Genomic DNA, 54,255 nt, shown 5'->3' with positions numbered 1-54,255 from the left:
AGGTTGACGACGTTAAGCTTCAGCTTGGCCGCCAGCTCGCCGCGATAGGCGAGCGTTTCGGGGAAATGCTTGCCGGTATCGAGGAACAGGACGGGCATGTCGGGCGCCACGCGGCTGACGAGATGCAGCAGCACCGCGCTTTCGGCGCCGAAGCTCGACACGATCGCGGTTTCGCCGAGCAAGCCCGCGCCGATCACGCTCGCAACGACCTCGGCGGCGTCCTGGCCGCGGAAGAGGTTGTTTAGGCGGATGACGTCGGCTTGCGTGAAGCGTGGCGCGACGTCGATGCGATCGCGGGTGCGGTCTTCGCCGGCCTTGGGGAGAGAGTGTTTCACGTCAGCCATGCCTTAATTTCCATATCGGCACCGCGCCGTCGGCAGCGGTCTGATAATGTTCGGGCCAGCGCGTCAGCGCCGCCTCGACATCAGCGGGATCGAGCGGTTTTTCGGGCGCGAAGCTGTCGAAGCCGCAGCGCTTCATATAGGCGATCTGGTCGACGAGGACGTCGCCCTGCGCGCGCAGTTCGCCAGCATAGCCCGCCTCGCGCAGGATGCGCGCCGACGAATAACCGCGCCCGTCGCGAAACTTGGGAAAGGCAACCTCGATCAGCTTCAATCGGTCGAGGTAAGGGATCAGCGCGCGTGCATCCTCGTCGCTTTCGAGGCGCACCGCGGTTGCGTTCGACTGGTTGAGGAAGGCGTCGAGGGTGACGCAGGGCTCCTCGCCGTCCGAATGGAGATGCTCAACCATAGATCGCCTCCTTGAACGGGGCCATGCCGACGCGGCGATAGGTGTCGACGAAGCGTTCGCCCTCGGCGCGTTCGGCGAGATATTTGTCGGTGACGCGTTCGATCGCATCGACGATGCCGTCCTCGTCGAAGCCGGGGCCGGTGATCGTGCCGAGCGACACATCCTCCGCGCCCGATCCGCCGAGGAGGAGCTGGTAGTTTTCGGTGCCCTTGCGGTCGACGCCGAGGATGCCGATGTGGCCCGCATGGTGATGCCCGCAGGCATTGATGCAGCCCGAAATCTTGAGTTTGAGTTCGCCGAGTTCCTTCTGGCGGCCGAGATCCGAAAAGCGCGCCGCGATCTTCTGTGCGACCGGGATCGAGCGCGCGTTGGCGAGGCTGCAATAGTCGAGGCCCGGGCAGGCGATGATGTCGCTGATCAGGTCGAGGTTCGGTGTCGCGAGCCCGGCCGCGTCGAGCGCTTGCCAGATCGCGTAGAGATCGGCCTTGCGGACATGCGGGAGCACGATGTTCTGCGCGTGGGTGACGCGGAGCTCGTCATGGCTGTATTTTTCGGCGAGGTCGGCCATCAGGTCGATCTGCGCTGACGACGCATCACCGGGGATGCCGCCGACGGGCTTCAGGCTGATGTTGACGATCGCATGGCCCGGCATCTTGTGTTTCGCGACATTCTGGTCGACCCACACTGCGAAGTCGGGATCGCTGCGGTCGATTTCATCCGGAGCTGAGGCATCGAGTGCGGGCGGCGCGAATTGCGCGGCGATGCGGTCGAACTCGGCCTTGGGCGGATCGATGCCGAGCGACTTCACATGCGCCCATTCTTCCTCGACCTGCCGGCGATATTCGTCGGCGCCGAGCTCGTGGATCAGGATCTTGATCCGGGCCTTGTAGATATTGTCGCGGCGCCCGTAGCGATTGTAGACGCGCAGGCACGCTTCGGCATAGCTCAGCATATCCTCGAGCGGCACGAAATCCTTGATCAGCGGCGCGATCATCGGGGTGCGGCCCATGCCGCCGCCGACATAGAAAGCGGCGCCGTGCTGCCCGTCCTTCTCGACAATCTGGATGCCGATGTCGTGGAGGCGCATCGCGGCGCGGTCCTCGTCGGCGGCGATGACGGCGATCTTGAACTTGCGCGGCAGATAGCTGAATTCGGGGTGAAAGCTCGACCATTGGCGCAGCAACTCCGCCCACGGGCGCGGATCGGTGATCTCGTCGGCGGCGGCGCCCGCCCATTGGTCGGAGCTGATGTTGCGGATGCAATTGCCGCTCGTCTGGATCGCGTGCATCTCGACCGAAGCGAGATCCTCGAGGATCGCGGGCGCATCCTCCAGCTTGATCCAGTTATACTGGATGTTCTGGCGCGTGGTGAAATGGCCGTAGTCGCGGTCATATTTGCGCGCGATATGTGCCAGCATCCGCATCTGGCGGCTGTCGAGCGTCCCGTAAGGCACAGCGACGCGCAGCATATAGGCGTGCAGCTGAAGATAGAGGCCGTTCATCAGCCGCAGCGGCTTGAACTGGTCCTCGGTGATTTCGCCCGCAAGGCGGCGGCGCACCTGATCCGAAAATTCGGCGACGCGGGCGGCGACCATCGCATGGTCATATTCGTCATATTTATACATGTCAGATCACCCAGTCGCCGGCGTTGGGGTCGGCGGGTTTCAGAGTCAGGTCGGGGCGCACGGTCGGGCCGAGCGCGCGGATGCGGTCCTTGATATGCGCGGGGCGCGGACCGTCGGGAGTCATTTCGCCCGCGATAATATAGGGGGCGTTGACGCGGCGCGCGCCTTCCTCGGCGGCGAGGATCGCCTCGCCCTGTTCGCCGACGTCGGCGGCGTCTTCGATATGCAGCGACCAGTCGGCGCCGGTCCACCAGGTGACAAATCCTGTTTTCAGGTCGTTGCCGGTGAGCAGTTTCATGCAAAATTCCCCAGTTTTTCGGCGACGCCAGGGGCGCCGAGGCAATCGAGTGCATCGGCGCGCGCCGCGACCTTGCCAACGATAATCAGCGCCGGGCTTTTCACCGCTTCGCGCGAAACAAGATCGCCAAGGTCGGTGAGCAGGGTGCGCAGCACGCGCGCATCGGCGGTGGTGCCGCGCTCGATCACCGCGACGGGCAGGCCGGGCGACACGCCGTCGGCGATCAGCTTGTCGGCGATCGCGGTTGCGGTGGCGATGCCCATATAGATGACGAGGGTGCGACCATGGCCCGCGAGGCCCGACCAGTCCTGGTCGGAGAGATCCTTGCACTGTCCCGCGACAAAGCTGACCGCACTCGCGTCCTCGCGGTGGGTGAGGGGAAGGCCCGCCTGCGCGGCGCAGCCCGCGGCGGCAGTGATGCCGGGGACGACTTCGCAGGCGATGCCCGCTTCGCGCGCGGCATCGAGTTCCTCGCCGCCACGACCGAAAATGAACGGATCGCCGCCCTTGAGCCGCACGACCTGCTTGCCCGCGAGCGTCTCGCGGACGAGCAGCTCGTTGATCAGTTCTTGCTTCATCGTATGGCGGCTGCGCTGCTTGGCGACGCCGATGCGTTCGACATGCGGCGGGATCAGCGCCAGCACGCCTTCGCCGACGAGGCCGTCATGGACGACAATGTCGGCGCTGCCGAGCAGGCGCGCAGCGCGTAACGTCAGCAGATCTGGGTCACCCGGACCGGCGCCGACGAGCCACAGTTTGCCAGCAGAGGGGAAAGTCTTTTCCATGCTGGAGAAGATGGTTCACGTACCCGGAAAGCGCAAAGCAGGCTTTGTTGACGCGGGTGTAGGTAAAATTGCCCCTCCATCATCGTCACCCCGGACTAGATCCGGGGTCTATGATCCCGCTGCTGGAATGGACCCCCGATCAAGTCTGGGGTGACGAGGGTCATTCAGAGATACTTCTTCGTCACCAGCTGCGATCCTTCGGGATCGCGCAGCCCCACGCCGATCGACGCGCGCATCGCGTCGCTTTCGCTGCTGGCAACCGGATAGGCGCAGTAATCGGCAGCGTAAAAGGCGCTCGGCCGGTGGTTGCCCGACAGGCCGATTCCGCCGAACGGCGCGGCGGACGAGGCGCCGTTGGTCGGGCGGTTCCAGTTGATCACCCCGGCGCGGGCGTTGGCCCAGAACTGGTCGTAAAGCTGCGGCGTCCCGCCGATCAGTGATGCGGAAAGGCCGAAGGCGGTGTTGTTCGCTTCGGCGATCGCCGCCTCGAAACTGCCGACACGGATCACTTGGAGCAGCGGGCCGAACAGTTCGATATCGGGCCGCTCGGGCATTTCGGTGACATCGATGATCCCGGGCGTCAGAAAGGGGCGCCCGGCGATCGGGCGCGTCATGTGGCGGATCACCTTGCCACCGTTCGACATCAGGACCAGAAAGCTTTCGGTCAGGCCGTCAGCGGCCTCATTGTCGATCACCGGCCCCATATAGGGGGCCGGATCGGCGTGCGGATGATCGACGATCAGCCGGTTCGCAAGGTCGCGGACCTCGTCGATCAGCCGGTCGGCAAGACTGTCCCTGACGATCAGTCGCCGCGCGTTGCTGCATCGTTGCCCGGCGCTGAGAAACGCCGACTGGACGACGAGGATCGCCGCGGTGCGAATGTCGGCGGTGTCCCACACGATGATCGGATTGTTGCCGCCCATTTCGAGCGCGAGCATCTTGCCCGGCTGACCGGCGAACTGGCGGTTGAGTGCGAGCCCGGTGCGCGCCGAGCCAGTGAACAGCAGCCCGTCGATGCCTTCGTGCCCCGCGAGTGCCTTGCCCGTGTCGGGGCCACCCACGACGAGGCGTAGCACCTCTTGCGGCACGCCTGCGCTATGGAAGAGTTCGACGAGCTTCGCGCCGACCGCCGGGGTCTTTTCCGACGGCTTGAAGATCACCGAATTGCCCGCGATCAAAGCCGGCACAATGTGCCCGTTGGGAAGATGCGCCGGAAAATTATAGGGGCCGAGGACGGCAAGCGTGCCGTGCGGCTTGTGGCGCACCGCGTTGCGCAGCCCCATCGCGCCTTCGATGCGGCGGTTGGGCGTGCGCTCGGCATAGGCGGTGACCGAGATATTGACCTTGTTGCAGACCGATTCGACCTCGGTGCGCGCTTCCCAAAGCGGCTTTCCCGTTTCGCGCGCGATCAGGTCGGCGAAGGCTTCGGCTTCGGCTTTTACCCGATCGACGAAACGCCGCAGCGTTTCCGTACGGAAAGCGACGGGCTTCGACGCCCATTCGGGCCATGCGCGGCGAGCGATCTCGACCTCCGCATCGACGTCGCTGACCGGACCGCGCCACAGCTCTTCGCCGGTCGCGGGTTCGAAGGAAATCAAGGACTCGCTCATGGTCGCCCGCGTCTTATCGGTGAAAACGGGCAGGGGCAACCTGCGCCGCGAACATGCGACGGATCGCTTGCACCATGCCTCATGGTTCGCGATAGAATGGGGAACGAGCCCGGCGCGCCGGGACGGGACAGGCCTTGACGCAAGGGGACGTGCCATATTGGCGAAACAGGAAAGCCGCCGCGATTGGTCGGACCATTATTGGTGGTCGCCCGACGGCGTCCGGCTGCATGCGCGCGTCTATGCGGGCCCCGAAGCGGCCGCGCAGGCGCCGCCGATCCTGTGCATGCCCGGCCTTGCGCGCAACGCCCGCGATTTCGAGCTGTTGGCCCCGCACCTTGCGCAATATCGCAAGACGATTGTGGTCGAGTTTCGCGGTCGCGGCGAGAGCGCTTTTGCCAAGGATCCGATGACATATGTGCCGCTGACATATGTGCAGGATGTCGTGGCGCTGCTCGACGAATTGGGCATCGAACGTTTCGCCACGATTGGGACGTCTCTCGGCGGGCTGGTTTCGATGCTGATGGCGGCGACATTGCCGGGGCGGCTAACCGGTGCGGTGCTGAACGATGTCGGGCCCGAATTGGAGACTGCGGGGCTGGAGCGGATCCGCGACTATATCGGCGCGGGGGGCAGCCAGCCGACATGGATGCACGCCGCGCGGGCCTTCTCCGAACTCAACGCAGCCATTTATCCGGGCTATGGAATCCACGACTGGCTGCGGCTTACCAAGCGGACGCACCGGCTGACCGCCGAGGGGCGGATCGTCACCGACTATGACAAGCAGATCGCGGCGCCACTGCGCGTGCCGAACGGCGGCGATGCGGGAGTCGACCTGTGGCCGGCCTATCGCGCGCTGGGCGACGTTCCGTTGCTGATCCTGCGCGGCGCGCTGTCCGACATTCTCGCGCGTGCAGCGGGCGAGAAAATGGTCGCTGAACTGACGCACGCGCGGCTCGTCGAAGTGCCGGGGGTCGGCCATGCGCCGACGATGGACGAGCCCGAAGCGCGCGCGGCCATCGATGCGTGGGTCGCCAGCCTGCCATCTGCATGACCGGATACGGCGACATGGTGGTACGCGAGCATCCGGTTCGTATCCTTCATTTGCACTCGAGCTTTTCGCTGGGTGGGAAGGAAGCACGCGCGGTGCGGCTGATGAACCTGATGCAGGATCGCGCGCAGCACACGATCCTGTCGGCGGTCCCCGATGCGTTCGGCGCCCGCGACGCGATCGATCCCGGAATCGACGTGCGCTTTCCGGTCGACGCCCCGCCGCTCGCCGGTCGGCCATCGCCGCGCCGGTACGAGGCGCTTGCGCGTTACATGCTCAATTTCGACCTGGTGCTGAGCTATAATTGGGGCGCGATGGACGGGGCGATGGCGCACCGCATCTATTGGCGCCGCTGGTCGCATTTTCTGCCGCCCAATCTGGTCCATCACGAGGATGGGTTCAACGAAGATGAAAGCGTCAAGCGTAACTGGAAGCGTAATCTGTTTCGGCGTTGTGCGCTGGCGTCTGCTGGCGCGGTGGTCGTCCCGTCGGCCTTGCTCGCGCGCATCGCCACCGACGAATGGAAGCTTGGCGCGCGCGTCGAACTGATCCGGAACGGGATCGACGTCGCCGCTTATGCGAGGTCGCCTGCCGTCGCGATTCCCGGTTTCGAGCGGCGGCCGGGCGAAGTGGTCATCGGGACAGTGGCGGGGCTGCGACGCGTGAAGGATTTGCCGCGGCTGGTGCGTGCGGTGGCGTCGGTGCCGGACCCTGTGCGACTGGTTATCGTCGGCGAAGGGCCCGAACGCGGCGCAATCGAGGCGGAGGCGGCGCGATGCGGGATCGCGGATCGCGTCGTTCTGGCCGGGTTCATGCCCGAACCGGCGCGCTGGATCGGGCATTTCGACCTGCTCGCGCTGTCGTCGCTCAGCGAACAGGCGCCGATCGCGGTGATCGAGGCGATGGCGGCGGGTCTGCCCGTGGTCAGCCCGGCAGTCGGTGATGTGGCTGCGATGGTCTCCGACGCGAACCGGACCTTCATTGCCGATGACGAGGCGGGGTTTCGCGCCGCGCTCGCGCGCATGGCAGCCGATGGCGCGCTGCGCACGGCCGTCGGCGAGGAAAATCGGCGGATCGCCGCCGAACACTTCGACGAATCTGGGATGGTCGCGGCCTACCAAAAGCTCTATGCTCGCGCGATGGAAGGTTATGACGTTTTCACAGGGACGCTCACTCGGCTTTGATTGACAAGTCGGGCCGATTTCCGCTTACGCAAACGCAAACGGGGGCCGGTTCGCAAGCGCGGATCGGCGGAGAGAGAGAAGGTTTAGAGTGTTCAAAGGTTTGAAGCCCATCCTTTATGGCGGGCGTGAGGTCTGGCCGCTGGTCGAAGGCGGCAAGGGCGTGTCGGCGACCAACCATATGTCGAGCGGCGCTTGGGCCGCGGCAGGCGGCATCGGCACCGTGTCGGCGGTCAACGCCGACAGCTACGACGCCGAAGGCAAGATGATCCCGCAAATCTATCGTGCGCTGACACGCCGGGAGCGGCACGAGGAATTGATTCAGTACGGGATCGAGGGCGCGGTCGCGCAAGTTAAGCGCGCCTATGACGTGTCGGGCGGCAAGGGCGCGATCAACATCAACGTGCTGTGGGAAATGGGCGGCGCGCAGCAGATCCTCGAAGGCGTACTCGAGCGGACCAAGGGCTTGGTTGCGGGCGTCACCTGCGGAGCGGGCATGCCGTATAAGTTGAGCGAAATCGCCGCGCGGCATAATGTCCTCTACCTGCCCATCATCAGTTCGGCGCGCGCTTTTCGCGCATTGTGGAAGCGGGCTTACAGCAAGGTTCCACACCTGCTCGGCGCGGTGGTGTATGAAGATCCCTGGCTCGCCGGCGGGCACAACGGCCTGTCCAATGCCGAAGATCCGCTGGTGCCGCAGGATCCCTATCCGCGCGTCGCAGCGGTGCGCGAAACGATGCGCGCGGAGGGAATCGCCGACGACGTGCCGATCGTGATGGCCGGCGGCGTCTGGTATTTGCGCGATTGGGAAAACTGGATCGACAATGCCGAACTCGGCCAGATTGCGTTTCAGTACGGCACGCGACCTCTGCTCACTGAGGAAAGCCCGATCCCGCAGCAGTGGAAGGACCGCCTCCGCACGCTCGACGACGGCGACGTGCTGCTCCACCGCTTTTCGCCGACCGGATTCTATTCCAGCGCGGTGCGCAATCCGTTCCTGCGCGATCTCGAGGCGCGTTCGGAACGCCAGATCCCCTATTCGAAGCAGGAAGCGGGCGATCATATCGTCCAGCTCGACGTCGGGGTGAAGGGCAAGAATTTCTGGGTCACCCCGCACGACCGCGCGCGCGCGCGCGACTGGTTCGCCGAAGGCTATACCGAGGCGCTCAAGACCCCCGACAATACGGTGGTGTTCGTGACCGAGGCCGACAAGGCGATGATCCGCAAGGACCAGACCGATTGCATGGGCTGTCTGTCGCATTGCGGTTTTTCATCGTGGAAGGACCATGACGATTACACCACCGGCTATCTCGCCGATCCGCGCAGCTTCTGCATCCAGAAAACGCTGCAGGACATCGCGCACGGCGGCGACGTCGAACAGAATCTGATGTTCGCGGGCCACGCTGCGTTCAATTTCAAGACCGATCCCTTTTATTCCAATAATTTCACGCCGACGGTGAAGCAGCTGGTCGACCGAATCCTGACGGGGGATTGAACGACGCTTCGTCCTTGCGAGCGCAGCGAAGCAATCCAGAGCGGCTTGTCACGCTCTGGATTGCTTCGCTGCGCTCGCAATGACGGAGTTTTATTGAGCTTGTCATTGCGAGGAGCGCAGCGACGAAGCAATCTAGAGTTGTAATAAACCGACCTTAGCGGCAGGCCTTACGCCCACCCTTCCAGCACCTGATCGGGCGGCCTGTGCCCGTCGCACCAGGCGCGGATATTGGCGATGACCTTTTCGCCCGAGGCTTCGCGGCCTTCGATCGTCGCCGAACCGAGGTGCGGGAGCAGCACCACATTCTGGAGCGCGAGCAGCGCCGGATCGACCGCGGGCTCGTGCGTATAGACGTCGAGCCCGGCGCCCGCGATGCGGCCGGTCTGGAGCGCCGCGATCATCGCCTTTTCATCGACGATCTCGCCGCGCGCGGTGTTGATGAGATAGGCGGTCGGCTTCATCGCGCCGATGCGCGCGGCGTTGACCATTTCGTGCGTTTCGCTGGTGTGCGGGCAATGGATTGTCACGACGTCGCTGATGCGGAGCAGCGTGTCGACGCTGGCATGATAGCTCGCGCCCAGCTCTTCCTCGATGGTTTCGGGCAGGCGCCGGCGGTTGTGGTAATGGATCGACAGGCCGAACGCGCGCGCGCGCCGCGCGACCGCCAGGCCGATGCGCCCCATGCCGATGATGCCCAGCAATTTTCCGCCGACGCGGTGGCCCAGCATCGCGCTGGGTGCCCAGCCGGCCCATTGGCCCGACCGCATCAGCTTCTCGCCCTCGGCCAGCCGGCGCGGCACGCTGAGGATCAGCGCCATCGTCATGTCGGCGGTATCTTCGGTAAAGACCCCCGGCGTGTTCGACACCATGATGCCCTTGGCGCGCGCGGCGGCGAGGTCAATATGGTCGACGCCCGCCCCGAAATTGGCGATCAGCTTCAGCCGGTCGCCCGCTGCGGCGATGACCTCGGCGTCAATCTCGTCGGTCACCGTCGGCACGAATACGTCGCAATCGGCAACCGCTGCCTTTAATTCGTCGCGCGTAAAGGCGTGATCGTGCGCGGACAGCGCAACATCGAAAAGCTCGGCCATGCGTGCTTCGACGTGCGGCATCAACTGCCTGGAGACAATGACGCGCGGGCGTTTCGGGCGGTTGGAATCGGGCATGGCGGTCGATAGAGCGCGGCGCGGGGCGGCGGTCAAGAGCGGGGGCAATGAAAAGGCTGGGGATGAACGCAGCCTTTTGCGCGGTGAGCGGTTGAAATGCGGATATGAGTTTGACAAGGCAAAGCGATGACCAGCCGCCATATATTCGCCGCCGCCGTGCTGATGGCCAGTGTGGGACCGGCCGCCGCGCAATCCCAACCCGACGTCGAAGTGCCTTATTGGGCGTCGATCAGCGTCGATAAGGCTCGGATGCGCAAGGGGCCGTCGCCCGACGTGCCGGTAATGTGGGAGTATCGGCGAAAGGATTTGCCCGTAAAGGTGATCGCGCGCCACGAAAACTGGCGCAAGGTCGAAGATCCCGACGGGGCGCAGGGTTGGATGGCCGCGCGCCTCTTGAGCCGGACCCGCACCGCGATCGTCACCGGGGAAATCCGTCCGATGCGTGAGGATGCGAGCGTCTCTGCGGCAATCGCTTATCGCGCCGAACCCGGCGTCGTCGGACGGATCAGCGATTGTAGGAACGGCTGGTGCCTGTTCGACGTCAAGGGCCGCAAGGGCTGGATCCAGACCGACCATATCTGGGGCGATTGACGGCCCACGATCGGCGGCGGGAAACGACCGATTGCGGACACCAAAAGATTTCGGCATGGTCTGAGAAATGAACCCCGCCCCGACCAAATCCGAACGCATGGAGTTGCGCAAGGCGATCGGCAATAGGGTCATCACCGGTCCTCAAGTTCCGCCTTATCACCGTGGACCGGAATTGCTCGTAGCTCACGCTTGCTTTGATTGTCGAAAATCATGGAAGCTGTCCGAGGAAAGCTCTGCAATTTGTCCACAATGCGGGAAGCCAGTCAACTGGATGGGCCGAGCATTCAAAGCCCCAAAGAAGACAGACGGCGAGCAGTGGAAAAAGGTTGAGACACTGTGGCGGGCGGGGTTTCGATTTTTCCCTAACACTGGCTGGCGTAAGGCTGAACCATACCCCGAGCGGTTGCGCGACGTGGCAAAGTTCGTTGCTGACAATCCGAAGCATCCGTTTCGAGTTGAGAGCTGACGTCTGCTAAACACCCAGAGCTGTCATCCAGCGCCCCAATAAAAGGGCCGGACGATCGCTCGTCCGGCCCCTTCTGTCGCTAGCGGTTAGCGCCACCGGAAATGGTTGCGGTAAACCCGCACGACCTTGCCGCTGCGCATATTGACGAGCAAAAGGTCGTTATAGTGCCGGACATAGGTCAGGTTGCGACCCGCCCGCGGCACGCCCCAGCGGCTGTCCCAGGCCGGACGATAGGCCGGGGCATAATAGTTCGAACGGAGCGTCGCGCCGACGCGGAACTGCTGGTAGCGGAAGGGAGCGCGATAATTCTGGTAGCGCGTGTCGCGGCGCCAGTCGCGCTTGCTGTCGCGCAGGTCGCGCTTGGCGTCGCGATACTCGCGGCGTTCCTCGCGGACGTCGCCGCGGTCTCCATAGCGCACTGCGTCGCGATATTCGCGGCGTTCCTCGCGAACGTCGCGGCGGTCTTCGCGGATATCGCGGGTCTGGGCCTGCGCGACGGCCGGAACCATCATCGCGGCGATCAGGCCGGCGGCGAGAAATTTGGTCTTCTTCATCTTGCCATTCCTTTCAATCCGTCAGGGGGAGGGGGATCTGCCCGATGACTGATGACGGGATAGGCGATTCGATTTGAACGGAGTCGGAATGCGCCGTTTATTTTCAGGCCATTAGTGTCGCAAACTGTCGCATCCTAACGACGAAAGGGCGCCGTCTTGCGACGACGCCCCGGAACCTTCGTCGAGGAATGGAAATCAGACGAGTTCGACCGCCACCGCCGTCGCTTCGCCGCCGCCGATGCACAGGCTGGCAATGCCGCGCGTCTTGCCGTGGCGCTGCAGCGCCGCGATCAGCGTGGTAATGATGCGGGTGCCGCTGGCGCCGATCGGATGGCCCAGCGCGGTGGCACCGCCGTGGACGTTGATCTTGTCGTGCGGGATGCCGAGGTCGTGCATCGCGAACATCGCGACGCAGGCAAAGGCTTCGTTGACTTCGAACAGGTCGACGTCGCCGATCGACCAGCCGGTCTTGGCGAGCAATTTGTTGATCGCGCCGACGGGGGCGACGGTGAAGTCCTTGGGTTCCTGCGCGTGCGCGGCATGCGCGACGAGGCGCGCGACGGGCTTGGCGCCCTTCGCCTCGGCGACCGACTGGCGCGTCAACACCACCGCGGCGGCGCCGTCGGAGATCGAGCTGCTGGTCGCGGCGGTGATCGTGCCGTCCTTGGCAAAGGCGGGCTTCAAGGTCGGGATCTTGTCGGGCATCGCCTTGCCGGGGGCTTCGTCGGTGTCGACGATCACGTCGCCCTTGCGGCCCGAAATCGTGACCGGCGCAATTTCGGCGGCAAAGGCGCCGTCGGCGATCGCCGCCTTGGCGCGGCTCAGCGATTCGAGCGTATAATCATCCTGCGACTGGCGGCTGAGCTGATAGGCGTCGGCGGTATCCTGCGCAAAGGTACCCATCGCGCGGCCCGCCTCATAGGCGTCTTCGAGACCGTCGAGGAACATATGGTCATAAGCGGTGTCGTGCCCGATGCGCGCGCCCGAGCGATGCTTCTTGAGCAAATAGGGCGCGTTGGTCATCGATTCCATGCCGCCTGCGACCACGAGGTCGATGCTGCCCGCGGCGAGCGCTTCGGCGCCCATGATGACCGTCTGCATGCCCGAACCGCACACCTTGTTCACGGTCGTCGCCTGCACCGACTTGGGCAGGCCCGCCTTGATCGCGGCCTGGCGCGCCGGCGCCTGGCCCAGCCCGGCAGGGAGCACACAGCCCATATAGATACGCTCGATATCGTCGCCCGACACGCCCGCGCGCTCGACCGCCGCCTTCACCGCGGTCGCGCCAAGGTCGGTCGCGCTCGCGTCCGACAAGGCGCCCTGCATGCCGCCCATCGGGGTGCGGGCGTAGGAGAGGAAGACGACGGGATCGGTGGCGGTCATGGCAAAAGACTCCGTAGGGGAAAACTGGATCGGCGGCCCGATTAGCCCAAATGCTGCAACTGCGAAAGGGGGCGATCTCCCACCCCCGGTTTGCCGGGGGAAAGGGCGGTCCAACCCCGCGGCGCCGCATCAAAGTTCAGCAAAGTTCAGCCCAATGACGAACCCGTCGGCCTTGCCGCTCCGTAGCAATCGGCGGTGGAGTCGCGGGCCGGAGCGGGAGGGTCGCCGTTCATCCGCCATCTTGAAGCATAGCGAAATATATTAGGAAAGCGGTTTTTCGTGGAGGGGTTTCGCGGAGGGCGACGAAGGCGAGGGCCGTTTTTAACCGTCCAACCAATCGCAGATCATCTGTCCCCGATGCCCCTCCGGCGCCAGCGCGGCCCGCATGGCTTCCAGCAGCGGTGGCAACGCCTGCGTGAAGGCATAAGGCGGGTTGACGATGAAAAGGCCCGCGCCGTTATAGATGCCGGGCTGATCGCGATCATACAGCCAATGCTCGACCACCAGAAACTTCGGGATGCCGAGTTTCCGCAACTGCTGCTTCCACCGCATATGCGTCTCGCGGTCCTTCAGCGGATACCAGATCACCGTCACCCCATGCGCCCATTTGCGGTGCGCAGCGGCAAGAGTGGACGTGATGCGCGCGCGTTCGTCGGTCTGCTCATAGGGTGGATCGACCACCACGACGCCGCGCGAAGTGCGCGTCGGCAGCAGCGCCAGCCAAAGCTCGTAGGCGTCGCGCTGATGCACCGCGGCCGTTGTGCCGCGCATCACGCCGCGCAGCGTGTAGGCATCATCGGGATGCTTCTCATTCAGGATCAGGACATCCTGCGGACGCAGAAGCGGCGCCAGAACCTGCGGCGAGCCGGGGTAGAGGCGCGGCTCGGCCCCGGCATTCACCGCCTGCACGGCGGCGCGGTAGTCGTCCAACAAGGGATTGGTGTCGGCAAAGGCGCGCAGCACGCCCTGTGTCGCCTCGCCGGTGCGTTGCGCCTCCTCGCCGCCGAGGTCGTAGAGCCCGCAACCGGCATGGGTGTCGATCAGGGTCAGCGCGCCCTCTTTGAGCTGCAAGGCGCGCACGAGGGAGATCAGGAGGCCATGCTTTACGACATCGGCGCTATTGCCCGCATGGAAGGAATGGCGATAATTCATCGTAATTCAAAATCCTGGCGATCTGCCTTCATGCAGACGGCTGGGCGCAGAAGCCGAGCACGAGGCGGTGGAAGAAGGCCCGTATAGAGTCGGGCGGAAAGCTTCAAAACATTCTGCGCAAGGCCGCAAGGCCGCGTTAGCGATCGTCACCCAAGGCGGAGTTGCCGCGGACGCGGGTTTCAACTTGCAACTAACCGCGCGGCATGGTGAAATGCGACAAATCCAAAAGGGGGAGACGGGTCATGGCCACCGCGATCAAGCAGGATCTAGCCGGCGAAACGGCGCGCATGCACGAAGTGCTCGCCGCGCAAAAGGCGAGCTTCACCGCCGCGATGCCCGAAAGCCTCGCCGTCCGCACCGATCGCATCGACCGTGCGATTGCCTTGCTTGTCGATAATGCCGAGGAATTTGCGAAGGCGGTGAGCGAGGATTTCGGCCATCGCAGCCGTGAACAGACGCTGATGACCGACATCATGCCGTCGGTCAGTGCCTTGAAGCATGCAAAAAAGCATATGGCTGCCTGGTCGAAGGGCGAGAAGCGGAAGCCCACTTTCCCGCTCGGGCTGCTCGGCGCGAAGGCCGAGGTCGTCTATCAGCCGAAGGGCGTCGTCGGGGTCGTCGCACCGTGGAACTTCCCCGTCGGCATGGTATTCGTTCCGATGGCGGGCATCCTTGCCGCGGGCAACCGGGCGATGATCAAGCCCAGCGAATTCACCGAAAATGTGTCGGCGCTGATGGCACGGCTCGTTCCCGATTATTTCGACGAGAGCGAAATGGCGGTGTTCACCGGCGATGCCGAAGTGGGCATCGCTTTCTCGAAGCTCGCCTTCGACCATATGATCTTCACCGGCGCGACAAGTGTGGGCCGGCATATCATGCGCGCCGCGGCCGATAATCTCGTCCCCGTCACGCTCGAGCTTGGCGGCAAGTCGCCCACCTTCATCGGACGCAGCGCCAACAAGGACCTCGTCGGGCAGCGGGTAGCGCTCGGCAAGATGATGAATGCGGGGCAGATATGCCTCGCGCCCGACTATCTGCTCGTTGCCGAGGACCAGGAAGGCGAGGTGATCGACAGTGTGACCAAAGGCGCGGCAGCGCTCTATCCGACGCTGCTTGCGAATGACGATTATACGTCGGTGGTCAACGGGCGGAACTACGATCGGCTGCAATCCTACCTTGCCGACGCGCGCGAGAAGGGTGCCGAGGTGATCGAGGTCAATCCGGGCGGTGAGGATTTCGCGAGCGCCAACGGCCATAAGATGCCGCTCCATATCGTCCGCAATCCGACCGACGACATGAAGGTGATGCAAGAGGAAATCTTTGGGCCCGTGCTGCCGGTCAAAACCTATAAGACGATCGACGAGGCGATCGACTATGTGAACGCGAACGACCGGCCGCTCGGCCTCTATTATTTCGGGCAGGACAAGAGCGAGGAAGAGCGCGTGCTCACCCGGACGATCTCGGGCGGGGTCACGGTCAACGACGTGCTGTTCCACAATGCGATGGAGGACCTGCCCTTCGGCGGGGTCGGGCCGTCGGGCATGGGCAATTATCATGGCGTCGACGGCTTCCGCACCTTCAGCCATGCGCGCGCGGTCTATCGCCAGCCCAAGCTTGACGTCGCGGGACTTGCCGGCTTCAAACCGCCCTATGGCAAGGCAACAGCCAAAACGCTCGCGAAAGAACTCAAGAAATAGCTTGGCAAGATATGGCGCTTCGCCCTAGGGGAAGCGCCGCGCGTTCCGGCGCGCCAAGCTGTCTTGGGCCCCTGTGGTGAAATTGGTAGACGCGCTCGACTCAAAATCGAGTTCCGCAAGGAGTGCTGGTTCGAGTCCGGCCAGGGGCACCAATTCCTTCTAATTCGATCGACCCGATGCGCGGCTAGTAAGCGCGCCGATCCGCGTGGCCGCGATTGTTTTCACATCGGCACTTAATCCGGGCGCTTGCGCACCGTAAATTATGCAAAATGCGAAATTATCCGCTTGGTCAAGCGATCGACCGGCTTCGCGCGAAACGGCGATATTGAATTCCATTAACTATGATTGGCAATGTAATTGAATAATAATCAAATTTCCGATATTATCATTCTGCGCATTTTGAGTGTTTTGCAGTATTGATAGGAACTTACTGTTTCCATCTGACGCTGTCGGGATAAGGTGATGGCCATGAATCAACGTCTCTTCTCCGATCCGGCAGAGGAGCAGGGCGGTGCCGCCGGCGGCGATCGCCGCGGCGGAGACCGCTATCGTACGGTGTGGCGCATCGCCAAGGTTCTGCGCAACGGCGATGCCGGCTTGTGGCGCGTTCGCAATATTTCCGACCGCGGCATGATGCTTGCTGCTGACGTGCCCATCGCCGTCGGGGAGAAGCTTGAGATCGCGCTGTCCGACACGGTCGTTATTCGCGGAGAGGTCGTCTGGTCCGATGCGGGACGATGCGGCGTCTCGTTCGACAAGGAAGTTGATGTTGCTGATGTGCTCAAGCAATTGGCGGCCGAGCAGCGTGCCACGGGATATCGCCAGCCGCGTCTGCCCGTGCATACGCGCGCGCAGGCCGTGACCGACGACGGCTCAAGCGAGATCGAACTCGTCGACCTGTCGCAAAATGGCGCCGGTTTCATCCATGACGGCCATCTGGAGGTCGGCAAGGAGCTGGACCTGATCCTGGCGGGCGAGGTCAAGCGCCGCGCCATCGTGCGCTGGTCGCGCGCCGGGCGCGGCGGCCTCTGGCTCACCCAGCCGCTCGATCGCACCGACCTCGAGAGTATCCACCGCTTCGAAAGCTGAGGCTCAGGCGGCGCCGCGGACGATCTTGGCCCAGGGGTTGAGGTCGGGTTCGGCGGTCTTGGTCAGCCGGTTGCGGTCGCGGTGCCGGAACAATTCGTTGCGGCCCTTCACCATCAGCATCGTGTCCGAGACATAGCTCCACGATCCATCGTCGTGGAAATCGACCGCGAGTTCATAGCTGTCGGTACGGAAGGCGAGGTCGAGGAACGTCGTCGAGCAGATGCCATATTCGGTTTGGCCGCGCTCCGCTTTCACGACGAGCCGTTTCGCGTCGGGCGCGGCATGGCCGGCCGCGATCGCGATCTGTCCGCGCGGGATCGCCAGCGTCTGCAGGATCAGGCCTGTCGTTGCTTCATAAAGCCAGTAGCCGACCTGGTCGTGAAAGGTGATATCTTCTTCGCGCGTGTTGATGTGGACATGGTAGCGCAAGCCGTAGAAGAGCTGCGGGCCGTTCGCCTGCGGGTCGATCGGCTGCATTTCGATCCGCTCGTAATATTGGCGCGTTTCAGGGCCTTCCGCCTTGGGATTGATATCGACGCCGCGCTGTCCCTCCCAGACGCCCGCGAGGCGTGCGAGCGGACCCAGGTTGGCGAGCGTTTCGGGATCGACGTCTTCCGGTTCGGTGAAAATATCCTCGGGAATATCCATTCTGCTCGCCCCAATGCAGTGGTCCGGCAGTGCGATGGTGCCGGTGTAACCGATCGGTTATCCTGCCCGAAGCTGATGGTCGATAGTGAAGTCGATTTCAGGGAGTTTTTGCATGAGTCAGCGTCTGTTGGACCGTCGCCGGTTTTCGGCCGCGCTTGCCGGTGTGGCCGCGATCCCGTTGATCGCGGGCGCGACGCGGACGATGGCCGCGGGCGCCGGTGCGCGCAATATCGTGCTCGTGCACGGCCTCTTTGCCGACGGATCTTGCTGGATCGACGTTATCGTTCGCCTGCAAGCCCGGGGCCTGAACGTGACGTCCGTCCAGAATCCGCTGACGACGCTGGCGGAATCCGTGGCGGCCGTCGAGCGGGTCCTTGCACGGCAGGACGGGCCGACCGTACTGGTCGGACACAGCTTTGGCGGCATGATCGTAACCCAGGCGGGGCTGCATCCGAAGGTGTCGGCGCTCGTCTATGTGGCAGCGCGGGCACCCGATGCGAATGAGAATTATGGTGCGCTGGCCGCGACCTATCCCGCGCCACCCGCCTCGGTGGGGATCGTATACGATGGCGACGAGGGATGGCTGGCCGAGCAGGCTTTTATGCGCGATTTCGCGGGCGACCTGCCCAAGGCACGGGCGCGGTCGCTCTATGCCGTCCAGCAGCCCTTCAACCGCGTCCTGCTGACGGGGCAAGTCACGCAGGCCGCCTGGCGATCAAAGCCGAGCTTTTATGCGGTCTCGGCGAACGACCGGACGATCAACCCCGATCTCCAGCGCTTTTTGGCAAAGCGGATGGGGGCGACGACGATCGAATTGCCGGCAAGCCATGTGTCGATGATTTCGCAGCCTGATGCGGTCGCAGAACTGATCGTCAAAGCAGCCGGCGCCGACTGACCGGTCGCGTCAGACGTCCTCGGCGAGCCGCCCGTAGAGCTGCGGTCGGCGGTCGCGGAAGAAGCCCATGCCCGCGCGGTGCTTTGCGGCGCGATCGAGGTCGATCGTTTCGACCAGCACGCCGGTTTCGCTCGCGCCGAAGGCCTGCGTCATGTCGCCCCATTCGTTGGTGATGAAGCTGTGACCATAGAAATTGGCGTCGCCCTCGCTGCCGATGCGGTTCGCCGCAATCACCGGCATGCAGTTCGACACCGCATGGCCGTGCATCGCGCGGCGCCACATGCGGCTGGTATCGAGATCGGCGTCATAAGGCTCGCTGCCGATCGCGGTCGGGTAAAGGAGCAGTTCGGCGCCCATCAGCGCCATCGCGCGCGCGCATTCGGGATACCATTGGTCCCAACACACCCCGACGCCGATCCGCGTGCCGAAAACATCCCATACCTTGAAGCCGGTGTTGCCGGGCCGGAAATAATATTTTTCCTCGTAACCGGGGCCGTCGGGAATGTGGCTCTTGCGGTACGTCCCCATGATCGCCCCGTCGGGGCCGATCATCGCGAGCGTGTTATAATAATGGGGGCCGTCCTTTTCGAAAAAGCTTGTCGGGATCGCGACCTTCAGCTTGGCGGCGAGCGCCTGCATCGCCACGACGCTCGGATGCTCGGCGGTCGGACGGGCGTTGGCGAAAAGCTCTTCTTCCTCGACCTGGCAGAAATAGGGGCCTTCGAAGAGTTCGGGGGGCAGGATTAGCCGCGCGCCCTTGGTGGCCGCTTCCTCTACAAGCGCCGAAACGGCCTCGATATTGGGCTGAACAGGGCCGGGCAGGGGAAGCTGCAGCGCGGCGACGGTGATGGTACGGGTCATGGCCTATCCGGTAAGCGGGAGTCGGGACGAAATATAGGGCGCTTCGGCCCCGATGCTAGGCTGGAAGCTGCTGGCTCGAGCAATGGAAGCTGCCGCCGCCGACGATGATCCCGCGGGCCGGCACGCCGACCGCGCGGCGATTGGGGAAAAGTGCCGCGAGGGCATCGACCGCGGCTTGATCGTTCGCGACGCCATAGGTCGGGACGACGACCGTCGTATTGCCGATGTAGAAGTTCATATAGCTCGCCGCGGCGATCTCGCCGCCGATCTCCACGCGGCCGGGCGAGGGCAGGTCGACGATCTCGATGCCGCCGAACGCCGCCGTCCGCGCCCGTGCGTCGGCATAGACATGCGCGTTGGGATCGTCCTCGCCCGCCGCGACGGGCAGCGCCAGCCGGCCTTCGCCCACAAAGCGCGCCAGATTGTCCACATGGCCGTCGGTATGGTCCCCGACGAGCCCGTTGCCGAGCCACAATATGCGGTCGATGCCGAGCGACTCATGCAGGCGCACCGCGATATCTTCCCGCGTCAGCGTCGGGTTGCGGTTGCTGTTGAGCAGGCATTCCTCGGTCGTAACGCAAAGGCCCGTGCCGTCGACGTCGATCCCGCCGCCTTCGAGTACCCAGTCGAGGTGCTGCGTCGGCAGGTTCGCTTGCGCGGCCAGGATCGCCCCGACCTCACGGTCGCCGGGCATTACGAACTTGTTACCCCACCAGTTGAATTCAAAATTGCGCGCCTCGCGCTGGGCATGGGTGCCGACGATGATCGGACCCGTGTCGCGCAGCCAGATATCGCCGAAGGGGGCGACGAACAACTGCACGCCCTCGTCGACGAGCGCCTCGGCGATATCGGCATTGTCATGGTCGCGAACGAGAAGATGCACTGTCTCACCACGTCCGCCGTCGTGGACCGCATTGGCAAAGGCCGCGACATCGCGGCGCGCCACGTCGATCTGGCCCGACCATTCGTCCACCATGTGCGGAAAGCCGATCCAGACGGCGTCGTGGGGCGCCCATTCGGCGGGCATGCGAAGAGTCATCAGCACTCGTCCTTTGTCGTCATTGCGAGGAGCGAAGCGACGCGGCAATCCAGAGCGGCTCAAAACCACCCTGAATTGCTTCGCTCCGCTCGCAATGACGAAGCCTTATTTTACCGCGGCGCGCGACTTGTCGCGGGCGGCGCGGAATTCGTCGCCCTCGACCCAGTTCGGCCACGCGTCGGTCATAGCGAGCATGCGGCCTGCGGCGTAATAGAGGCGCAGGTCCGACATCATGCCGCCCCAGTTGGTGATCGCCTCATACTCGTCGCCCGGCGCGTGATAGCGGTTCTTCTCATAATCTTCGGCCGCTTTCTTGCCGGCTTCGACACCGCCCTCGACCAGCTCGTCGCCGCTGCCGAAGTTGAACATCGGCACGCCGAGCTTGGCGAAGCTGAAATGATCCGAACGGTAATAAAAGCCTTTTTCGGGGGTCGGCTCGGCCTTGACCGTGCGGCCCTCCATTTTGGCGAGCTTTTCGACATAGGCGTCGAGTTCCGACTTGCCGCCGCCGACGACCACAATGTCTTTCGCCGGGCCGATGGCATTGAGGGCGTCCATGTTTACGCCGCCGACCGTCTGCGCGAGCGGGAAGACCGGGTTTTCGGCATAATATTTCGAGCCGAGCAGCCCCGATTCCTCGGCGGTGACGGCAAGGAAGACGATGCTGCGGTCGGGCGCGCCGGCCTTCTGAAAGGCCTGGGCCAGCGTCACGAGGCCCGCGATGCCGCTCGCATTGTCGACCGCGCCATTGCAGATATCGTCGCCATCGACCGGCGTGCAGCGACCAAGATGGTCCCAGTGACCGGTGTAGAGGACATATTCGTCGGGACGCTTCGCGCCCGGCAGGACGCCGATCACGTTGCGTGACATCTTCTTCGAGATGTCATTGTCGAAGCCGAAATTCGCCTTCACGCCCGTCAGCGGGACGGGCTTGAAGCCTTTCGCCTTCGCGGCTTCGCGCAGCTTGTCGAAATCCTGTCCCGCGCTCGCGAAGAGTTCCTTGGCCTTGGCGAGCTGGATCCAGCCGTTGGCGACGGTTTCCTTGGCGCCGCCGTCCTTGCTCTCGGCCAGATATTGCGTGCCGGTGTTGCTGTTTTCAACCACGTTCCAGCCATAGGCCGCGGGTTCGGTGTCGTGGACGATCAGCACGGCGGCGGCGCCCTGCCGCGCGGCTTCCTCATATTTGTACGACCAGCGGCCATAATAGGTCATCGCGCGGCCGTTGAATTCGCCCTTGGCTTCCTTGGTCTGCCAGTCGGGGTCGTTGACGAGGACGACGACGGTCTTGCCCTTCACATCGAGCCCGGCATAGTCGTTCCAGCCCTTTTCGGGAGCGTTGATGCCGTAACCGACGAAGACGACGTCGCTGTCCTTGACCTCGGTCTTCGGCTGCACGCGATAGCTGAATGCCACATAGTCTTTCGCATATTGCGCGGTGACCGGCGTCTTGCCGCCGGTGAAAGTGAGGGGCGTCGCATTCTTCGCGGTGATCTCGACCAGCGGCACGTCCTGCGTCCACTTGCCGTTGTTCCCGGGCTTCAGCCCCGCTTCCTCATATTTCTTGATGATATAGGCGACGGTCTTTTCCTCGCCTGCGGTCCCGGGAGCGCGGCCCTCATAAGCGTCCGACGAGAGTTCCTTGGTCACCTCCTGAAGCGTAGCGAGCGACAGTTCGGGGATTTCGACGTCGGGGATGGCGACGGCCGACGTCACCGTCTTGTCGGAGGCATTGCACGCGGCAACGGTGAGGAGAACCGCAAAGGCTGCGGTCGATCGGGGGAAACGAAGCATGGAAATTCCTCGGTTTTTCGTATTCGACCGCGGGCTTTTGCCAGCCGCAGCGCCCCGATGCAAGGCGAGTGACGATTGGGCCAGCCCGCCCAAATGTCGCCAATATCGTCTGAAAAATGCTTGATAATCTTTCCCTTTTTGCCAGTCTGCCGCCGGAAACTGACGGGGGATTATAATGATTTGGACGAAATGGGCGGGACGCGGCCTCTCGGTCGCGGCCTTGGCGGCGGCTTTGTCGGCAAATGCGCCGGCCGGCGCGCAGGAAGTGGACAATGCGGCGCGATTCGGTGCTCTGGAATCGATTTTAGATGTCAGCCTCTCGCCCGATGGTCATCATCTGGCGTTCGTCGGGCAGGGGAAAGGCCGGACCCGAAACCTCTATGTCGTCGATACCGTCGAGGGCGCTGCACCGCGCAGTATCCTGACGAGCGACGGGGGTGATGGCGGCAATCTGAGCTGGTGCGGCTGGGTGACCAATGAGCGCCTTGCCTGCCAGACCTTCGTTCGCGACGAGGTCGCAGGGGAGGTCATGGGGGCGAGCAATATCGTCGCGCTCGACGCCGTCGGCGGGAATGTCCGCCTGCTCAGCAAAGGCCGTAGCCACCGGTCGCTCTATGCCGATTTGCGCGGCGGCAGCGTCATCGACTGGTCATCGACCGACAATGGCTCGCTGTTGATGACGCGAAGCTATGTCCCAGAAAACACGATGAATACGCGCATCGCCGAAAGCGGGGAGGGGCTGGGCGTCGATCGGGTCGATACGGTGAAAGCAACCGCCCGCCGCGTCGAAGCGCCCAACCGCGACGCGATCGCCTATCTGTCGGACGGCCATGGCAATGTGCGGATCATGGCGACGCAGGGCGTTTTGAGCAGCACCGGGCAGCTCGATCCGGTGATCCGTTTCTTTTTTCGTCCCAAGGACGGCGGATCGTGGCGGCCTCTGGCGCAAACCGATATCATCGCCGAAGATGGATTCGAGCCGGCGGCGATCGATGCCGGAACGAACCGCGTGTTCGGGTTCCAAAAGATCGATGGCCGCAAGGCGGTCGTCGCAATGGCGCTCGACGGGAGTGGGGCGACAACCACCGTCTTCGCGCATCCAGAAGTCGATGTAGACGATATCATACGCATCGGCCGGAACGGCCGCATCGTCGGCGTCTCCTATGCGACCGACCAGCGCGAGGCGGTGATGACCGATGCCCCGCTGGCACGGATGACCGGCGCCCTGTCAAAGGCGCTCGGCGGCAAGCAGGTTGTAATCGTCGATGCCTCGGCAGACGAGGGCCGCTACCTGATCCGCGCCGAATCCGACACCGATCCCGGCACCTATTATCTCTATACACCCGAAGCGAAGGAACTGCGTCCGCTGCTGTCCGCGCGCGTCCAGCTCGCGGAAACGACGTTGTCGCCGGTAAAACCGATCACCTATCCTGCGACCGACGGCACGATGGTACCGGGGTATCTGACGCTGCCGCCGGGCCGCGAGGATGCGAAGGGATTGCCCGCCATCGTGATGCCGCACGGCGGGCCGTCAGCGCGCGACGAATGGGGCTTCGACTGGCTGGCGCAATATTTCGCGCAAAGCGGCTATGCCGTGCTGCAGCCCAATTACCGCGGATCGTCGGGATATGGCGACCAGTGGTACCAGAACAACGGTTTTCAGTCGTGGAAAACGGCAGTCGGCGATATCGCCGACGGGGGGCGCTGGCTGGTGTCGGGGCAGGGCGTCGATCCGGCCAAATTGTCGATCGTCGGCTGGTCCTATGGCGGCTATGCCGCGCTGCAATCGGGCGTCCTGGCGCCTGACCTGTTCAAGGCCATCGTCGCCATCGCCCCCGTCACCGACCTCGCGCAGTTGAAGGACGAAGCTTCGCGCGAGGGCGCCAGCCGGATCAGCGCCAAATTCATCGGCGCGGGCCCGCATGTCCGGGAGGGATCGCCCGCGCAAAACGCCGGTGCGATCGAGGTGCCGGTGCTGATGTTCCACGGGACATACGACCAGAATGTCGATGTCGCCCAGTCGCGCACGATGCGCCGCGCGCTGGAGGGCAAGGGGAAGCGCGTCGAATTGATCGAATATCCCGAACTGGCCCATTCGCTGGAAGAAGGCGATGCACGCGCCGACATGCTCCGCAAGATATCGGCCTTCCTGCCGCACTAGGGGCCTGACCTTGAAACAAAAGGGGCGGCCCGTCGCCGGACCGCCCCTTTGATTTCGTGCGGGTGAGCCGCCGGATCAGCGCGAATAGAATTCGACGACCAGATTCGGTTCCATCTTCACCGGATAGGGCACTTCGTCGAGCGTGGGCACGCGGACATAGGTCGTCTTGGTGCCGTCGACCGCCAGATATTCGGGCAGGTCGCGCTCGGGCAGGCTCTGCGCTTCGGCGACCAGCGCCATTTCCTGCGCCTTCTTGCCGAGAGTGATTTCGTCGCCCGGCTTCACAAGGCGGCTCGCGACGTTGCACTTCACGCCGTTCACATAGACGTGGCCGTGGCTGACAAGCTGGCGTGCCGAGAAGATCGTCGGGGTGAACTTCGAACGATACACGACCGCGTCGAGGCGGCGCTCGAGCAGGCCAATCAGGTTCTGGCCGGTGTCGCCCTTCATGCGCGACGCTTCGAAATAGTTCTTCTTGAACTGCTTTTCGGTGATGTCGCCGTAATAGCCCTTCAGCTTCTGCTTCGCGCGGAGCTGGATGCCGAAGTCCGACATCTTGCCCTTGCGGCGCTGGCCGTGCTGGCCGGGGCCATATTCGCGGCGGTTGACCGGGCTCTTCGGGCGACCCCAGATGTTTTCGCCCATCCGGCGGTCGAGTTTATACTTGGCGCTCTGGCGCTTCGACATATGTCGTCTCCAATTTGCTGTGTGCCGAAGGATTTCGGCGGGTCCCGGGTCGCACCATATGGACGAGATGCCATATGCGACCGCCGCTTCACCGGGGTGCGGGGTCCATTGCGAAGGCGCGCGGTTAGACGGCGATGCGGAGAAAGTCAAGCGCGCCAGCCGCGGCTCGACAGAATGGAAAAAGCCGTTAAAGGCAGCGCGCATGACGTCCGCCAAACTTCCCGAACAGTGCGAAACCATGACCGAAGTGCGCGCCGGGGTCGATCAGGTCGACCGCGAGCTCGTCGCACTGCTCGTCCGCCGCTTTGGCTATATGGACGCGGCGGCGCGTATCAAGGCCGAGCGGACCGCGGTCCGCGACGAGGCCCGCAAGGCCGAGGTGCTCGACAATGTTGGCCGCGAAGCCGCCGCCGCCGGGCTGGAGCCCGATCGAGTGCGCGCGGTGTGGAACGAGCTGGTCGAACAATCGATCGCCTATGAAACCGTCCGCTGGGACCGGTTGCGCGCCGCCGGCTGAGCGCTCGCCTATCGCGATCTCGGAGTCCGTCCGAGCGCGGTTATGATGCCGCGCATCATCCGGATATCATTGTAGGACCAACCTGTCTTGGTCAGCGCGGTGCGCAGCGTGCGAAGCGTCATCGTCCGGCGGTCGGGCGGAAAGAAATAGCCCGCGGTGTCGAGATCGCGAACGAGATGGTCGATCAGGCCTTCAAGTTCGCCGTGCGGCGCGGGCGGATCGAGCTCGACCGTGGGCGGGCTGGCCAGCGTCACACCCCCATCGACCCCGCTCGGAACGAGCTTCGACCATTCATAGGCGAGCAGGATCACCGCCTGAGCGAGGTTTAGCGAGGCGAATTGAGGATTGATCGGCACCGTCACGATCTTGTGCGCCAGCGCGACATCGTCGGTATCCAGCCCCGACCGTTCGGCGCCGAAAACATAGACCGAGCGGCCGGCGCTCGCATGAACTTCGCGCGCCGCGGCCTCGGGCGTCAAAACCGGCTTGGTCACGCCGCGCTTGCGCACGGTTGTCGCATAGATAGTCGTGCAGTCGGCGACGGCGTCGGCGAGCGTGTCGAACACGCGCGCGTCCGCCAGCACGATATCGGCGCCCGACGCCGCCGGACCCGCGTCGGGGTTTGGCCAGCCGTCGCGCGGGGCGACGAGACGGAGTTCGGTCAGCCCGAAATTGAGCATCGCACGCGCCGCCTTGCCGATATTTTCACCAAGCTGCGGACGGACCAGAACGATGACGGGGGGCGGGGATGCCGCGGTCATTTGCTCGGCCGCGCGGCCTCGGTGATTGTCGAGGCAAATTCCTCGAAATCCTTGGCTTCGGTGAAATCGCGATAGACGCTGGCAAATCGGATATAGGCGACATTGTCGAAGCCCTTGAGTGCTTCCATCACCATCGCGCCGATTTGCTGCGCCTGGACTTCGTTATCGCCCGAGGTTTCGAGCTGGCGCTGGATGCCCGACACCAGCCGCTCGATCCGCGCGCCGTCGATCGGGCGCTTGCGGCACGCGATCTGGACGCTGCGCATCAATTTTTCGCGGTCGAAGGGCTCACGCGTCCCGCCCGTCTTGAGCACCGCGACTTCGCGCAGCTGGATGCGCTCGAAGGTCGTGAAGCGCGCGCCGCAATCCTCGCACTGGCGCCGGCGGCGAATCGCGGCGCCATCCTCGGTCGGACGGCTGTCCTTCACCTGGCTGTCTTCATGTCCGCAATAGGGGCAGCGCATGGGCTAGCGTTTCACCCGCATGAGGAGCGCGATCAGCGCGCCGCCGAACAGGCCGACCGGCCAGCTGATCGCGTCGAGCAGCAACCCGACCGCAGCCCCGATGCCGCCGCCGATCAGCACCGGGCGGGTCGAGGGATGCGCCATCCCCTGCTTGCCCATCGCCTTGACCTCTTCGATGGTGACTTCAACCAGCGTCGGTTCCTCGGGGTGCTGCCGCGCCATAGCTTTATCCCTGATAGATGGGAAAGCGCTCGCACAGCGCGCGCACGCGGCCGCGGACGTTCGCTTCGACGTCGGCGTCGCCATGCTCGCCCTTGTCGCGCAGCGCTTCGAGCACGTCGGCGACCATATCGCCGATCTCCTCGAACTCGGCGATCCCGAAGCCGCGCGTCGTGCCTGCGGGCGAACCGACGCGGATACCGCTGGTCTTGACCGGGGGAAGCGGGTCGAAGGGAACGCCATTCTTGTTGCAGGTGATCGCGCTACGTTCGAGCGCCTCGTCGGCGTCGCGGCCCGTGATGCCGAGCGGGCGCAAGTCGATCAGCGCGAGATGTGTGTCGGTGCCGCCCGCGACGACGTCGGCGCCGCGCGCTTTGAGGCGGTTGGCGAGCGCCTGCGCGTTGGCGATCGTCGCCTTTGCATAGTCCTTGAATTCGGGGCGCAGCGCTTCGCCAAACGCCACTGCTTTCGCCGCGATGACGTGCATCAGCGGGCCGCCCTGCAAACCCGGGAAGACCGCCGAATTGATCCGCTTGGCGATCGCTTCGTCATTGGTCAAGATCATGCCACCGCGCGGACCGCGCAGCGTCTTGTGCGTCGTGGTGGTAACGACATGCGCATGTTCCATCGGCGAGGGATGCGCGCCGCCGGCGACGAGGCCGGCGAAATGCGCCATGTCGACCATCAGCAGCGCGCCCACATTGTCGGCGATGGCGCGGAATCGGGCGAAATCGAGCGTGCGCGGATAGGCCGAGCCCCCCGCGATGATGAGGGACGGGCGATGTTCCTTCGCCAGCGCCTCGACCTGGTCGAAATCGACCAGATGATCGTCGGCGCGCACGCCATATTGCACCGCGTTGAACCATTTGCCCGACATCGCGGGCGCCGCGCCGTGGGTCAGGTGGCCGCCGGCGTCAAGACTCATGCCGAGGATCGTCGCGCCGGGCTTGGTCAGCGCGAGCATCACGGCGCCGTTCGCCTGTGCGCCCGAATGCGGCTGGACGTTGGCGAAGCCGCAATCGAAGAGCTGCTTGGCGCGGTCGATCGCGAGCTGCTCGACCTCGTCCGACGGGGCGCAGCCCTGATAATAGCGGCGGCCCGGATAACCTTCGGCATATTTGTTGGTGAACACGCTGCCTTGCGCTTCGAGTACCGCCTTCGAGACGATATTCTCCGACGCGATCAGCTCGATCTGATATTGCTCGCGTTCGAGCTCATGCTTCATCGCCGCCGCAACCGCAGGGTCGACCGTGCCGACGCCGTCGGTGAAATAGCCGGCCGATTTGATGGGCTTGTCGAGGGTCTCTGTGGTCATCGGCTCGTCTCCAGTTGGGGCGGATTGGAAAGCTTGTCGACGCGGCGCGCGTGGCGGTCGCCGGCGAATTGGGTGGTCAGGAAGGCGTCGAGGCAGGCCTTTGCCATATCGATGCCGGTCAGACGCGCGCCCATCGCAATGACGTTGGCGTCATTATGCTCGCGCGACAGCTTCGCCGACAGCGGTTCCGACACCAGCGCGCAGCGTGCGGCGGGGTTCCGGTTGACCGAAATCGAAATACCAATGCCCGAGCCGCAGAGAGCAACGCCGCGTTCCGCGCGGCCGTCGGCGATCGCCTCGCCCAGCTTGTATCCATAGTCGGGATAATCGACGCTTTCGGGGCCGTTGGTGCCGAGGTCCTCGACCTCGTGGCCCTTCTCGCGCAGCCAGACGGCAAGCAAGGCCTTGAGCTCGTAAGCGGCGTGGTCGGAGGCGATGGCGATGCGCATGGTGCGGCTCCCGCGGTGTCTAAGGGAATCGATGAGCGCGCTTTAGGCGAAGGCGCCGGACTTTGCCATAAGCGAGGTGGCAAATTTGTGACCGCGCCGATAAAAGCCGGCCATGTCCGACACGATCCTCTCGATCCTGATGCTGACCGGCGTGCTGATGACCGGCGGCGCCGTCCTCGTCTTTCGCAAGGGTGACCGGCGCCGCGCGTTGCTGATGCTGGTCGCGGCGCTGGTGATGTTCGCTAATGTCGCGATCTGGCTGGTGCCGGTGAAATAATAAATGATCCTCCCTGCCGCGAAGCGGTGGGAGGGGGACCGCCGCGAAGCGGTGGTGGAGGGGCCGCGACGTCGCGCCATTCGCCCCTCCGTCAGCCGCTATGCCGCTGCCACCTCCCCATGCCTTCGGCACAGGGAGGAGCGTTCGTCAACGGATCGGCGAATCGGGCGCGAGCCGCATATCCAGATAATTGTCGAGCGACTTCATCAGCTGGTCGAGCTCATGCTCGAAGAAATGGTTCGCGCGCGGGATCTCGTCGTGATGGATCGTGATGCCCTTTTGCGTGCGCAATTTATCGACCAGCTTCTGAACCGCGCTCGGCGGCACGATCTCGTCCTGGCCGCCCGCGACGATGATGCCCGACGAGGGGCAGGGTGCGAGGAAGCTGAAGTCGTACATGTTCGCCGGCGGCGCGACCGACAGGAAGCCGCGGATTTCGGGGCGTCGCATCAAAAGCTGCATGCCGATCCACGCACCGAAGCTGAAGCCCGCGACCCAGGTCGTCTGCGCCTCGGGATGGATTGACTGGACCCAGTCGAGCGCCGATGCGGCGTCGGACAGTTCGCCGATACCATTGTCGAACGTGCCCTGGCTGCGGCCGACGCCGCGGAAGTTGAAGCGAAGCACCGCGAAGCCGCGCGCGACGAAGCTCTTGTACATCGCCTGCGTGATGCGGTCGTTCATCGTACCGCCGCCCTGCGGGTGCGGGTGGAGGATCAGAGCCACCGGCGCGCGCGGGCGCGGCGGAGGCGAGAAACGGCCTTCGATGCGGCCCTCGGGGCCGGGGAAAATGACGTCGGGCATGGGCGCACCTTCTATATGTTTTGGGCTTGCCAGTGATTCGCCGAAGGGCGGGGTGGCGGAGCGGGATTGGCGCCTATATAGAAAATAGGTCTCAACATGCAACTTTTGCGAATCGTTCGCAACAAGGATATTTTCGGCGAATGATTTACCTCGATTACCAAGCCACTACGCCGCTGGCTCCGGAGGCGCGGGAGGCGATGCTGCGCTGGTTCGAGGGCCCGGGGGAGGGGGACGGTTTTGCGAATCCGTCGAGCGCGCACAAGGCGGGGCGTGCCGCCGCAGCCGCAGTCGAAGTGGCGCGCGATCAAGTCGCGGCGCTGCTGCCCACCGGGGGGCGGGTCTTCTTCACTTCGGGCGCGACCGAGGCGCTGAACTGGGCGTTGCTGCGCGGTGCCGAGGCTATGCCGGGCGGCGTCGCGGGGTTCAGCATCGAACATGCCGCATCGCTGCAGTGCCTCGAGCGGCTGAACGCGGCGATCCTGCCGGTCGATGAAAAGGGTCTGGCACTGCCCCCTGAAGACGAACTGATACCCGAAAACGGTATCATCGCGACGATGCTGGTGAACAACGAGGTCGGGACGATCCAGCCGGTCGCCGATTTCGCCGATGCCGCTCATGCGAAAAACAGCCTGCTGCTCTGCGACGCGGTGCAGGGCTATGGCCGCGTCGCGATTCCCGACGGCGCCGACCTCGTCGCGATCTCGGCACACAAGATTCACGGGCCCAAGGGCATCGGGGCGCTGTGGGTGAAGGACGGCATCGACCTGCCGCCGCTGATGTTCGGCGGCGCGCAGGAACAGGGGATGCGCTCGGGCACCGTCTCACCGGCGCTATGCGCCGGATTCGGCGCAGCCGCGGCACTCGCCGCCGAGCGGTTCGACACGGACGCAAGCCATGTCGAGCGCCTATGGTCGCTCGCGCGCGACCTGCTGCCCGAATGGACGCTCAACGGCGCCGAAAACCCCCGATACCACGGTAATCTCAATGTTCGCCGCGAGGGCGTCAACGGCCTCCGCCTGATGTCCGACGCGCGCGAAATCGCCTTTTCGCTCGGCAGCGCCTGCGGCAGCGGCTCGGGCAAGGTCAGCCACGTCCTGCGCGCAATGGGCGTCAGCGAGACCGATGCGCGCGCCTCGATCCGGCTTGGCTGGGGGCGTTATACGAGCGAGCAGGAGTTGCGCGAAGGGCTGACCGCGATCAAGGATGCCGCTCGCCTTCAGGGAGTGAATTGATTGCGCGTCACCTTCATCCACGCCGATGGCAAGGGCCGCACCGAGGCCGAGGCGGAGGCGGGCGACATCTTGCTCGATGTCGCGCAGGCGCATCTGATGCCGCTCGAAGGGACATGCGAGGGCCAGATGGCCTGCTCGACCTGTCACGTCATCGTCACGAAGGAGGATTTCGAGCGCTTGCCCCCCGCGACCGAGATGGAAGAGGATATGCTCGACCTTGCCGCGGGCGTGCGCCGTACCAGCCGCCTATCGTGCCAGATCGTGTTGACGGCCGACCTCGACGGGCTGACCGTCCATATTCCATCCGAAAGTCGCAATATGCAGGGACCGCGGTGATCGCAAGCGACGGATTGCGTACGTCCCTCCTATGGCCCAAAACGCCGCGATGAGGATTGTCTCCATATCAGCTGAGTTGCATGTCTTCGATGCACGTGTGAACTATGAAGAACCGCTGCGCTTTGCTGTGAATTTTGATGACGGATCCTTGATCCGGCTGGCCCGAATGGGTGACGGTGAGGGTGTAATCATTGATCGGCTTCCCCTTGAGGAGCCCATGAATTTCGAAGAATGCGGTCGAACAGCGACCTTCGACGTTACCGAACGCCTCGATGAGACTTTGAGAAATTCTGAAATCCACGAGTTGCTTGCCATACGCAGCCCCTCGAGCAAGCTGATTGGATTGGCACTTGCACGCGATGGCGGCGAGCGCTTCTGTATATGGATGGACGGAGGTGACGAATTTCACTGGGGTCCGGAATCTGTCCTCGCTAACTGGACTTGGGCGCCCGGTGGAGACGGGAAGATCGGCAGCTCTATCCAAGTCTAATTGACGTCCGCTCCCCACCCCTAAGCAGAGCTTGTGCTATCCCGTGGGCAATCTCAGCCGCACCAGCAGCCCGCCCAGGTCCTCGCTCTCCTCGAGCGCGACGCTGCCGCCGTAAATTTCGGCGACGTCGCGCACGATCGCGAGGCCCAGCCCGGTTCCCGGTTTGCCGCTGTCGAGCCGGACGCCGCGGTCGATCACGCGATCGCGATCGGCGGGCGAGATACCGGGACCGTCGTCCTCGACGACAATCTCGGCCATCGCGCCGCTCTGCCGGACGGTGACGAAGACGCTGCCGCCGCCATATTTGGCGGCATTTTCAAGCAAATTGCCGATCAACTCGTCAAGGTCCTGCCGCTCGACCCGCGCGACGAGCGTCTTGTCGCCGTCCGCGTCGAGACGGACGTTGGGATAGAGTGCGGCCACCGCGCGCGACACGCTGCCGACGCTGTCCCACACGACCGCGCGCGCCTGCGCCGCGCCGCGCCGGCCGACGGCGCGCGCGCGGGCGAGGTGGTGGTCGACCTGCCGCTGCATCGTCGCCGCCTCGCGCCGCACGGTTTCGGCGAGATCGGAATCGGAGCTTGTCGCGCTGTTGACGAGCACCGTAAGCGGCGTTTTCAGCGCATGCGCCAGATTGCCGGCATGGAGCCGCGCCTCTTCCGCCTGCTTTTCGTTATGCGCGAGCAGCGCGTTGAGCTCATCGACCATCGGCTGCACCTCGAGCGGCAGCGGCGCATCGACGCGGCGGTTCTGACCCCCGCGCATCGCCGCGATCGCGCGGCGGATATGGCGCAGCGGCCAGAGGCCGTAGAATGTCTGGAGCGCAGCGAGGATGATGAGGCCGAGGCCGAGCAGTGCAAGGCTGGGGATCAGCGTGGAACGGACTGCTCCGACCTGCATATCCAGTGCCTCGCGCGATTGCGCGATCTGGTAACGCCAGTTGACCTTGCTGCCGGGCAGGATGACGTTGCGTTCGAGCACGCGCAATTCCTCGTCGGGAAACTGGGTGCTGTCATAGGTGTGGATCTGATCGTCGATGTGCGGCGTCGGCGCCTTCAGCGTCCGCTCCCAAAGCGAGCGCGAGCGATAGGGCTCCTGCGTTCCGCCGCTGATCTGCCAGTAAAGGCCGCTGTAGGGCTCGAGGAAACGCTGGTCGCCGAGCGGTTCGATCAGCCGTACCTCGCCGTCGGGGCCGATTTCCGACGAGCGGATCATCGCGATCAGCACATATTCGAGGCTCGAATCGAAATTGCGCGTGATCGCGCCGGTCAGCACCCGGTCGAGGGCGAAGCCGCCGCCGATCAGCAGCACCGAGATCCACAGCGCCGCAATCGCTATCATGCGCCGCGCGAGCGAACCGGTAATGCGGCTGGTCGGCGCCGCCGGTTTGTCCGCCGCATCCGGGTCCGCAACGACCGCCGGGGCGACGTCGGCTTCGGCCATCTTATCCCTGCGGATCGTCGAGCTGGTAGCCGAGCCCGCGGATCGTGGTGATGATGTCGGCACCCAGCTTCTTGCGGATGCGCGTCACAAACACTTCGATCGTGTTCGAATCGCGGTCGAAATCCTGATCGTAGATATGTTCGATCAATTCGGTGCGCGACACGACCTTGCCCTTGTGATGAAGCAGGTATGAAAGCAGCTTATATTCCTGCGCGGTCAGCTTCACCGGCGCACCGGCCAGCGTCACCCGGCCCGATCGCGTGTCGAGGCGCACATCGCCCGCGACCAACTCGCTCGACGCATTGCCCGCCGCGCGGCGGATCAGCGCGCGAAGCCGCGCGATCAGTTCCTCGGTCTGGAACGGCTTGGCAAGATAGTCGTCGGCGCCCGCGTCGAGCCCCGCCACCTTGTCCGACCAGCTGTCGCGCGCGGTCAGGACGAGTACGGGGAAATTGCGCTTTTCGCGGCGCCAGCGATCGAGCACGGTCAGCCCGTCGATCTCGGGCAGCCCGAGGTCGAGGATCGCCGCATCATAATTTTCGGTCGACCCCAGAAAATGCCCGTCCTCGCCGTCAGTCGCAAGATCGACGGCATAGCCGGCACCTTCGAGCGTGGCCTTGAGCTGCGGACCCAGCGTGGGTTCGTCTTCGACAATCAAAATCCGCATTCAGGCGCCTTTCCGTTGCGCGCCGGGCAGCCCGGCCGCATGTTTCGACTGTGTATCAACTCCGGACGATCATCGCAAAAGCTCGTTGCGACGAAAGCCCGGCGACCAATATGTCAGGGTTTACGTCCGAGAATCCGGCCGGTGCGGGCATCGACATAGACGACGACGACCTGGCTGCCATCCATGAATTTGAGCGCATAGATCATCCGGCCAGCGTCGAACTGCGGCCCGCCCAGATAGGTCATGCCGCTGTAGGGCGCGCGCGATTTGACGTCGGCGATCAGTTTGTTCAGCGGGATTACATGCCCCTGCGCCGCCGCTTCGCGCAGATGGTTCTGGTCGCGGTCACCGCGCGCGACCGCGGGCATGCCGGCGGAAAGCAGCAGCGTGCAAATCAGGGAAAGGGTCAGCGTTCGGATCATGGCCGTTTCTCTAATGCGAAGGCATTGAATAGGCGATGAATGAGCGGGTCAGCCCCGGTTCTGTTAACGGACATGGCCCGAAAGCCATGGTGGGCGCGACAGGGATTGAACCTGTGACCCCACCCGTGTGAAGGGTGTGCTCTACCGCTGAGCTACGCGCCCGTCCGGTCAATGGGCGACAGCCCGTTGCCCGAAAGCCGGACGTCCATAGCCGCTGGCGCGGCGAATGCAACGCCCATTTGCCCGAAATTTCGCCTATCGGAGTCTGTGTGACGGACTCTAACGCAAATCGGGCCGCAGCTTGCGCCACGGCCCGAAATGTTTTTACCAAAAGGCGCGGGCCAACTTAGTTGACGGCGTCCTTGAGGGCCTTGCCGGCCTTGAACTTCGGCTGGTTCGACGCCGCAATGGTCATCGTTTCGCCGGTGCGCGGGTTGCGACCGGTCGATGCCTTGCGCTTGCTGACCGCAAAGGTGCCAAAGCCGACGAGACGGACTTCGCCGCCCTTCTTCAGCGAACCGGTGATCGCGTCGAACACGGCCTCGACGGCCTTGCTCGCGTCACCCTTGGTCAGGCCGCTCGAGTCAGCGACGGCGGCGATCAGGTCTTGTTTGTTCATGCCTAAGGAACCCCTGCATTATGGTTGGTTAAATGATTCTCATGGCCCGAAGCCATGGCGCGTCACTAACGATGTTTGACCCCGGCTTGTCAAAGCAAAAAAGGCCGTAAAACGCCCCAAAACGTCGATTTTGCGACGAATTTGGGGCGAATTACCGTCCAGCTGCCCCGACTCAGTGTCGAATCGCCGTCTCGGAATCGCTTGCCGATGCGATCGGCGGCGACGCGGCAAGTTCGTCGGCCTCGGTCCATTCGATCGGCACTACCGGCGACACGAGCGCTTCGGCCAGCACCTGGTCGACGTGGCTGACTGGGATGATCTTCAGTCCGCTTGTGATATTTGCGGGGATTTCAACGAGGTCCTTTTCATTTTCCTCCGGGATCAGCACGGTCTTGATGCCGCCGCGAAGCGCCGCAAGCAGCTTTTCCTTGAGCCCGCCGATCGCTAGCACGCGCCCGCGCAAGGTAACTTCGCCCGTCATCGCGACATCGCGGCGCACCGCGATCCCGGTCAGCGTGGAGATCATGGCGGTGACCATGCCGACGCCCGCCGAGGGGCCATCCTTCGGCACCGCGCCTTCGGGCAAGTGAATGTGGATGTCCTTGCGCGCGAACAGGCTGGGCTTGATGCCATAGGCGGGCGCCCGCGCCTTCACGAACGACAGTGCTGCCTGCACCGACTCGGTCATCACTTCGCCAAGCTTGCCGGTGGTGCGCACCTGCCCCTTGCCCGATGCGGTGACCGCCTCGATCGTCAGCAATTCGCCGCCGACCTCGGTCCACGCCAGCCCGGTGACCGCGCCGACCTGGTCTTCGAGGTCGCCCATGCCGTGACGATATTTGCGCACGCCCGCAAATTCGGACAGATTCTCGGGGGTCACGGTGACGCTAGTCGCCTTGCCTTCGAGGATGCGGCGCAGCGCCTTGCGCGCGAGACGCGCGATCTCGCGCTCGAGCGTGCGGACGCCGGCTTCGCGCGTATAGTAACGGATAAGGTCGCGCAGCCCCTCTTCGGTGAGCTCGAACTCGCCGGCCTTCAGCCCGTGCGCCTCGACCTGCTTCGCGATCAGGTGGAGCTTCGCGATCTCGACCTTCTCATCCTCGGTATAGCCTTCGAGCCGGATGATCTCCATGCGGTCGAGCAAGGGCTGCGGCAGGTTGAGCGAGTTGGCGGTGGTGACGAACATTACGTCCGAAAGGTCGACGTCGACCTCCAGATAATGGTCCTGGAACTTGCCATTCTGTTCGGGGTCGAGCACCTCGAGCAGCGCTGAGGCCGGATCGCCACGGAAATCCTGGCCGAGCTTGTCGATCTCGTCGAGCAGGAAGAGCGGGTTCATCGTGCCGGCTTTTTTCAGGTTGGTCACGATCTTGCCCGGCAGCGAGCCGATATAGGTCCGGCGGTGGCCGCGGATCTCGGCCTCGTCGCGCACGCCGCCCAGCGACTGGCGCACGAACTCGCGGCCCGTGGCCTTGGCGATCGAACGGCCGAGCGAGGTCTTGCCGACGCCCGGAGGGCCGACGAGGCAGAGGATCGGGCCCTTCAGCTTGTTGGTGCGCGCCTGGACCGCCAGATATTCGACGATACGGTCCTTGACCTTTTCGAGCGCATAATGGTCGTCGTCGAGCACGGCTTGCGCCTTGGCAATATCCTTTTTGAGCTTCGATTTCTTGCCCCACGGCAGGCCGATCAGCGTGTCGAGATAGTTGCGAACGACCGTCGCTTCGGCCGACATCGGCGCCATTGCGCGCAGCTTTTTCAGCTCGGCGTTTGCCTTGGCCTTGGCTTCCTTCGACATTTTGAGGCTGTCGATCTTGAGCTGCAACTCAGCGAGATCGTCGCCGCCTTCGCCATTGTCGTTGCCGAGCTCGCGCTGGATCGCCTTGAGCTGCTCGTTGAGATAATATTCGCGCTGGCTCTTTTCCATCTGGCGCTTCACGCGGCCACGGATCTTCTTTTCGACCTGCAACACGCCAAGCTCGCCCTCCATGAAGGCGAAGACCATTTCGAGCCGCTTCGACGGCGCATCCTCGACGAGCAAGGCCTGCTTGTCCGAGACCTTGATATTGAGATTGCCCGCAACCGAATCGGCAAGGCGCGAGGCATCATCGATCTGCGACAGCTGTACCGCGGTTTCGGCGGGCATCTTCTTGTTGAGCTTGGCATAATTTTCGAACTGATCGACGACCGAGCGCATCAGGGCCGCGGTATCGACGCTGTCGTCGACGGTGTCGGCGACCGGCTTCACATTCGCAATGACCGCCTTGTCTTCGGTCGTCAGGCCAAGCAGTTTCGCGCGCTCCTTGCCTTCGACGAGGACGCGGACGGTGCCATCCGGCAGCTTCAGCAGCTGCAGGACGGTGGCGATCACGCCAACGTCGTAGAGATCGTCGCGCTGCGGATCGTCCTCGCCCGGATCGAGCTGGGCGACGAGGAAGATTTCCTTGTCGCTCTCCATCGCGGCTTCGAGCGCGGCGACCGAGCGGTCGCGACCGACGAACAAGGGCACGATCATGTGCGGGAAAACAACGATGTCACGCAGCGGAAGAAGGGGATAAGATTGCGTCATTACGGCTCCTGGACGGGCCCCGCGACCGGGCGCACCGCCCTTCTTGTAGGTGGTTCGTCGCTAATATGGCGTAACTTCGCACGCATTCAATGTCGCTGCGCTGAACAGCGCGGTCTTGACCGGAGTTGGGGCCGGCTCAGAACGGCAGTTTGAACCCCGGCGGCAGCGGCAGGCCGCTCGTCATCTTGCCCATTTCCTCATTGCTCGCGGCATCGGCCTTTTCGCGTGCGTCGTTGAACGCGGCGGCGAGCAAATCTTCGAGCATCTGCTTGTCGGCGGGGACGATCAGGCTGTCGTCGATGTGGATCGCCTTGATCCGGCCCTTGGCGGTTGCGGTGATCTTTACGAGCCCGCCGCCCGACACGCCTTCGACCTCGACGCTGTCGAGCTTCGCCTGCGCCTCCTGCATCTGCGCCTGTACGGTGGCTGCGGCTTCCTGCGCCGCCTTCATCATTTCTTCGATCGATTTCATGGGTTCGACCTATGCCGATTGTCTTCGTCTTCGACAAGCCTTGCATCGGGAAAAGCGGTCAGGGCGGCCTTCACGACGGGCAATTCGCGAATCCGCGCGCCATTGTCGTCGAGCTTTGCCTGCCGGACCTGCCCCAGGCTCGGCCGCGCCTCGCCCTCGCCAACGCGCACCTGCCAGCGGCTGCCGGTCTGGCTCAACAGCGCCTCGCCGAGCCGCCGCGCAAAATCGCCGTCGAGGGCGGGAACCGGCGCATAGACGAGCAATCCGGGTTCGAGCTCAACCAGCTTGAGATCGTCGTAAACCTGCCGCGCAAGCTGATGATTTCCCGAAGTTTCGAGCAGCTGGTGGATCTGTGCGATCGTCAATGCCGAAGCGGGTTCCCCGGCAGCCGGATTCTCCGTTGCAGGCTCCGCAGGCGACGTCAGGGTGGTCTCGACCTGCGCCCCCGGAGCCGCGGGTGTTGCAATCGGCGCCGTCGGCACGCCGCCCTTTTCGATCAGCTTCGCGAGTTCGCCCGGATCGGGCATCGATGCGGCGTAGATCACGCGCAGAAGCAGCATTTCCAGATGTTCGAGCGGGTTGTTCGCGCGCAGCACCTCGTCCTGCCCCTTGAGTAAGAGCTGCCAGAGGCGATTGAGCGGCGCAAAGCCAAGCTTTTGCGCCCAGTCTCCAATGCGTTGGCGGTCCGACGCGGCAAGCGCCGGGTCGTCGTGTCGGGATACTTTGGCGAGCGTGATCGCATGCGTGAGGTCCATCAATCCGCGCACCATCGCGACGGGTTCGATCCCCAGCGCATATTGGGCGCGGGCAAGGTCGATCGCGCCGCCCGCGTCGCCGTTCAGGATCGTCGCCATCAATTGTGCGATCGAAGTCCGGTCGGACAGCCCGAGCATCGCGCGCACCTGATCGGCGCTTATCTTTCCGCCGCCATCGAGATCCGCGTGCGCGATCGCCTGATCGAGTATAGATAGCCCGTCGCGCACTGACCCTTCGGCGGCATTGGCTATCAGCCAAATCGCGGGTGCTTCGGCTTCGACACCCTCTTTCTGCAGGATCGCGCTGAAATGCGCGAACAGCATGTCAGGCGTGATGCGGCGGAGGTCGAAGCGCTGGCAGCGTGACAGCACCGTCACCGGTACCTTGTTCACTTCGGTTGTCGCAAACAGGAATTTGACGTGCGGTGGCGGCTCTTCGAGCGTTTTCAGGAGCGCGTTGAAGGCGTTGCGCGACAACATGTGCACTTCGTCGATGATGTAGATCTTGTAGCGCGCCGAGACGGCAGCGTAGCGCACCGCCTCGATAATCTCGCGCACATCGTCGACGCCGGTGTTCGACGCGGCATCCATCTCGATCACGTCGATATGGCGCCCCTCGGTGATCGCGCGGCACGGTTCGCACACGCCGCACGGGTCGATCGTCGGCCCGCCCTGACCATCGGGGCCGATGCAGTTCAATGCCTTGGCGATCAGGCGCGCGGTCGACGTTTTGCCGACCCCGCGCACGCCGGTCATCAGGAAGGCGTGCGCCAGCCGATCGCGCGCGATCGCATTGCCGAGCGTCTTCACCATCGCGTCCTGACCGATCAGTTCGGCGAAGGTTTGCGGCCGATATTTGCGGGCAAGGACGCGGTAGGGGCCAGACGACGCCGCTGGCGCGGGCGCCTCTGGCAGGTCCATGCCCAGCATCGTAGGTTCGTCGTCGGCGGAATCGCTCATAGGCTTTGTCTTAGGGGCGGCCAGCGCGCTTGTCGAAGGAGAATGCGGGGCGAGCCAATCCAATAACTCGTCACCCCGGACTTGATCCGGGTGACGAAGAGACAAACGGCAATTTTGTGAGGGTGGGAGCCGGAACGACCCGCAGCGAATTCGTTGCGGCTGCTTCCTTCCGGACCTGACCGGGTTGGCGAAGACTGCGTCCGCCCGACTCCCGCGGCGCATATGGCGGCGATGGAGGGGAAATGCAAGATCGGCTGGAACGATCGGCGTTGTGTCGGATCGGGGGTGGGAAGCGGACCTCAACAATGACGGCGTTTGATTGATTAGCTAACGCTTTGCAGCTGCTTGCGGCACTTCCACTCGGCCAACTCGACGCTGTCAATCGCCGGACAAACGTATTCATATTGGCCGTAGTCTTCGTAGGTCGCTTCCGACCGATCCATGAATTCTGCGCCGGTCGCATCACACATGGCTTCCGGCTGTTCGGGAATAATACAGCCAACAGGGTAATAGTCTGCGCGCCCGTATCCTGTAGCTTCGAGAGAAGCTACTGTGGGGGCGTCAGGTTCATTGACCGCTGCATATGGAGCCTTGTCAATATCGGTTTCCGCTGTGCAAGCCGTCAGGGTTATCGGCAAAACCCAATATACCCAGCGGTTCACCAATCGCACTCCCTAACAAACTCTCATAGAGCCGAAGTTGGCAGAAAGACCGAAGGTCCGCAATCGGTCGCTAGCCGACGAACCTCCTTCCCGTTCGTGTCGAGCGAAGTCGAGACACCCATCGACACGGCGCCTAAGCCCGAGGGGCATCTCGACTTCACTCAATGCGAATGGGTTAAGATGGGCGCGAACGGCCAATATCGACCAAAACCGATCGCTTTCGGGATCAAGTCGCGGTCACTTCCAGTCCGCGCTGCACGCCGGGCCGGGCGAGGCCCGCATCGAGCCAGCGCTGAATATGGACGAAACGATCGAAGCCGACGATCTCGGCCGCGTCGTAGAAACCGATCAGGTTGCGCACCCAGCCGAGCAGCGAAATGTCGGCGATGCTGTAATCGGCGCCCATTACCCATTCGCGGCTTGCCAGGCGTGCGTCGAGCACGCCTAGCAGGCGCGCGGACTCGGTCGCGTATCGGTCGCGCGGGCGCTTGTCCTCATAGTCGCGCCCGGCAAATTTGTGGAAAAAGCCGAGCTGGCCGAACATCGGGCCGACGCCGCCCATCTGCCACATCACCCACTGGATCGTTTCGTACCTCAGGTTCGAATCGACCGAAATGAACTGCCCGCTTTTGTCGGCGAGGTAGAGCAGGATCGCGCCCGATTCGAACAGCGCGAGCGGCGTTCCGTTCGGCCCAGCAGGGTCGTAGATTGCCGGGATTTTGCCATTGGGGTTGAGCGCGAGGAAGGCCGGGTCATGGCTTTCGTTCGCCATGATGTCGATCCGGTGCGGCTCGTAGGGAAGGCCGGTTTCCTCGAGCATGATTCCCGCCTTCACCCCGTTCGGCGTGGGCGCCGAAAAAAGCTGGATGCGGTCGGGATGTTCGGCCGGCCAGCGCCCGAAAATCGGGTGATCCAAGCTCATGCGTCCTGCTCCCGCTTCGCCTGCTGGTGATGGCGGATCACTTCGTCGATGATGAAGCGCAGGAATTTCTCGGTGAAATCGGGATCGAGATCGGCGTCGCGGGCGAGGCTGCGGAGCCGCTCGATCTGGCGCTCCTCGCGGCTCGGGTCGGCGGGTGGCAGGCCCTCGCGCGCCTTCAATTCGCCGACTGCCTTGGTCACCTTGAACCGTTCGGCGAGCATATAGACGAGCGCCGCGTCGATATTGTCGATGCTTTGGCGGTAACGGCTCAGCTGGTCGTCCATGGGTGCGCGGCTCCTCTTATGTCCGGCACGCTTGGCACCGCCGGGGGGCTGCTGGCAAGCCGAAAGTCGTTGCAAAATCGTGACCGCGGCGCCAAGGGTCGCCGCGTCATGACTGCGGAAATTCACTTGCTCCACGGCGACCGGCCGCCCTCGCTCGACCCGATGATGGCGCTTGTCGCCGCCGATATGAACGAGGTGAATTCGGTCATCCTCGATCGCATGCAATCCGAAGTGCCGCTGATCCCCGAACTCGCGGGGCACTTGATTGCCGGGGGTGGCAAGCGGATGCGTCCGATGCTCACGCTCGCCTGCGGCAAGCTGCTCGACTATCCCGGCCGCCGCCATTGCAAGCTCGCGGCGGCGGTCGAATTCATCCACACCGCGACGCTGCTCCACGACGACGTCGTCGACAAATCCGGGCTTCGCCGCGGCCGCAAGACCGCGAATGTCATCTGGGGCAACAGCGCTTCGGTGCTGGTCGGCGACTTCCTGTTCAGCCGCGCTTTCGAGGTGATGGTCGAGGACGGATCGCTGAAAGTGCTGAAAATCCTGAGCTGCGCCTCGGCGGTGATCGCAGAAGGGGAGGTCAACCAGCTCTCGGCACAGCGCCGCATCGAAACGAGCGAAGACCAGTATCTGACGATCATCAATGCCAAGACCGCCGAACTGTTCGCGGCGGCATGCAAGATCGCGGCGGTTGTCGCCGAGCGCGACGATGCCACCGAAGCCGCGCTTGACGCCTATGGCCGCAATCTCGGCATCGCCTTCCAGCTCGTCGACGACGCGATCGATTATGTTTCGGATGCCGAAACGATGGGCAAGGGCGTCGGCGACGATTTCCGCGACGGCAAGGTCACACTGCCCGTCATCCTCGCCTATGCGCGCGGCAATGCCGAGGAACGCGAGTTCTGGAAGCTGGCGATCACCGGACACAAGACGTCGGACGAGGATCTCGCCTATGCGACCTCGCTGCTTCGCAAGCATGACACGATCGACGACACGCTGTCGCGTGCGCGACATTATGGGCAGCGCGCAGTCGATGCGATCGGCGGCTTCCCCGCGAGCCAGGCGAAGTCGGCGCTGACCGAAGCAGTCGCCTTCGCCGTCGCGCGCGCCTATTGAGGCCGACATGGCGATGATGGGCCCCGTGGCGGATAGCCCCGATGCCTATATCGCCGCGCTTTCGGGCTGGCAGCGCACATACGCGGAAACGATGCGTGCTGCGATCATGGCCGCCGCGCCCTTTGATGAGGCGATCAAATGGACCAACCTTGTTTTCATGGCGAACGGTCCGTGCATCCTCATTCGCGCCGAGGAGCACCGCATGTTGCTCGGTTTCTGGCGCGGCAAGCGGCTGCGCGGTATCGAGCCGCGGATCAAGGCAAGCGGCAAATATGAGCTTGGCAATCTGGTGCTGACCGAAGGGGCCGGAGTTACGGCCGAGACCGTCGAACGGCTTGCGGCAGAAGCCTTCCGCCTGAACGCCGAATTGGGCAATCCGGCAGCGCGAACGTGACGCAGCCGCTGCCGATCGACGCCGTGCTGCCCGATATCCTGGCGGCGCTGACCCTCAAGCCCAATGCCGTCGTCGTGGCGCCTCCGGGCGCGGGCAAGACGACGCGCGTCGCGCCAGCGCTGCTCGACCAGCCTTGGTGTACGGGCGCGGTCTGGCTGCTGTCGCCGCGCCGGCTCGCCGCGCGTGCGGCGGCGGAACGTATCGCCGAAGAATTGGGCGAAGCGGTTGGCGAGCGCGTAGGCTATGCGACACGGCTCGACAGCAAGCAGTCGGCGGCGACCCGGCTGCTGGTGATGACACCGGGCTTGTTCCGCAATCGCATCCTTGGCGATCCCGAACTTACGGGCGTGTCGGCGGTGTTGTTCGACGAGGTCCATGAACGCAGCCTCGACGGCGATTTCGCGCTGGCGCTCGCGATCGATGCGCAGCAGGGTCTGCGCGACGACATCCGCCTTGTCGCCATGTCGGCAACGCTCGACGGCGCGCGCTTCGGCGCTTTGCTCGGTAATGCCCCTGTCGTGAGGAGCGAGGGCAAGATCTGGCCGCTCGAACTGCGCCATATCGGCCGACGTGCCGAGGACCGGCTCGAGGCGTCGGTGCTGGGCGCCGTCCGGCAGGCCATGGCCGACGAAGCGGAGGGTGACATGCTCGCTTTCCTGCCTGGTGCAGCCGACATCGAGCGTGCGGCGACGGCAGTCGAGGATGCGCGGCTGCCGCTCGCGGTCCACCGCTTGCACGGCCAGATCGACCCCGCGCTCCAGCGCAAGGCGCTCGTTCGCGATCCCGAGGGGCGGCGCAAGCTGATCCTCGCGACGAGCATCGCCGAAACCAGCCTGACGATCGACGGCGTCCGCATCGTGATCGACGCCGGCCTGTCGCGCCGGCCGCGCTTCGACAAGGCGGCGGGCATCGCACGGCTCGTCACCGAACGCGCGAGCCAGGCCTCGGCGACGCAGCGCGCGGGCCGCGCGGCGCGGCAAGGGCCGGGCGTCGCCTATCGTCTGTGGGAAGCCGCCGCGACCGCGGGTATGCCGCCCTTCGACCCGCCCGAGATCCACGAAAACGACCTGATGCCCGTCGTGCTCGACTGCGCGAGCTGGGGTATTATCGATCCGCGTCAGCTAGGCTGGCTCGACCCGCCATCGCCCGCCGCGATTTCGGAAGCCAAATCGCGTTTGCAGGGCATCGGCGCGCTGAATGACGATGGCCGCATCACGCCGCATGGCAAGGCGCTCGCGGCGATCCCGCTGCCGGTGCCGCTGGCCCACATGCTGCTCGATGCCGCCCGCGCGGGCGAGGCCGAGATGGCGGGCCGGCTCGCGGCGCTATTGACCGAACCCGGGCTGGGGGGGCGCGGGGTCGATGTCGAGGCACGGCTGGCGCGCTGGCGCGGCCAGCGCAACGAACGCTCCGAGGGCGCCTGGAGGCTTGCGCTGCGTCTCGCGAAGGTCGGCGAGAAGCTTGCGGCGCAGACCGACGCCGTGCCGTCGCGGTCGATCGGCGGGTGGATCGCGACCGCGTGGCCCGATCGCGTCGCGCGCGGGCGCGCGGGGCAGCGCGGCGAATATCTGAGCGTCGGCGGCCGCGCCTATCGCATCGATCCGGTCGACCCGCTCGCCGGGCACGAATGGCTCGCGATCGCCGACGCGCAGGGCCATGCTGCCGGGGTCCGCATTCTGGCCGCCGCTTCGATCGATCAGGCGGAGGTGGAACTGCTGTTCGCCAATCGCATCGTCGCGCATTCCGCGAGCAGCTATGACAGCGCCAACGACCGCGTCGACCACCGCCGCGAACGCCGCCTCCGTGCGATCGCACTGGCGAGCGGACAGGGCGCGCGGCGCGATAATGCCGAGGACGACGTCGCGGTGCGCATGGCTGCGGTGCGCGACAAGGGGCTGGGCCTCATCGGCTGGGGCCCGGTGTCACAGGCGCTGCGTCAGCGCGCCTCTTTTGCCGGGCTTGATGCGCTGTCGACGAACGCGCTCGGCGACAGCCTCGAAATCTGGCTCGAACCCTTGCTTTCGGGGTGCCGCGGGCTGCGCGACATCGGCGATCGCAAGCTCGCCGACGCGCTGATGGCGATGCTCGACTGGCCGGCGCGGCAGTTGCTCGAAAAACATGCTCCTGCTGATTATACCACGCCCGTCGGCAGCCGCCATCCAATCGACTATGGTGCCGACGGCGGGCCGACGGTCAGCGTGCGCGTGCAGGAATTGTTCGGGCTCGCGCGGCATCCGGTGGTCGGCGATCCCCCGGTGCCGCTGATCCTCGCACTGACGTCGCCCGCACACCGGCCGATCCAGACGACGCGCGATCTGGTTTCATTCTGGAGCGGCAGCTGGCACGACGTCGCGCGCGAGATGCGCGGGCGCTATCCCAAGCATAGCTGGCCCGACGATCCGGCGAATGCGCGGCCGACCCTGATGACAAAAGCCGCGCAGGCGCGGCGCGATGCGCAATAGGCCTCTTTTCGTGTGCGCTGCTTGGCGCTAAGGCGGCGGCTCAGGCCCCGGTTGAACAGGACGACCCCGATGAAAGCGCGTATTTTCCAGAAGCCCAAGAATGCGATGCAGTCGGGGCGCGCCGGAACGCAGCGCTGGATGCTCGAATTCGCTCCCGCCGAAGCACGCAAGGCCGATCCGCTGATGGGTTGGGCCGGCAGCGGCGACACGCAGCGCCAGCTTCGCCTCGGCTTTGCGAGCCGCGAGGAAGCGGTGGCTTATGCCGAAAAATACGGGATCGAGGCCGAGGTGATGCCGGCACCCGTGCGCAAGCTGAAGATCCAGGCCTACGCCGACAATTTCCGGTAACTAATCGCTCGATCGGATTGGGTCGAACCGGCTCACGCTATCGTCCCGGCGTAGGCCGGGATCTCACCGTTGAGACAGGATGCGAGGACGAGGTTCCGGCCTCCGCCGGAATGACGATTCAAACGGAGTGGCGTACAGCCCGATAGCCCAACCGTTGTCGGCGGTTATTCCGCGTCGGGTTGCAGCAATTTGTGCAGGTGGACGACGACATATTTCATTTCGGCATCGTCGACGGTGCGCTGCGCGGCACTGCGCCAAGCTTTTTCGGCCGATTTATAATCGGGATAAAGGCCGACGACGTCGAGATTGGCGAGGTCGACGAAGTCGAGGCCCTGCGGATCGGCAACGCGTCCGCCGAACACAAGATGCAATTTGCTCATGGCTGCTTTCCTTGCGGCTTAGCACTGGAAGGGGAGGATGCGCGCCCCTAGCAGCGCTTCGCCGTTACGGCAAGACAGGCTCACTCCTCGGGTTTGTCGCCCTTCGGGATGAGCGAACCGAGCAGCGCGCCGATCGCGACCGCGCCCGCGACAAGCGCCAGCGGCTGTTTCTCGGCGACGTCCTTCAGCTTGCTGTTTGCGCGCTTGGCCTGAACCTTGCCCTTTTCATAGGCTTCGCCGGCCGCTTCGCGCGCGATACTGGCTTGCTCGCCTGCCTTCGCGGCCAGGTCGCTCGTTGCAGCGCGGGCGCGGCCATAGCCGTCCTGGATGCGCGCCTTGGCTGCTTCAGCGGTCAGCCGGGCATTTTCCGCGGTTTTCTCCGCAAGTTCACTCGCTTTCGCACGCGTTTCGCGAGCGGTTTCACCGAACGGCTTCATCGTTTTCTTCCTCCAGAGGTTCAATTTCATCTTCGTCCGCGACGGCGTCGGGCGCGCGAAAATGATCAGCGACATCGGCCGCCAAGTCCTGAATCTTGCGCGTCAGCTTTGGCGCATGGCGCTTGATGGGGTCTCGCAGCAGCCATGCGATCCCGGCTGCGGCGGCGAGCGCGATCGGCAGCTTGTTGCTACGGAACTGCTCCTGAACCGCATGCGCGGCATCGTCGACCTTTTCGCCAACACGATATTTGCCGCGATCGAGTAGCGCCTTGGGCTTGAGCGCCGCTCGCGCGACATCAAGCCGCCGATGCAGTTCGGCGCGCTGAAGCATCGACCGGCGCGCGGCGGCGATCAGGCGATTACGCGTCCGCGGCATCGTCGATCCCTTCGCCAGTCAGGTCGCGGCGAAGCGCGGTTCGAATGTCGCCATAGCTTTTCTGCGCGCGCCATCCGGCAAAGCCGGCAACGGCGAGCAAGATCGCCACGACGATCAAGGTTGCAACGAACGGCCCGACATGCGGCGCGAGCGCGAGAATCGCCCCGAAGGCGAGCGCCAGCATCGCGATGCCCAAGGCCGAAGCAGCCACCGCGCCCCAACCCGCCGTCCACGACGCGCCGTGCAGCGCCAGCTCGGTGCGTGCTTCGAGCAGGGCAATTTCCGCCTTTGCCGTTGCCGAAAGATTTTCGACGACCTCGCCGACAATCTTTTCGAGCGGAACGGGCGGCGGAGCCGTGGGACGCCCGTCGGGGGCATAGCCGTGGCTTACGCGGTCGAAACCGCGCTCGTCGGACGGCGGCGGGGTGTTCGGATCGGGAGCAACCAAGACCTTGTCAATCGTTTGAGCCGCCCTTGAGCATGCGGGCGAGCACGAAACCGATCACCGTCGCGGCGCCGACGGCGATCGCCGGGTTCTTCTTCACCATGTCGCGGGTCGAGGCGGCGAGTTCGTCGAGATCCTTCTTGTCGAGCGTCGTCGCCAGACCGGCGACGGTCGATGCCGCGGAGCGGGCATAATCGCCATATTGCTTGCCGAATTTGGTATCGACGGTGCCGGCGCTGTCCTCAAGCAGCTTGGCGAGGCTGCCCACGGCTTCGGCCGCTTTGTCCTTGCCCTTGGTTGCGGCGTCGCGCGCCTTGGTCGACGCCTGATTTTTCAGCGCGGTCGCTTCTTCCTTCAGCGACGCGGCCTTTTTCGAGGCTTCGGACTTGATCGTGTCGCGCGTCGCGGCGAGCTGGTCGCGGATCGGATGGTCCTTGGCGGCCTTCACATTGGCGGGCTTGCGGGCGGGCGCGGCCTTGGTGGCGGCGGCCTTCGCGGGAGCCTTGGGACGGGGAGCAGCGGCTTTCTTCGTCGCGGGAGTGGCGGCTTTGGCCATCGTTTAGTCCTCTTCTCTTGTGTCGGGCGCCGCGCGAGCGGACATCCTATTTTGGTCCTGCAAGAATATATAGCAAGGCGGGCCGAATGGTTCCATCCCTCCGCAAAATTCCTATGCGTAGTTGCACTAGCCGCATGCCGCCGATAACAGGCGGGCGCTTTCCCAACCTGCTCCACTCGGGGCGCCCCAGCAGGACGACATCCATGACCGCCATCATCGACATCCACGGCCGCGAAATTCTCGACAGCCGCGGCAACCCGACTGTCGAAGTCGATGTGCTGCTGGAGGACGGCAGCTTTGGCCGTGCAGCGGTTCCCTCGGGCGCCTCGACCGGCGCGCACGAAGCCGTCGAACTGCGCGACGGCGACAAGGCACGTTATCTGGGCAAGGGCGTGACCAAGGCGGTCGCGGCGGTGAACGGCGACATCGCAGAGGCGCTGATCGGCCTCGATGCCGAGGACCAGCGCGAACTCGACATGGCGATGATCGACCTCGACGGCACGCCGAACAAGAGCCGTCTCGGCGCCAATGCGATCCTCGGCGTCAGCCTGGCTGCCGCCAAGGCGGCGGCCGATGCGCGCGGCCTGCCGCTTTATCGCTACGTCGGCGGCGTCTCGGCGCGCACCTTGCCGGTGCCGATGATGAACATCATCAACGGCGGCGAACATGCCGACAACCCGATCGACGTACAGGAATTCATGATCATGCCCGTCGGCGCCGGCAGCATCGCCGAAGCCGTGCGCTGGGGCAGCGAGATTTTTCACACGCTGAAGAAGGGCCTGTCGGCAAAGGGCCTTGCGACCGCGGTGGGCGACGAAGGCGGCTTCGCCCCGAACCTCGCCTCGACGCGCGACGCGCTCGACTTCATCGCTGCCTCGGTCGACCAGGCCGGCTTCAAGCTCGGCACCGACGTCGTGCTCGCGCTCGACTGCGCCGCGACCGAATTCTTCAAGAACGGCAAGTACGAGATCAGCGGCGAAGGCCTGTCGCTCAGCCCCGAACAGATGGCGGAATATCTCGCCGCACTGGTGAAGGACTATCCGATCCTGTCGATTGAAGACGGGATGAGCGAAGATGACTTCGCTGGCTGGAAGGCACTCACCGACCTCGTCGGCGACAAGTGCCAGCTCGTCGGTGACGACCTGTTCGTCACCAATCCGGCGCGGCTCGAACAGGGGATCAAGGACGGCCTTGCCAATTCGCTGCTCGTCAAGGTCAATCAGATCGGCACGCTGTCCGAAACCCTCGACGCGGTCGATATGGCGCACCGCGCGCGCTACACGGCGGTGATGTCGCACCGTTCGGGCGAAACCGAAGATTCGACGATCGCCGACCTCGCGGTTGCGACCAACTGCGGCCAGATCAAGACCGGCAGCCTCGCGCGGTCGGACCGGCTCGCCAAATATAACCAGCTGATCCGTATCGAGGAAGAATTGGGTGACATGGCTCGTTATCCGGGCATGGCGATTTTCTCATAACATAGATTAAACGAGCGCCGATTTGCTTAGGTGAGCGCGCCGAGGTCTGCTACGCTGCGCGTGACGACTGCGGTTTTCACTATCTGATCGGCCTTTTGTGGTTCGGCTCCTGCCCGTAGTCCCCGTCGTTGCATGGCGGCCGATCGAACCTTTGCCGTGAGTCTGGGTCACACCTGCTCCCGCCGAAGATGGAGCCCGACATGCGTGCCTTTCATATATTGCTCAAAGAAAAAGGTGAGGGCGAGCCGGTCCGCATCGATTTTCAGGCGGAAACACCCGATTACGCACTCGTCATCGCCCAGGGGCACGCCGGCGATCGCGACATGGAATTGTGGGAGGGGCCGACAATGGTCGGCTCGCTCAGCAGGTCTGCGCCGCAGCTCTGGCGCCTGAGCTGATTCGATTGTTGCAACCTGGTCAGGCGGGGAATTTGGCGAGGCACTCGGTTATTTTGACCTGATAGTCGGCCAATGCGTCGATGATCGCCTTGTTCGCGGCATTGGTGATCGCTTTGGCCGCCGGATCGTCCTTTTTCGCTGCAGCCAGTGCCTGCTTGTCCTGCAAGTCCTTCAGGATCGCGGCATAGTCGGGGGCGGTGCCGACGCTGGCGAGCTTGATCTTCAGCCTCGATATCACTTCGTCGGCGGCCGCGATCGCGATGGCGCCTGCCGAAGCCACGTCGCCGGAGACCGCGCTCGCCTCAGCGGGCATCGCTGACAACAGTTCAAGGGTCGAGTTTTGCGACATCGCCAGTTTGGCTTCGGCGTCGATCGTTGCTTGTGTCAGGCTCGCCGTCACGACCCGCGACCGCAGGGTCGAATAGGCAAGGTTGCGTGCGCGCGCGAACTGATCGACATATTGTTGGTTGACACAGGTTATCGCGCCTCGCGCCTGGGCCACATGGGCCTGGCGAGTCCTCACGCCGAAATAGCTGGAAAGCGCGCCGCCCGCAGCGCCCACGCCCGCCGCATAGATGGCGTGGTCGGGGTTGTCGCCCAGCGCCAGCGCCGTCGGTGCGAAAATACCCGCGGCGATGATCGGCAGCTCGGTCGCATATTTCAGCTTCTCCGAATTTTCGAGCATCGTGTCGAACGTGTCGGTCACGCCGCGCAAATAGCTCAGCACATGCACCGAATTCGTTGAATCGAGCGCTACCGCGGCTGTATTGGGGGCGCTGTAGGAATAAGGGGGCGGTTTGAATGCTACGGTGGCGCAGCCGCCAACAGAAAGGGCCATGCAACAGATAAGCGCCAATTTCGGCCGCAGCATATATCAATCCCCCCGAATCGAACCTTCTATTGCCCAGCGTGAAGGTGAAGAGGCCAAATATCAAATGGAAGTTGGACCCAAATCCGACAAGGATATTGTCGTTCCAGTCATTGTTTGTCGGAATCGGATAGTAAGGCGATGGGCGTTATTCTGATTTCGGTGGGGTTGGATGGTCGGCCGAGCTGGCAAAGCGGCGTTGCGCGCCCAATGTCGTGCCGACGCCCGATTCCGGTGAATCCCGATGCTGGCTGGCGATATGCCGGGACGGTGGAAAAGCCCGTCGTGGCGCCTTGACGCCGCGAATCAACTCTGATTCAAGGGCTGGAATGACGCAGCGCCACAAATTCCGCAAATCGATGAACCGGGCGGTCGGTCCCGCGATCGCGGTGATCGTCGTGCTGGCGATGATAGGCTACATCATTTTCGGTCCGACCGGGCTTTATGCCTGGGGCGACTATGGCCAGTCGGTCGAGAAGAAGCGCGTCGTTTTGAGCGAGCTGACCAAGAAGCAGAAGGAGCTTCAAAACCGCGTCAACCTGCTCGACCGGAGGCGCGTCGATCCCGATCTAGCCGAGGAATATGTCCGCGAGAAACTCGGCGCCTATCACCCCGACGAGGTGATCATCCCGATGGAGCCCGCGCAAAAGCGCTGACAGCATTTCTCGCGGTTTGCTGCATACGTAAGGCAGGGCGCCCCCCGTCCATGGTGGGCGTTGCCAAGTGCGGCGCGGCTCTCCTATAGGGAGCCTTGCCGTAACGGCTAAATGCAAAGGAAACCTCCCTTGGCCAAAGCTCCCGCGCGCAAACCTGCCGCGCCAAAAAAGACTGCATCGACCCCGGCCGCCGCGACCAATCGCGAGCACCCGCGCGAACCCGTGCCCTATGACGCGACGCCCGAAGAGCTGGAAAAATTCTATCGCGAAATGCTGCTGATCCGCCGCTTTGAGGAAAAGGCGGGGCAGCTCTACGGTCTCGGCCTGATCGGGGGCTTCTGCCACCTTTATATCGGCCAGGAAGCCGTGGCGGTCGGCCTGCAATCCGCGCTCGACGGCGACAAGGACAGCGTCATCACCGGTTACCGCGACCATGGTCATATGCTGGCTTACGGCATCGACCCCAAGGTCATCATGGCCGAGCTGACGGGACGCCAGGCGGGCATCTCGAAGGGCAAGGGCGGTTCGATGCACATGTTCAGCGTCGAGCATAAATTCTATGGCGGCCACGGCATCGTCGGCGCGCAGGTGTCACTTGGCACCGGGCTTGCCTTCGCGCACAAATATCGCGGCGACGGCGGCGTGGCGATGGCCTATTTCGGCGACGGCGCCGCGAACCAGGGCCAGGTCTACGAAAGCTTCAACATGGCCGAGCTGTGGAAGCTGCCGATCATCTTCGTGATCGAGAACAACCAATATGCGATGGGCACGTCGGTCAACCGCGCGTCGGCCGAGGACCAGCTCTATCGTCGCGGCGAAAGCTTCCGCATTCCGGGCATGCAGGTCGACGGCATGGACGTGCTCGCGGTGCGCGGTGCGGCCGAGGCGGCGCTCGAATGGGTGCGCGCGGGCAAGGGCCCGGTGCTGATGGAACTCAAGACCTATCGCTATCGCGGTCACTCGATGTCCGACCCCGCGAAATATCGCAGCCGCGAGGAAGTGCAGGCGGTGCGCGACAAGTCGGACGCGATCGAACATCTGAAGAAGCTGATGACCGATGCCGGTATCAGCGAGGACAAGATCAAGGATATCGACAAGGAGATCCGCCAGGTTGTCGCGGAATCGGCCGACTTTGCCGAAAGCGCGCCCGAACCCGAATTGTCCGAACTGTATACCGACGTGCTGGTGGAGCAATATTGAGATGGCCATCGAATTGAAGATGCCGGCGCTGTCGCCGACGATGGAAGAGGGCACGCTCGCCAAGTGGCTCGTCAAAGAAGGCGACACGGTGAAGTCGGGCGACATCCTCGCAGAGATCGAGACCGACAAGGCGACGATGGAATTCGAAGCCATTGATGAGGGCACGATCGGCCAGATTCTGGTCGCCGAGGGCACCGACAATGTGAAGGTCGGTACCGTGATCGCGACGATTGCCGGCGAAGGCGAAGAGGCGGCTGCTCCGGCGCCCGCGCCTGCTCCGGTCGAGGAACCCAAGGCTGCGGAACCCGCGTCGGCCCCGGCCCCCGCTCCCGCCGCGACCGAGCGCGCCTCCGACCCCGCGATTCCTGAAGGCACCGCGATGGTCAAGCTCACCGTTCGCGAAGCGCTGCGCGATGCGATGGCCGAGGAAATGCGCGCCGACGACCGCGTCTTCGTGATGGGCGAGGAAGTCGCCGAGTATCAGGGTGCGTACAAGGTTACGCAGGGTCTGCTTCAGGAATTCGGCGCGAGCCGTGTCGTCGATACCCCGATCACTGAATATGGTTTCGCGGGTCTCGGCGCGGGGGCGGCGATGGGCGGTTTGAAGCCCATCATCGAGTTCATGACCTTCAACTTCGCGATGCAGGCAATCGATCACATCATCAACTCGGCGGCGAAGACCAACTATATGTCGGGCGGCCAGATGCGCTGCCCGATCGTCTTCCGCGGTCCCAACGGCGCCGCGGCGCGCGTCGGCGCGCAGCACAGCCAGAATTACGGGCCCTGGTATGCGAGCGTCCCTGGCCTGATCGTGATCGCGCCCTATGACGCCGCCGATGCCAAGGGGCTGATGAAGGCGGCGATCCGCACCGAGGATCCGGTCGTATTCCTCGAAAATGAGCTGCTCTATGGTCGCAGCTTCGAGGTTCCCGACGTCGAGGATTTTGTCCTGCCGATCGGCAAGGCGCGGATCATGCGCCAGGGCAGCGATGTGACCATCGTCAGCTATTCGATCGGCGTCGGGCTCGCGCTCGAAGCCGCCGACCAGCTGGCGGGCGAAGGCATCGACGCCGAGGTCATCGACCTGCGCACGTTGCGCCCGCTCGATACCGCGACGGTGCTCGCCAGCCTCAAGAAAACGAACCATCTCGTCGTCGTCGAGGAAGGCTGGCCGGTCTGCTCGATCGCCAGCGAACTCGCAATGGTCGCGATGGAGCAGGGCTTCGACGATCTCGACGCGCCGGTCCTCCGCGTGTGCAACGAGGATGTGCCGCTGCCCTATGCGAACAACCTTGAAAAGGCCGCGCTGATCGACACGCCGCGCGTGGTGAAGGCGGTGAAGGCGGTTCTCAATCGCGCCTGACGATCCGGAGGCGGTTTTCTATCCCGACATGCGCGATCCGCGCGTCATGGTCGCCGTGCCGCGATCACGGCGCGCGGCCATGGCGGCGCTGTGGGGATTGGCCGCGCGCTTGACCAAGCTGCTGGTCGACGCGCGCGAGCCGTTGATCGGCCAGATCAAGCT

The 54,255-nt window shown here is 64.1% G+C and carries 61 protein-coding genes, 2 tRNA genes and 1 other RNA gene (1 of these 64 only partly in view); 24 read left to right on the top strand and 40 right to left on the bottom strand.

Going from position 1 to position 54,255, the window contains the following annotated elements; genetic code table 11:
- The 6 genes from ATE71_RS13145 to astD all read right to left on the bottom strand — a co-directional run.
- Positions 1-344: the 5' portion of a phosphoadenylyl-sulfate reductase gene (locus ATE71_RS13145; protein ID WP_058803759.1), read on the bottom strand. Its footprint begins 460 nt before the window's first position; the window shows 344 of its 804 coding nt (coding positions 1-344); its start codon is at positions 342-344; its stop codon lies beyond the left edge, outside the window.
- Positions 337-750, bottom strand: a complete 414-nt coding sequence (locus ATE71_RS13140) for a DUF934 domain-containing protein (RefSeq protein ID WP_058803758.1) — start codon at positions 748-750, stop codon at positions 337-339. Before ATE71_RS13140 ends, ATE71_RS13145 begins: the two co-directional genes overlap by 8 nt.
- Positions 743-2,374 carry a nitrite/sulfite reductase gene (locus tag ATE71_RS13135; RefSeq protein ID WP_058803757.1) on the bottom strand — a complete coding sequence of 544 codons (1,632 nt, stop codon included), beginning with the start codon at positions 2,372-2,374 and terminating at the stop codon, positions 743-745. Before ATE71_RS13135 ends, ATE71_RS13140 begins: the two co-directional genes overlap by 8 nt.
- 1 nt (position 2,375) lies before the next feature.
- Positions 2,376-2,672: a DUF2849 domain-containing protein gene (locus ATE71_RS13130; protein ID WP_058803756.1), complete on the bottom strand. Its 297-nt coding sequence runs from the start codon at positions 2,670-2,672 to the stop codon at positions 2,376-2,378.
- Positions 2,669-3,457: a uroporphyrinogen-III C-methyltransferase gene (cobA, locus tag ATE71_RS13125; protein ID WP_058803755.1), complete on the bottom strand. Its 789-nt coding sequence runs from the start codon at positions 3,455-3,457 to the stop codon at positions 2,669-2,671. Before cobA ends, ATE71_RS13130 begins: the two co-directional genes overlap by 4 nt.
- 164 nt (positions 3,458-3,621) lie before the next feature.
- Entirely contained in the window at positions 3,622-5,067 is a 1,446-nt protein-coding gene (gene astD / locus ATE71_RS13120; RefSeq protein WP_058803754.1) for a succinylglutamate-semialdehyde dehydrogenase, read from the bottom strand.
- A 157-nt stretch (positions 5,068-5,224) separates the two neighbouring features.
- Here astD and ATE71_RS13115 point away from each other — a divergent pair, with 157 nt between their 5' ends.
- The 3 genes from ATE71_RS13115 to ATE71_RS13105 all read left to right on the top strand — a co-directional run bounded on the left by ATE71_RS13115 (position 5,225) and on the right by ATE71_RS13105 (position 8,791).
- Positions 5,225-6,118: an alpha/beta fold hydrolase gene (locus ATE71_RS13115; protein ID WP_058803753.1), complete on the top strand. Its 894-nt coding sequence runs from the start codon at positions 5,225-5,227 to the stop codon at positions 6,116-6,118.
- Positions 6,115-7,299 (top strand): glycosyltransferase, encoded by a 1,185-nt coding sequence (locus ATE71_RS13110; RefSeq protein WP_058803752.1) that lies wholly within the window; start codon positions 6,115-6,117, stop codon positions 7,297-7,299. Before ATE71_RS13115 ends, ATE71_RS13110 begins: the two co-directional genes overlap by 4 nt.
- 88 nt (positions 7,300-7,387) lie before the next feature.
- Positions 7,388-8,791: an NAD(P)H-dependent flavin oxidoreductase gene (locus ATE71_RS13105; protein ID WP_058803751.1), complete on the top strand. Its 1,404-nt coding sequence runs from the start codon at positions 7,388-7,390 to the stop codon at positions 8,789-8,791.
- A 167-nt stretch (positions 8,792-8,958) separates the two neighbouring features.
- Here the strand turns inward: ATE71_RS13105 and ATE71_RS13100 are convergent, their stop codons facing one another.
- Positions 8,959-9,957, bottom strand: coding sequence for a 2-hydroxyacid dehydrogenase (locus tag ATE71_RS13100; RefSeq protein ID WP_058803750.1), 999 nt, complete (start codon positions 9,955-9,957; stop codon positions 8,959-8,961).
- Positions 9,958-10,083: 126 nt separating this feature from the next.
- On the opposite strand from ATE71_RS13100, the gene ATE71_RS13095 reads away from it, so the two are divergent.
- Both ATE71_RS13095 and ATE71_RS22190 read left to right on the top strand, forming a co-directional pair.
- Positions 10,084-10,548: an SH3 domain-containing protein gene (locus ATE71_RS13095; protein ID WP_058803749.1), complete on the top strand. Its 465-nt coding sequence runs from the start codon at positions 10,084-10,086 to the stop codon at positions 10,546-10,548.
- A 67-nt stretch (positions 10,549-10,615) separates the two neighbouring features.
- Entirely contained in the window at positions 10,616-11,014 is a 399-nt protein-coding gene (locus tag ATE71_RS22190) for a hypothetical protein (protein WP_152998775.1), read from the top strand.
- A gap of 86 nt (positions 11,015-11,100) precedes the next feature.
- On the opposite strand, the gene ATE71_RS13090 is transcribed toward ATE71_RS22190, so the two are convergent.
- From ATE71_RS13090 to ATE71_RS13080, 3 genes are all read right to left on the bottom strand, one after another.
- Complete coding sequence (locus ATE71_RS13090) at positions 11,101-11,568, bottom strand: hypothetical protein (protein WP_058803748.1); 468 nt, start codon at positions 11,566-11,568, stop codon at positions 11,101-11,103.
- Positions 11,569-11,763: 195 nt separating this feature from the next.
- Positions 11,764-12,951 (bottom strand): acetyl-CoA C-acyltransferase, encoded by a 1,188-nt coding sequence (locus tag ATE71_RS13085; protein ID WP_058803747.1) that lies wholly within the window; start codon positions 12,949-12,951, stop codon positions 11,764-11,766.
- 321 nt (positions 12,952-13,272) lie between these two features.
- On the bottom strand, positions 13,273-14,103 hold the full coding sequence (locus ATE71_RS13080; RefSeq protein WP_058803746.1) for a 23S rRNA (adenine(2030)-N(6))-methyltransferase RlmJ: 831 nt from the start codon (positions 14,101-14,103) through the stop codon (positions 13,273-13,275).
- A gap of 242 nt (positions 14,104-14,345) precedes the next feature.
- Between ATE71_RS13080 and ATE71_RS13075 the strand changes: the two genes are divergently transcribed.
- Together ATE71_RS13075 and ATE71_RS13070 are read left to right on the top strand one after the other, a co-directional pair.
- Positions 14,346-15,800: a coniferyl aldehyde dehydrogenase gene (locus tag ATE71_RS13075; RefSeq protein ID WP_058803745.1), complete on the top strand. Its 1,455-nt coding sequence runs from the start codon at positions 14,346-14,348 to the stop codon at positions 15,798-15,800.
- Between the two features lie 67 nt (positions 15,801-15,867).
- Positions 15,868-15,952: transfer RNA gene (locus ATE71_RS13070), tRNA-Leu, on the top strand.
- Between the two features lie 7 nt (positions 15,953-15,959).
- On the opposite strand, the gene ATE71_RS22905 is transcribed toward ATE71_RS13070, so the two are convergent.
- Complete coding sequence (locus tag ATE71_RS22905) at positions 15,960-16,136, bottom strand: hypothetical protein (protein ID WP_235588011.1); 177 nt, start codon at positions 16,134-16,136, stop codon at positions 15,960-15,962.
- A gap of 132 nt (positions 16,137-16,268) precedes the next feature.
- Here ATE71_RS22905 and ATE71_RS13065 point away from each other — a divergent pair, with 132 nt between their 5' ends.
- Positions 16,269-16,889: a PilZ domain-containing protein gene (locus ATE71_RS13065; RefSeq protein WP_058803811.1), complete on the top strand. Its 621-nt coding sequence runs from the start codon at positions 16,269-16,271 to the stop codon at positions 16,887-16,889.
- A 3-nt stretch (positions 16,890-16,892) separates the two neighbouring features.
- Here the strand turns inward: ATE71_RS13065 and ATE71_RS13060 are convergent, their stop codons facing one another.
- Complete coding sequence (locus ATE71_RS13060) at positions 16,893-17,537, bottom strand: FABP family protein (protein ID WP_058803744.1); 645 nt, start codon at positions 17,535-17,537, stop codon at positions 16,893-16,895.
- A 112-nt stretch (positions 17,538-17,649) separates the two neighbouring features.
- On the opposite strand from ATE71_RS13060, the gene ATE71_RS13055 reads away from it, so the two are divergent.
- The gene (locus ATE71_RS13055) at positions 17,650-18,432 is read left to right on the top strand and encodes an alpha/beta fold hydrolase (protein WP_058803743.1); all 783 of its coding nucleotides are present in this window, start codon (positions 17,650-17,652) and stop codon (positions 18,430-18,432) included.
- A 9-nt stretch (positions 18,433-18,441) separates the two neighbouring features.
- Here ATE71_RS13055 and aguB read toward each other — a convergent pair whose 3' ends face one another.
- The 3 genes from aguB to ATE71_RS13040 form a co-directional block, all read right to left on the bottom strand.
- A complete protein-coding gene (aguB, locus tag ATE71_RS13050) occupies positions 18,442-19,293 on the bottom strand; it encodes an N-carbamoylputrescine amidase (protein ID WP_058803742.1) in 852 nt (283 codons plus the stop codon).
- Positions 19,294-19,348: 55 nt separating this feature from the next.
- On the bottom strand, positions 19,349-20,332 hold the full coding sequence (locus ATE71_RS13045) for an agmatine deiminase family protein (protein ID WP_058803741.1): 984 nt from the start codon (positions 20,330-20,332) through the stop codon (positions 19,349-19,351).
- A gap of 105 nt (positions 20,333-20,437) precedes the next feature.
- Positions 20,438-22,123 carry a M28 family metallopeptidase gene (locus tag ATE71_RS13040; RefSeq protein WP_058803740.1) on the bottom strand — a complete coding sequence of 562 codons (1,686 nt, stop codon included), beginning with the start codon at positions 22,121-22,123 and terminating at the stop codon, positions 20,438-20,440.
- Between the two features lie 175 nt (positions 22,124-22,298).
- Between ATE71_RS13040 and ATE71_RS13035 the strand changes: the two genes are divergently transcribed.
- Positions 22,299-24,284 (top strand): alpha/beta hydrolase family protein, encoded by a 1,986-nt coding sequence (locus tag ATE71_RS13035; protein WP_082665200.1) that lies wholly within the window; start codon positions 22,299-22,301, stop codon positions 24,282-24,284.
- Positions 24,285-24,359: 75 nt separating this feature from the next.
- On the opposite strand, the gene rpsD is transcribed toward ATE71_RS13035, so the two are convergent.
- A complete protein-coding gene (gene rpsD / locus ATE71_RS13030; protein ID WP_058803739.1) occupies positions 24,360-24,971 on the bottom strand; it encodes a 30S ribosomal protein S4 in 612 nt (203 codons plus the stop codon).
- A 202-nt stretch (positions 24,972-25,173) separates the two neighbouring features.
- Here rpsD and ATE71_RS13025 point away from each other — a divergent pair, with 202 nt between their 5' ends.
- A complete protein-coding gene (locus tag ATE71_RS13025; RefSeq protein ID WP_058803808.1) occupies positions 25,174-25,488 on the top strand; it encodes a chorismate mutase in 315 nt (104 codons plus the stop codon).
- A gap of 8 nt (positions 25,489-25,496) precedes the next feature.
- On the opposite strand, the gene ATE71_RS13020 is transcribed toward ATE71_RS13025, so the two are convergent.
- The 5 genes from ATE71_RS13020 to rpiB are packed head-to-tail and all read right to left on the bottom strand — an operon-like array spanning position 25,497 to position 28,696.
- Positions 25,497-26,249: an RNA methyltransferase gene (locus ATE71_RS13020; RefSeq protein ID WP_058803738.1), complete on the bottom strand. Its 753-nt coding sequence runs from the start codon at positions 26,247-26,249 to the stop codon at positions 25,497-25,499.
- A complete protein-coding gene (gene nrdR, locus ATE71_RS13015) occupies positions 26,246-26,713 on the bottom strand; it encodes a transcriptional regulator NrdR (protein WP_058803737.1) in 468 nt (155 codons plus the stop codon). Before nrdR ends, ATE71_RS13020 begins: the two co-directional genes overlap by 4 nt.
- A 3-nt stretch (positions 26,714-26,716) precedes the next feature.
- A complete protein-coding gene (locus tag ATE71_RS13010) occupies positions 26,717-26,935 on the bottom strand; it encodes a hypothetical protein (RefSeq protein WP_058803736.1) in 219 nt (72 codons plus the stop codon).
- A gap of 4 nt (positions 26,936-26,939) precedes the next feature.
- Positions 26,940-28,247, bottom strand: a complete 1,308-nt coding sequence (glyA, locus tag ATE71_RS13005; RefSeq protein WP_058803735.1) for a serine hydroxymethyltransferase — start codon at positions 28,245-28,247, stop codon at positions 26,940-26,942.
- Positions 28,244-28,696 carry a ribose 5-phosphate isomerase B gene (gene rpiB / locus ATE71_RS13000; RefSeq protein WP_058803734.1) on the bottom strand — a complete coding sequence of 151 codons (453 nt, stop codon included), beginning with the start codon at positions 28,694-28,696 and terminating at the stop codon, positions 28,244-28,246. Before rpiB ends, glyA begins: the two co-directional genes overlap by 4 nt.
- A 112-nt stretch (positions 28,697-28,808) precedes the next feature.
- Between rpiB and ATE71_RS22725 the strand changes: the two genes are divergently transcribed.
- The gene (locus tag ATE71_RS22725) at positions 28,809-28,973 is read left to right on the top strand and encodes a hypothetical protein (protein WP_201022954.1); all 165 of its coding nucleotides are present in this window, start codon (positions 28,809-28,811) and stop codon (positions 28,971-28,973) included.
- Between the two features lie 147 nt (positions 28,974-29,120).
- On the opposite strand, the gene ATE71_RS12995 is transcribed toward ATE71_RS22725, so the two are convergent.
- Positions 29,121-29,777, bottom strand: a complete 657-nt coding sequence (locus ATE71_RS12995; RefSeq protein ID WP_011541103.1) for an alpha/beta hydrolase — start codon at positions 29,775-29,777, stop codon at positions 29,121-29,123.
- 140 nt (positions 29,778-29,917) lie between these two features.
- Between ATE71_RS12995 and ATE71_RS12990 the strand changes: the two genes are divergently transcribed.
- From ATE71_RS12990 to ATE71_RS12980, 3 genes are read left to right on the top strand one after another with little or no spacing between them, the layout of a single operon-like run.
- Positions 29,918-31,009, top strand: coding sequence for a cysteine desulfurase family protein (locus ATE71_RS12990; RefSeq protein WP_058803733.1), 1,092 nt, complete (start codon positions 29,918-29,920; stop codon positions 31,007-31,009).
- Positions 31,010-31,345, top strand: a complete 336-nt coding sequence (locus tag ATE71_RS12985; protein WP_058803731.1) for a 2Fe-2S iron-sulfur cluster-binding protein — start codon at positions 31,010-31,012, stop codon at positions 31,343-31,345.
- 49 nt (positions 31,346-31,394) lie between these two features.
- A complete protein-coding gene (locus tag ATE71_RS12980) occupies positions 31,395-31,835 on the top strand; it encodes a hypothetical protein (protein WP_152998774.1) in 441 nt (146 codons plus the stop codon).
- Positions 31,836-31,871: 36 nt separating this feature from the next.
- On the opposite strand, the gene ATE71_RS12975 is transcribed toward ATE71_RS12980, so the two are convergent.
- The 12 genes from ATE71_RS12975 to ATE71_RS12930 all read right to left on the bottom strand — a co-directional run bounded on the left by ATE71_RS12975 (position 31,872) and on the right by ATE71_RS12930 (position 41,610).
- Positions 31,872-33,176, bottom strand: coding sequence for a sensor histidine kinase (locus ATE71_RS12975; RefSeq protein WP_058803807.1), 1,305 nt, complete (start codon positions 33,174-33,176; stop codon positions 31,872-31,874).
- A gap of 103 nt (positions 33,177-33,279) precedes the next feature.
- Entirely contained in the window at positions 33,280-33,945 is a 666-nt protein-coding gene (locus ATE71_RS12970) for a response regulator transcription factor (RefSeq protein WP_058803728.1), read from the bottom strand.
- A gap of 113 nt (positions 33,946-34,058) precedes the next feature.
- Complete coding sequence (locus tag ATE71_RS12965) at positions 34,059-34,367, bottom strand: hypothetical protein (RefSeq protein WP_058803727.1); 309 nt, start codon at positions 34,365-34,367, stop codon at positions 34,059-34,061.
- An 87-nt stretch (positions 34,368-34,454) separates the two neighbouring features.
- Positions 34,455-34,529 (bottom strand) — tRNA-Val (locus ATE71_RS12960).
- Between the two features lie 184 nt (positions 34,530-34,713).
- On the bottom strand, positions 34,714-34,986 hold the full coding sequence (locus ATE71_RS12955; protein WP_037510426.1) for an HU family DNA-binding protein: 273 nt from the start codon (positions 34,984-34,986) through the stop codon (positions 34,714-34,716).
- A 172-nt stretch (positions 34,987-35,158) separates the two neighbouring features.
- Positions 35,159-37,555 carry an endopeptidase La gene (gene lon / locus ATE71_RS12950; protein ID WP_058803725.1) on the bottom strand — a complete coding sequence of 799 codons (2,397 nt, stop codon included), beginning with the start codon at positions 37,553-37,555 and terminating at the stop codon, positions 35,159-35,161.
- 136 nt (positions 37,556-37,691) lie between these two features.
- A complete protein-coding gene (locus ATE71_RS12945; RefSeq protein ID WP_058803723.1) occupies positions 37,692-38,027 on the bottom strand; it encodes a YbaB/EbfC family nucleoid-associated protein in 336 nt (111 codons plus the stop codon).
- A complete protein-coding gene (locus ATE71_RS12940; protein ID WP_082665199.1) occupies positions 38,024-39,742 on the bottom strand; it encodes a DNA polymerase III subunit gamma/tau in 1,719 nt (572 codons plus the stop codon). Before ATE71_RS12940 ends, ATE71_RS12945 begins: the two co-directional genes overlap by 4 nt.
- 118 nt (positions 39,743-39,860) lie before the next feature.
- Positions 39,861-39,958, bottom strand: an RNA gene (ffs, locus tag ATE71_RS21505) — signal recognition particle sRNA small type.
- 107 nt (positions 39,959-40,065) lie between these two features.
- Positions 40,066-40,404 carry a hypothetical protein gene (locus tag ATE71_RS22185; RefSeq protein WP_152998773.1) on the bottom strand — a complete coding sequence of 113 codons (339 nt, stop codon included), beginning with the start codon at positions 40,402-40,404 and terminating at the stop codon, positions 40,066-40,068.
- A gap of 226 nt (positions 40,405-40,630) precedes the next feature.
- A complete protein-coding gene (locus ATE71_RS12935; RefSeq protein ID WP_058803722.1) occupies positions 40,631-41,326 on the bottom strand; it encodes a glutathione S-transferase N-terminal domain-containing protein in 696 nt (231 codons plus the stop codon).
- Positions 41,323-41,610, bottom strand: coding sequence for a chorismate mutase (locus ATE71_RS12930; RefSeq protein WP_037557913.1), 288 nt, complete (start codon positions 41,608-41,610; stop codon positions 41,323-41,325). The genes ATE71_RS12935 and ATE71_RS12930 overlap by 4 nt, the downstream gene beginning before the upstream one ends.
- A 108-nt stretch (positions 41,611-41,718) precedes the next feature.
- Between ATE71_RS12930 and ATE71_RS12925 the strand changes: the two genes are divergently transcribed.
- The 4 genes from ATE71_RS12925 (at position 41,719) to ATE71_RS12910 (ending at position 45,936) form a co-directional block, all read left to right on the top strand.
- Positions 41,719-42,732: a polyprenyl synthetase family protein gene (locus ATE71_RS12925; protein ID WP_058803803.1), complete on the top strand. Its 1,014-nt coding sequence runs from the start codon at positions 41,719-41,721 to the stop codon at positions 42,730-42,732.
- Between the two features lie 7 nt (positions 42,733-42,739).
- The gene (locus ATE71_RS12920; RefSeq protein WP_058803721.1) at positions 42,740-43,126 is read left to right on the top strand and encodes a DUF1801 domain-containing protein; all 387 of its coding nucleotides are present in this window, start codon (positions 42,740-42,742) and stop codon (positions 43,124-43,126) included.
- Complete coding sequence (gene hrpB, locus ATE71_RS12915) at positions 43,123-45,588, top strand: ATP-dependent helicase HrpB (protein WP_058803720.1); 2,466 nt, start codon at positions 43,123-43,125, stop codon at positions 45,586-45,588. Before ATE71_RS12920 ends, hrpB begins: the two co-directional genes overlap by 4 nt.
- A 69-nt stretch (positions 45,589-45,657) precedes the next feature.
- Positions 45,658-45,936, top strand: a complete 279-nt coding sequence (locus ATE71_RS12910; RefSeq protein WP_058803719.1) for an ETC complex I subunit — start codon at positions 45,658-45,660, stop codon at positions 45,934-45,936.
- Positions 45,937-46,100: 164 nt separating this feature from the next.
- On the opposite strand, the gene ATE71_RS12905 is transcribed toward ATE71_RS12910, so the two are convergent.
- The 5 genes from ATE71_RS12905 to ATE71_RS12885 form a co-directional block, all read right to left on the bottom strand.
- Positions 46,101-46,316 carry a DUF4170 domain-containing protein gene (locus tag ATE71_RS12905; protein WP_058803718.1) on the bottom strand — a complete coding sequence of 72 codons (216 nt, stop codon included), beginning with the start codon at positions 46,314-46,316 and terminating at the stop codon, positions 46,101-46,103.
- A gap of 80 nt (positions 46,317-46,396) precedes the next feature.
- On the bottom strand, positions 46,397-46,753 hold the full coding sequence (locus ATE71_RS12900) for a hypothetical protein (protein ID WP_058803717.1): 357 nt from the start codon (positions 46,751-46,753) through the stop codon (positions 46,397-46,399).
- The gene (locus tag ATE71_RS12895; RefSeq protein ID WP_058803716.1) at positions 46,737-47,129 is read right to left on the bottom strand and encodes a hypothetical protein; all 393 of its coding nucleotides are present in this window, start codon (positions 47,127-47,129) and stop codon (positions 46,737-46,739) included. The genes ATE71_RS12900 and ATE71_RS12895 overlap by 17 nt, the downstream gene beginning before the upstream one ends.
- Entirely contained in the window at positions 47,113-47,577 is a 465-nt protein-coding gene (locus ATE71_RS12890) for a phage holin family protein (RefSeq protein ID WP_058803715.1), read from the bottom strand. The genes ATE71_RS12895 and ATE71_RS12890 overlap by 17 nt, the downstream gene beginning before the upstream one ends.
- A gap of 7 nt (positions 47,578-47,584) precedes the next feature.
- On the bottom strand, positions 47,585-48,130 hold the full coding sequence (locus tag ATE71_RS12885) for a hypothetical protein (protein ID WP_058803714.1): 546 nt from the start codon (positions 48,128-48,130) through the stop codon (positions 47,585-47,587).
- 203 nt (positions 48,131-48,333) lie between these two features.
- Here ATE71_RS12885 and eno point away from each other — a divergent pair, with 203 nt between their 5' ends.
- Together eno and ATE71_RS12875 are read left to right on the top strand one after the other, a co-directional pair.
- The gene (gene eno / locus ATE71_RS12880) at positions 48,334-49,608 is read left to right on the top strand and encodes a phosphopyruvate hydratase (RefSeq protein ID WP_058803713.1); all 1,275 of its coding nucleotides are present in this window, start codon (positions 48,334-48,336) and stop codon (positions 49,606-49,608) included.
- A gap of 200 nt (positions 49,609-49,808) precedes the next feature.
- Entirely contained in the window at positions 49,809-50,006 is a 198-nt protein-coding gene (locus ATE71_RS12875) for a hypothetical protein (RefSeq protein ID WP_152998772.1), read from the top strand.
- A 19-nt stretch (positions 50,007-50,025) separates the two neighbouring features.
- On the opposite strand, the gene ATE71_RS12870 is transcribed toward ATE71_RS12875, so the two are convergent.
- Positions 50,026-50,844 carry a hypothetical protein gene (locus ATE71_RS12870; RefSeq protein WP_235588010.1) on the bottom strand — a complete coding sequence of 273 codons (819 nt, stop codon included), beginning with the start codon at positions 50,842-50,844 and terminating at the stop codon, positions 50,026-50,028.
- Positions 50,845-51,203: 359 nt separating this feature from the next.
- Here ATE71_RS12870 and ATE71_RS12865 point away from each other — a divergent pair, with 359 nt between their 5' ends.
- From ATE71_RS12865 to ATE71_RS12855, 3 genes are all read left to right on the top strand, one after another.
- The gene (locus tag ATE71_RS12865; protein ID WP_058803710.1) at positions 51,204-51,530 is read left to right on the top strand and encodes an FtsB family cell division protein; all 327 of its coding nucleotides are present in this window, start codon (positions 51,204-51,206) and stop codon (positions 51,528-51,530) included.
- Positions 51,531-51,659: 129 nt separating this feature from the next.
- Positions 51,660-52,730 carry a pyruvate dehydrogenase (acetyl-transferring) E1 component subunit alpha gene (pdhA, locus tag ATE71_RS12860; protein ID WP_058803709.1) on the top strand — a complete coding sequence of 357 codons (1,071 nt, stop codon included), beginning with the start codon at positions 51,660-51,662 and terminating at the stop codon, positions 52,728-52,730.
- Between the two features lies 1 nt (position 52,731).
- Positions 52,732-54,093 carry a pyruvate dehydrogenase complex E1 component subunit beta gene (locus tag ATE71_RS12855; protein WP_058803708.1) on the top strand — a complete coding sequence of 454 codons (1,362 nt, stop codon included), beginning with the start codon at positions 52,732-52,734 and terminating at the stop codon, positions 54,091-54,093.
- Positions 54,094-54,255: the final 162 nt, after the last annotated feature.

The organism is Sphingopyxis sp. H115, assembly GCF_001468465.1.
GTDB lineage: Bacteria > Pseudomonadota > Alphaproteobacteria > Sphingomonadales > Sphingomonadaceae > Sphingopyxis.
Note: the sequence above shows the minus strand (reverse complement) of the source record. Positions and strands in the feature narration are given on the sequence as shown.

Coding starts and splice junctions, on each gene's coding strand:
- ATE71_RS12945 (WP_058803723.1), bottom strand. CDS start 38,027: ATGAAATCGATCGAAGAAATGATGAAGGCGGCGCAGGAAGCCGCAGCC.
- ATE71_RS22905 (WP_235588011.1), bottom strand. CDS start 16,136: ATGGAATTCAATATCGCCGTTTCGCGCGAAGCCGGTCGATCGCTTGAC.
- ATE71_RS12995 (WP_011541103.1), bottom strand. CDS start 29,777: ATGCCCGACGTCATTTTCCCCGGCCCCGAGGGCCGCATCGAAGGCCGT.
- ATE71_RS12875 (WP_152998772.1), top strand. CDS start 49,809: ATGCGTGCCTTTCATATATTGCTCAAAGAAAAAGGTGAGGGCGAGCCG.
- ATE71_RS13110 (WP_058803752.1), top strand. CDS start 6,115: ATGACCGGATACGGCGACATGGTGGTACGCGAGCATCCGGTTCGTATC.
- ATE71_RS12930 (WP_037557913.1), bottom strand. CDS start 41,610: ATGGACGACCAGCTGAGCCGTTACCGCCAAAGCATCGACAATATCGAC.
- ATE71_RS12935 (WP_058803722.1), bottom strand. CDS start 41,326: ATGAGCTTGGATCACCCGATTTTCGGGCGCTGGCCGGCCGAACATCCC.
- ATE71_RS12865 (WP_058803710.1), top strand. CDS start 51,204: ATGACGCAGCGCCACAAATTCCGCAAATCGATGAACCGGGCGGTCGGT.
- ATE71_RS13010 (WP_058803736.1), bottom strand. CDS start 26,935: ATGGCGCGGCAGCACCCCGAGGAACCGACGCTGGTTGAAGTCACCATC.
- ATE71_RS12975 (WP_058803807.1), bottom strand. CDS start 33,176: ATGATAGCGATTGCGGCGCTGTGGATCTCGGTGCTGCTGATCGGCGGC.
- ATE71_RS12925 (WP_058803803.1), top strand. CDS start 41,719: ATGACTGCGGAAATTCACTTGCTCCACGGCGACCGGCCGCCCTCGCTC.
- ATE71_RS12900 (WP_058803717.1), bottom strand. CDS start 46,753: ATGAAGCCGTTCGGTGAAACCGCTCGCGAAACGCGTGCGAAAGCGAGT.
- rpsD (WP_058803739.1), bottom strand. CDS start 24,971: ATGTCGAAGCGCCAGAGCGCCAAGTATAAACTCGACCGCCGGATGGGC.
- ATE71_RS13090 (WP_058803748.1), bottom strand. CDS start 11,568: ATGAAGAAGACCAAATTTCTCGCCGCCGGCCTGATCGCCGCGATGATG.
- rpiB (WP_058803734.1), bottom strand. CDS start 28,696: ATGCGCATCGCCATCGCCTCCGACCACGCCGCTTACGAGCTCAAGGCC.
- ATE71_RS12920 (WP_058803721.1), top strand. CDS start 42,740: ATGGCGATGATGGGCCCCGTGGCGGATAGCCCCGATGCCTATATCGCC.
- ATE71_RS22725 (WP_201022954.1), top strand. CDS start 28,809: ATGTCCGACACGATCCTCTCGATCCTGATGCTGACCGGCGTGCTGATG.
- ATE71_RS22190 (WP_152998775.1), top strand. CDS start 10,616: ATGAACCCCGCCCCGACCAAATCCGAACGCATGGAGTTGCGCAAGGCG.
- ATE71_RS13075 (WP_058803745.1), top strand. CDS start 14,346: ATGGCCACCGCGATCAAGCAGGATCTAGCCGGCGAAACGGCGCGCATG.
- ATE71_RS13020 (WP_058803738.1), bottom strand. CDS start 26,249: ATGACCGCGGCATCCCCGCCCCCCGTCATCGTTCTGGTCCGTCCGCAG.
- ATE71_RS13065 (WP_058803811.1), top strand. CDS start 16,269: ATGAATCAACGTCTCTTCTCCGATCCGGCAGAGGAGCAGGGCGGTGCC.
- aguB (WP_058803742.1), bottom strand. CDS start 19,293: ATGACCCGTACCATCACCGTCGCCGCGCTGCAGCTTCCCCTGCCCGGC.
- ATE71_RS13085 (WP_058803747.1), bottom strand. CDS start 12,951: ATGACCGCCACCGATCCCGTCGTCTTCCTCTCCTACGCCCGCACCCCG.
- ATE71_RS12955 (WP_037510426.1), bottom strand. CDS start 34,986: ATGAACAAACAAGACCTGATCGCCGCCGTCGCTGACTCGAGCGGCCTG.
- cobA (WP_058803755.1), bottom strand. CDS start 3,457: ATGGAAAAGACTTTCCCCTCTGCTGGCAAACTGTGGCTCGTCGGCGCC.
- ATE71_RS13100 (WP_058803750.1), bottom strand. CDS start 9,957: ATGCCCGATTCCAACCGCCCGAAACGCCCGCGCGTCATTGTCTCCAGG.
- ATE71_RS13055 (WP_058803743.1), top strand. CDS start 17,650: ATGAGTCAGCGTCTGTTGGACCGTCGCCGGTTTTCGGCCGCGCTTGCC.
- ATE71_RS13045 (WP_058803741.1), bottom strand. CDS start 20,332: ATGACTCTTCGCATGCCCGCCGAATGGGCGCCCCACGACGCCGTCTGG.
- ATE71_RS12940 (WP_082665199.1), bottom strand. CDS start 39,742: ATGAGCGATTCCGCCGACGACGAACCTACGATGCTGGGCATGGACCTG.
- ATE71_RS13095 (WP_058803749.1), top strand. CDS start 10,084: ATGACCAGCCGCCATATATTCGCCGCCGCCGTGCTGATGGCCAGTGTG.
- ATE71_RS13080 (WP_058803746.1), bottom strand. CDS start 14,103: ATGAATTATCGCCATTCCTTCCATGCGGGCAATAGCGCCGATGTCGTA.
- ATE71_RS12855 (WP_058803708.1), top strand. CDS start 52,732: ATGGCCATCGAATTGAAGATGCCGGCGCTGTCGCCGACGATGGAAGAG.
- ATE71_RS13140 (WP_058803758.1), bottom strand. CDS start 750: ATGGTTGAGCATCTCCATTCGGACGGCGAGGAGCCCTGCGTCACCCTC.
- ATE71_RS13040 (WP_058803740.1), bottom strand. CDS start 22,123: ATGCTTCGTTTCCCCCGATCGACCGCAGCCTTTGCGGTTCTCCTCACC.
- ATE71_RS13035 (WP_082665200.1), top strand. CDS start 22,299: ATGATTTGGACGAAATGGGCGGGACGCGGCCTCTCGGTCGCGGCCTTG.
- ATE71_RS13060 (WP_058803744.1), bottom strand. CDS start 17,537: ATGGATATTCCCGAGGATATTTTCACCGAACCGGAAGACGTCGATCCC.
- eno (WP_058803713.1), top strand. CDS start 48,334: ATGACCGCCATCATCGACATCCACGGCCGCGAAATTCTCGACAGCCGC.
- ATE71_RS12970 (WP_058803728.1), bottom strand. CDS start 33,945: ATGCGGATTTTGATTGTCGAAGACGAACCCACGCTGGGTCCGCAGCTC.
- glyA (WP_058803735.1), bottom strand. CDS start 28,247: ATGACCACAGAGACCCTCGACAAGCCCATCAAATCGGCCGGCTATTTC.
- ATE71_RS12910 (WP_058803719.1), top strand. CDS start 45,658: ATGAAAGCGCGTATTTTCCAGAAGCCCAAGAATGCGATGCAGTCGGGG.
- ATE71_RS13025 (WP_058803808.1), top strand. CDS start 25,174: ATGACGTCCGCCAAACTTCCCGAACAGTGCGAAACCATGACCGAAGTG.
- astD (WP_058803754.1), bottom strand. CDS start 5,067: ATGAGCGAGTCCTTGATTTCCTTCGAACCCGCGACCGGCGAAGAGCTG.
- ATE71_RS12980 (WP_152998774.1), top strand. CDS start 31,395: ATGAGGATTGTCTCCATATCAGCTGAGTTGCATGTCTTCGATGCACGT.
- ATE71_RS12895 (WP_058803716.1), bottom strand. CDS start 47,129: ATGCCGCGGACGCGTAATCGCCTGATCGCCGCCGCGCGCCGGTCGATG.
- ATE71_RS12885 (WP_058803714.1), bottom strand. CDS start 48,130: ATGGCCAAAGCCGCCACTCCCGCGACGAAGAAAGCCGCTGCTCCCCGT.
- ATE71_RS12905 (WP_058803718.1), bottom strand. CDS start 46,316: ATGAGCAAATTGCATCTTGTGTTCGGCGGACGCGTTGCCGATCCGCAG.
- ATE71_RS12965 (WP_058803727.1), bottom strand. CDS start 34,367: ATGATCCGAACGCTGACCCTTTCCCTGATTTGCACGCTGCTGCTTTCC.
- nrdR (WP_058803737.1), bottom strand. CDS start 26,713: ATGCGCTGCCCCTATTGCGGACATGAAGACAGCCAGGTGAAGGACAGC.
- ATE71_RS12990 (WP_058803733.1), top strand. CDS start 29,918: ATGATTTACCTCGATTACCAAGCCACTACGCCGCTGGCTCCGGAGGCG.
- ATE71_RS13130 (WP_058803756.1), bottom strand. CDS start 2,672: ATGAAACTGCTCACCGGCAACGACCTGAAAACAGGATTTGTCACCTGG.
- lon (WP_058803725.1), bottom strand. CDS start 37,555: ATGACGCAATCTTATCCCCTTCTTCCGCTGCGTGACATCGTTGTTTTC.
- ATE71_RS13135 (WP_058803757.1), bottom strand. CDS start 2,374: ATGTATAAATATGACGAATATGACCATGCGATGGTCGCCGCCCGCGTC.
- ATE71_RS12870 (WP_235588010.1), bottom strand. CDS start 50,844: ATGGCCCTTTCTGTTGGCGGCTGCGCCACCGTAGCATTCAAACCGCCC.